Source organism: Nostoc sp. CCY 9925 (genome assembly GCF_963920935.1).
In the GTDB taxonomy this organism is placed as follows: Bacteria; Cyanobacteriota; Cyanobacteriia; order Cyanobacteriales; family Nostocaceae; genus Nostoc.
Window position 1 is genome coordinate 1 of the sequence record NZ_CAWUDO010000061.1, and the last position, 52,164, is coordinate 52,164.

General features: G+C 41.1%; 43 protein-coding genes and 2 pseudogenes. 26 read left to right on the plus strand and 19 right to left on the minus strand.

The window, feature by feature from the left end; all coding sequences use genetic code 11:
• Positions 1 to 338 precede the first annotated feature (338 nt).
• The 4 genes from ACM0OY_RS25655 (at position 339) to ACM0OY_RS25670 (ending at position 5,969) form a co-directional block, all read left to right on the plus strand.
• The gene (locus ACM0OY_RS25655) at positions 339 to 1,709 is read left to right on the plus strand and encodes a sensor histidine kinase (RefSeq protein WP_414571641.1); all 1,371 of its coding nucleotides are present in this window, start codon (positions 339 to 341) and stop codon (positions 1,707 to 1,709) included.
• 404 nt (positions 1,710 to 2,113) lie between these two features.
• Positions 2,114 to 2,761 carry a response regulator gene (locus ACM0OY_RS25660; RefSeq protein ID WP_414571642.1) on the plus strand — a complete coding sequence of 216 codons (648 nt, stop codon included), beginning with the start codon at positions 2,114 to 2,116 and terminating at the stop codon, positions 2,759 to 2,761.
• 489 nt (positions 2,762 to 3,250) lie between these two features.
• Positions 3,251 to 4,720, plus strand: a complete 1,470-nt coding sequence (locus tag ACM0OY_RS25665; RefSeq protein WP_414571643.1) for an efflux RND transporter periplasmic adaptor subunit — start codon at positions 3,251 to 3,253, stop codon at positions 4,718 to 4,720.
• 31 nt (positions 4,721 to 4,751) lie between these two features.
• Positions 4,752 to 5,969 carry an ABC transporter permease gene (locus tag ACM0OY_RS25670; RefSeq protein WP_414571644.1) on the plus strand — a complete coding sequence of 406 codons (1,218 nt, stop codon included), beginning with the start codon at positions 4,752 to 4,754 and terminating at the stop codon, positions 5,967 to 5,969.
• 235 nt (positions 5,970 to 6,204) lie between these two features.
• Here ACM0OY_RS25670 and ACM0OY_RS25675 read toward each other — a convergent pair whose 3' ends face one another.
• Positions 6,205 to 7,071 carry an Rpn family recombination-promoting nuclease/putative transposase gene (locus tag ACM0OY_RS25675; protein WP_414571645.1) on the minus strand — a complete coding sequence of 289 codons (867 nt, stop codon included), beginning with the start codon at positions 7,069 to 7,071 and terminating at the stop codon, positions 6,205 to 6,207.
• A gap of 153 nt (positions 7,072 to 7,224) precedes the next feature.
• On the opposite strand from ACM0OY_RS25675, the gene ACM0OY_RS25680 reads away from it, so the two are divergent.
• Both ACM0OY_RS25680 and ACM0OY_RS25685 read left to right on the plus strand, forming a co-directional pair.
• A complete protein-coding gene (locus ACM0OY_RS25680) occupies positions 7,225 to 7,425 on the plus strand; it encodes a hypothetical protein (protein ID WP_414571646.1) in 201 nt (66 codons plus the stop codon).
• 408 nt (positions 7,426 to 7,833) lie between these two features.
• The gene (locus ACM0OY_RS25685; RefSeq protein ID WP_414571647.1) at positions 7,834 to 8,598 is read left to right on the plus strand and encodes an ABC transporter ATP-binding protein; all 765 of its coding nucleotides are present in this window, start codon (positions 7,834 to 7,836) and stop codon (positions 8,596 to 8,598) included.
• A 270-nt stretch (positions 8,599 to 8,868) separates the two neighbouring features.
• On the opposite strand, the gene ACM0OY_RS25690 is transcribed toward ACM0OY_RS25685, so the two are convergent.
• Positions 8,869 to 9,399, minus strand: a complete 531-nt coding sequence (locus tag ACM0OY_RS25690; protein WP_414571648.1) for an orange carotenoid protein N-terminal domain-containing protein — start codon at positions 9,397 to 9,399, stop codon at positions 8,869 to 8,871.
• 215 nt (positions 9,400 to 9,614) lie between these two features.
• On the opposite strand from ACM0OY_RS25690, the gene ACM0OY_RS25695 reads away from it, so the two are divergent.
• Entirely contained in the window at positions 9,615 to 9,989 is a 375-nt protein-coding gene (locus ACM0OY_RS25695) for a hypothetical protein (protein ID WP_414571649.1), read from the plus strand.
• Positions 9,990 to 10,099: 110 nt separating this feature from the next.
• Here ACM0OY_RS25695 and ACM0OY_RS25700 read toward each other — a convergent pair whose 3' ends face one another.
• The gene (locus tag ACM0OY_RS25700) at positions 10,100 to 10,729 is read right to left on the minus strand and encodes an HAD-IA family hydrolase (protein ID WP_414571650.1); all 630 of its coding nucleotides are present in this window, start codon (positions 10,727 to 10,729) and stop codon (positions 10,100 to 10,102) included.
• Positions 10,704 to 11,677, minus strand: a pseudogene (gene queG / locus ACM0OY_RS25705) (tRNA epoxyqueuosine(34) reductase QueG). The gene ACM0OY_RS25700 and the pseudogene queG overlap by 26 nt, the downstream one beginning before the upstream one ends.
• A gap of 293 nt (positions 11,678 to 11,970) precedes the next feature.
• Here queG and ACM0OY_RS25710 point away from each other — a divergent pair.
• On the plus strand, positions 11,971 to 12,399 hold the full coding sequence (locus ACM0OY_RS25710) for a ketosteroid isomerase family protein (RefSeq protein WP_414571651.1): 429 nt from the start codon (positions 11,971 to 11,973) through the stop codon (positions 12,397 to 12,399).
• A 29-nt stretch (positions 12,400 to 12,428) separates the two neighbouring features.
• Here the strand turns inward: ACM0OY_RS25710 and ACM0OY_RS25715 are convergent, their stop codons facing one another.
• The 4 genes from ACM0OY_RS25715 to ACM0OY_RS25730 all read right to left on the minus strand — a co-directional run bounded on the left by ACM0OY_RS25715 (position 12,429) and on the right by ACM0OY_RS25730 (position 16,045).
• Positions 12,429 to 12,854, minus strand: a complete 426-nt coding sequence (locus ACM0OY_RS25715) for an ATP-binding protein (protein ID WP_099070959.1) — start codon at positions 12,852 to 12,854, stop codon at positions 12,429 to 12,431.
• A gap of 3 nt (positions 12,855 to 12,857) precedes the next feature.
• Complete coding sequence (locus ACM0OY_RS25720; protein ID WP_414571652.1) at positions 12,858 to 14,531, minus strand: SpoIIE family protein phosphatase; 1,674 nt, start codon at positions 14,529 to 14,531, stop codon at positions 12,858 to 12,860.
• A gap of 158 nt (positions 14,532 to 14,689) precedes the next feature.
• On the minus strand, positions 14,690 to 15,409 hold the full coding sequence (locus tag ACM0OY_RS25725) for a response regulator (protein WP_414571653.1): 720 nt from the start codon (positions 15,407 to 15,409) through the stop codon (positions 14,690 to 14,692).
• A gap of 219 nt (positions 15,410 to 15,628) precedes the next feature.
• Positions 15,629 to 16,045 carry an RNA-guided endonuclease InsQ/TnpB family protein gene (locus tag ACM0OY_RS25730; RefSeq protein ID WP_414571654.1) on the minus strand — a complete coding sequence of 139 codons (417 nt, stop codon included), beginning with the start codon at positions 16,043 to 16,045 and terminating at the stop codon, positions 15,629 to 15,631.
• A gap of 369 nt (positions 16,046 to 16,414) precedes the next feature.
• On the opposite strand from ACM0OY_RS25730, the gene ACM0OY_RS25735 reads away from it, so the two are divergent.
• Positions 16,415 to 17,173 carry a WecB/TagA/CpsF family glycosyltransferase gene (locus ACM0OY_RS25735; protein ID WP_414571655.1) on the plus strand — a complete coding sequence of 253 codons (759 nt, stop codon included), beginning with the start codon at positions 16,415 to 16,417 and terminating at the stop codon, positions 17,171 to 17,173.
• A 231-nt stretch (positions 17,174 to 17,404) separates the two neighbouring features.
• Positions 17,405 to 18,151 carry a cell division ATP-binding protein FtsE gene (gene ftsE / locus ACM0OY_RS25740; protein ID WP_414571656.1) on the plus strand — a complete coding sequence of 249 codons (747 nt, stop codon included), beginning with the start codon at positions 17,405 to 17,407 and terminating at the stop codon, positions 18,149 to 18,151.
• Positions 18,152 to 18,309: 158 nt separating this feature from the next.
• Here the strand turns inward: ftsE and ACM0OY_RS25745 are convergent, their stop codons facing one another.
• Positions 18,310 to 19,077: an armadillo-type fold-containing protein gene (locus ACM0OY_RS25745; RefSeq protein ID WP_414571657.1), complete on the minus strand. Its 768-nt coding sequence runs from the start codon at positions 19,075 to 19,077 to the stop codon at positions 18,310 to 18,312.
• 217 nt (positions 19,078 to 19,294) lie between these two features.
• Complete coding sequence (locus ACM0OY_RS25750; protein WP_414571658.1) at positions 19,295 to 19,879, minus strand: hypothetical protein; 585 nt, start codon at positions 19,877 to 19,879, stop codon at positions 19,295 to 19,297.
• Positions 19,880 to 20,352: 473 nt separating this feature from the next.
• On the opposite strand from ACM0OY_RS25750, the gene ACM0OY_RS25755 reads away from it, so the two are divergent.
• Positions 20,353 to 21,249: an alpha/beta fold hydrolase gene (locus tag ACM0OY_RS25755; protein WP_414571659.1), complete on the plus strand. Its 897-nt coding sequence runs from the start codon at positions 20,353 to 20,355 to the stop codon at positions 21,247 to 21,249.
• A gap of 177 nt (positions 21,250 to 21,426) precedes the next feature.
• Here the strand turns inward: ACM0OY_RS25755 and ACM0OY_RS25760 are convergent, their stop codons facing one another.
• A complete protein-coding gene (locus ACM0OY_RS25760) occupies positions 21,427 to 21,960 on the minus strand; it encodes a DUF4330 domain-containing protein (protein ID WP_414571660.1) in 534 nt (177 codons plus the stop codon).
• Positions 21,961 to 22,353: 393 nt separating this feature from the next.
• On the opposite strand from ACM0OY_RS25760, the gene ACM0OY_RS25765 reads away from it, so the two are divergent.
• Positions 22,354 to 23,217 (plus strand): M48 family metallopeptidase, encoded by an 864-nt coding sequence (locus tag ACM0OY_RS25765; RefSeq protein WP_414571661.1) that lies wholly within the window; start codon positions 22,354 to 22,356, stop codon positions 23,215 to 23,217.
• A gap of 78 nt (positions 23,218 to 23,295) precedes the next feature.
• On the opposite strand, the gene ACM0OY_RS25770 is transcribed toward ACM0OY_RS25765, so the two are convergent.
• Positions 23,296 to 24,045 (minus strand): metallophosphoesterase family protein, encoded by a 750-nt coding sequence (locus ACM0OY_RS25770; protein WP_414571662.1) that lies wholly within the window; start codon positions 24,043 to 24,045, stop codon positions 23,296 to 23,298.
• A gap of 284 nt (positions 24,046 to 24,329) precedes the next feature.
• On the opposite strand from ACM0OY_RS25770, the gene ACM0OY_RS25775 reads away from it, so the two are divergent.
• Positions 24,330 to 24,614: a DUF2470 domain-containing protein gene (locus ACM0OY_RS25775; protein ID WP_414571663.1), complete on the plus strand. Its 285-nt coding sequence runs from the start codon at positions 24,330 to 24,332 to the stop codon at positions 24,612 to 24,614.
• Positions 24,615 to 24,823: 209 nt separating this feature from the next.
• Positions 24,824 to 26,137 (plus strand): DNA (cytosine-5-)-methyltransferase, encoded by a 1,314-nt coding sequence (dcm, locus tag ACM0OY_RS25780; protein WP_414571664.1) that lies wholly within the window; start codon positions 24,824 to 24,826, stop codon positions 26,135 to 26,137.
• Between the two features lie 7 nt (positions 26,138 to 26,144).
• On the opposite strand, the gene ACM0OY_RS25785 is transcribed toward dcm, so the two are convergent.
• From ACM0OY_RS25785 to pheT, 4 genes are all read right to left on the minus strand, one after another.
• The gene (locus ACM0OY_RS25785; protein WP_414571665.1) at positions 26,145 to 30,596 is read right to left on the minus strand and encodes a PAS domain-containing protein; all 4,452 of its coding nucleotides are present in this window, start codon (positions 30,594 to 30,596) and stop codon (positions 26,145 to 26,147) included.
• A 181-nt stretch (positions 30,597 to 30,777) separates the two neighbouring features.
• Positions 30,778 to 31,572, minus strand: coding sequence for a Tab2/Atab2 family RNA-binding protein (locus ACM0OY_RS25790; RefSeq protein ID WP_414571666.1), 795 nt, complete (start codon positions 31,570 to 31,572; stop codon positions 30,778 to 30,780).
• Positions 31,573 to 31,602: 30 nt separating this feature from the next.
• Positions 31,603 to 31,872, minus strand: a complete 270-nt coding sequence (locus tag ACM0OY_RS25795) for a YciI family protein (protein ID WP_414571667.1) — start codon at positions 31,870 to 31,872, stop codon at positions 31,603 to 31,605.
• 227 nt (positions 31,873 to 32,099) lie between these two features.
• On the minus strand, positions 32,100 to 34,562 hold the full coding sequence (gene pheT, locus ACM0OY_RS25800; RefSeq protein WP_414571668.1) for a phenylalanine--tRNA ligase subunit beta: 2,463 nt from the start codon (positions 34,560 to 34,562) through the stop codon (positions 32,100 to 32,102).
• Between the two features lie 356 nt (positions 34,563 to 34,918).
• On the opposite strand from pheT, the gene ACM0OY_RS25805 reads away from it, so the two are divergent.
• On the plus strand, positions 34,919 to 35,584 hold the full coding sequence (locus ACM0OY_RS25805; RefSeq protein ID WP_414571669.1) for a hypothetical protein: 666 nt from the start codon (positions 34,919 to 34,921) through the stop codon (positions 35,582 to 35,584).
• 44 nt (positions 35,585 to 35,628) lie between these two features.
• Here ACM0OY_RS25805 and ACM0OY_RS25810 read toward each other — a convergent pair.
• Together ACM0OY_RS25810 and ACM0OY_RS25815 are read right to left on the minus strand one after the other, a co-directional pair.
• A pseudogene (locus ACM0OY_RS25810) lies at positions 35,629 to 35,999 on the minus strand (response regulator transcription factor).
• Positions 36,000 to 36,038: 39 nt separating this feature from the next.
• Entirely contained in the window at positions 36,039 to 37,412 is a 1,374-nt protein-coding gene (locus ACM0OY_RS25815; protein WP_414571670.1) for a response regulator, read from the minus strand.
• A gap of 821 nt (positions 37,413 to 38,233) precedes the next feature.
• Between ACM0OY_RS25815 and ACM0OY_RS25820 the strand changes: the two genes are divergently transcribed.
• Genes ACM0OY_RS25820 through ACM0OY_RS25830 form a run of 3 tightly spaced genes read left to right on the plus strand, consistent with a single transcriptional unit; the run spans position 38,234 to position 41,949 of the window.
• Positions 38,234 to 38,908: a vWA domain-containing protein gene (locus tag ACM0OY_RS25820; protein ID WP_414571671.1), complete on the plus strand. Its 675-nt coding sequence runs from the start codon at positions 38,234 to 38,236 to the stop codon at positions 38,906 to 38,908.
• Positions 38,909 to 38,945: 37 nt separating this feature from the next.
• Positions 38,946 to 39,728, plus strand: a complete 783-nt coding sequence (locus ACM0OY_RS25825; RefSeq protein WP_414571672.1) for a PP2C family serine/threonine-protein phosphatase — start codon at positions 38,946 to 38,948, stop codon at positions 39,726 to 39,728.
• Between the two features lie 55 nt (positions 39,729 to 39,783).
• Positions 39,784 to 41,949, plus strand: coding sequence for a tetratricopeptide repeat protein (locus ACM0OY_RS25830; protein ID WP_414571673.1), 2,166 nt, complete (start codon positions 39,784 to 39,786; stop codon positions 41,947 to 41,949).
• Positions 41,950 to 42,410: 461 nt separating this feature from the next.
• On the opposite strand, the gene ACM0OY_RS25835 is transcribed toward ACM0OY_RS25830, so the two are convergent.
• On the minus strand, positions 42,411 to 43,547 hold the full coding sequence (locus ACM0OY_RS25835) for an IS4 family transposase (protein ID WP_414571682.1): 1,137 nt from the start codon (positions 43,545 to 43,547) through the stop codon (positions 42,411 to 42,413).
• A gap of 466 nt (positions 43,548 to 44,013) precedes the next feature.
• Between ACM0OY_RS25835 and rfbF the strand changes: the two genes are divergently transcribed.
• From rfbF to ACM0OY_RS25875, 8 genes are all read left to right on the plus strand, one after another.
• Positions 44,014 to 44,787, plus strand: a complete 774-nt coding sequence (gene rfbF / locus ACM0OY_RS25840) for a glucose-1-phosphate cytidylyltransferase (protein ID WP_414571674.1) — start codon at positions 44,014 to 44,016, stop codon at positions 44,785 to 44,787.
• 104 nt (positions 44,788 to 44,891) lie between these two features.
• Positions 44,892 to 46,106, plus strand: a complete 1,215-nt coding sequence (lhgO, locus tag ACM0OY_RS25845) for an L-2-hydroxyglutarate oxidase (protein ID WP_414571675.1) — start codon at positions 44,892 to 44,894, stop codon at positions 46,104 to 46,106.
• Between the two features lie 420 nt (positions 46,107 to 46,526).
• On the plus strand, positions 46,527 to 47,552 hold the full coding sequence (locus ACM0OY_RS25850) for an NAD-dependent epimerase/dehydratase family protein (RefSeq protein WP_414571676.1): 1,026 nt from the start codon (positions 46,527 to 46,529) through the stop codon (positions 47,550 to 47,552).
• A gap of 99 nt (positions 47,553 to 47,651) precedes the next feature.
• Positions 47,652 to 48,920: a methyltransferase domain-containing protein gene (locus tag ACM0OY_RS25855; RefSeq protein WP_414571677.1), complete on the plus strand. Its 1,269-nt coding sequence runs from the start codon at positions 47,652 to 47,654 to the stop codon at positions 48,918 to 48,920.
• A gap of 235 nt (positions 48,921 to 49,155) precedes the next feature.
• Positions 49,156 to 50,163, plus strand: coding sequence for a glycosyltransferase family 2 protein (locus tag ACM0OY_RS25860; protein ID WP_414571678.1), 1,008 nt, complete (start codon positions 49,156 to 49,158; stop codon positions 50,161 to 50,163).
• 51 nt (positions 50,164 to 50,214) lie between these two features.
• On the plus strand, positions 50,215 to 51,066 hold the full coding sequence (locus tag ACM0OY_RS25865) for a phytanoyl-CoA dioxygenase (protein ID WP_414571679.1): 852 nt from the start codon (positions 50,215 to 50,217) through the stop codon (positions 51,064 to 51,066).
• Positions 51,067 to 51,289: 223 nt separating this feature from the next.
• On the plus strand, positions 51,290 to 51,847 hold the full coding sequence (gene rfbC / locus ACM0OY_RS25870; protein ID WP_414571680.1) for a dTDP-4-dehydrorhamnose 3,5-epimerase: 558 nt from the start codon (positions 51,290 to 51,292) through the stop codon (positions 51,845 to 51,847).
• A 99-nt stretch (positions 51,848 to 51,946) separates the two neighbouring features.
• Positions 51,947 to 52,126: a hypothetical protein gene (locus ACM0OY_RS25875; RefSeq protein WP_414571681.1), complete on the plus strand. Its 180-nt coding sequence runs from the start codon at positions 51,947 to 51,949 to the stop codon at positions 52,124 to 52,126.
• Positions 52,127 to 52,164 lie beyond the last annotated feature (38 nt).

Below are 52,164 nucleotides of genomic sequence, written 5' to 3' on the forward strand. Positions count from 1 at the left end.
TGCAACAAAGGTGCAAATCAAAGCATCAAAGTTGCAAGTCGATGCAACAAAGGTGCAAATCAAAGCATCAAAGTTGCAAGTCGATGCAACAAAGGTGTAAATCAAAGCATCAAAGTTGCAAGTCAATGCAACAAAGGTGTAAATCAAAGCATTTTGTATACGTAGTGGTGTGTTATGGCGTAGCCTAACGCACCAAAACCTTCGGGTGGTGCGTTACGGAAGCCGTAACACACCCTACACATACTTAGATTTTTTCAGAAATCAAATACTAGTCCTATAGACTATTAAAGTGATATTACTTATTTGTCGCTAGATATAAATTTTTAAGAGAATAAGTAATGACTTTGATTCTAACCGTTCTAGGTATAGTTGCTGGCATTAGCCTATATGTTGGCTTTTTACACTTGCTAATTGCCTCTGTGCGATTAAAATCTGCACTAAACTTCTGCTTTGGGTTAAGCTGCTTAGCCATTGCTGGTTCTATTTTGGCTCTTATAGCTGAATATAAAGCCATGAATGTAGACGATTACATAAATGCCAGAAAACTACTAACTTCTGCCGGATATACTTACGGCATAAGTACTGCTTGGTTTGTGTCTCTCTACACAAATTTCAGACCAGTGCGTTTAATTTTAGTAATCAATACCCTGTACTTTATCTGCCTGTTAATCAACCAAATTTCTCCTACAGGGATTCTCTACTCTCATATCAGCAACCTATCAAGTATTTCTTTGCCTTGGGGCGAATCAATTCCTCACCCACAAGGTACACTCAATCCCCTATTCAGTTTGCAATTATTAGCTTTCCTCGGTAATACTGTTTTCGTTTTTTTTGCCTGTTACTTTCAATATCGGCGCGGCGAGAAGCAAGCAGCACTCACTCTCGGACTAAGTTTGGCAATTTTAATAGCAACTGTTCAACACGATCGCCTAGTAGATTTGGGAAAAATCCAATTTATATACCTGGCTGAGTTTGGATTTATGTCCTTCGTGATAATTATGAGTCTACGCTTATCCAAAGATTTAATACAAGCGGTGAAACTACACAAACAATTGCTAGAAAGCGAACGGCTACGAAAAATTGCCGTGGAAGTCGAGCGAAATCGCCTCGCTCGTGACTTACACGATTCAGTTTCGCAGACATTGTTTACTGTAGCGACGATTGCTGAAGCTTTACCTAGAGTTTGGAAACGCAACCCAGACATAGCCCAACAAAGATTAGAGGAACTCGCCCAACTCACACAAGGGGCATTAGCAGAGATGCGAAATTTACTAATCGAGTTACGTCCCGATGGTTTAGCAGAGAAACCATTAGGTGAATTAATACAGCAGTTAACCAAGGCAATTTCTGGACGAGCAAGTTTACAGGTAACAACAACGGTAAAAGGTGATTTTTCTTTATCTAGTGAGGTAAAGCTCGTTTTCTACCGGATTACTCAAGAAGCACTGAATAATATTATTAAACATGCCCAAGCTACGCAAGTATCAGTCAGCCTTGAGTACGGGTCACAAAAGGTGGTCTTGCGTATGAGCGATAATGGCTGTGGTTTTGACCCTAAAGAGATACCATCTGGTCATTTAGGGATAGCAATTATGAAAGAACGAGCTGAGTCCATTGGCGCTAATTTTCATTTATCAAGCTATTTAGGAAGGGGGACTGACATTTCCCTAAGTTGGTCAACCTCTATCTTGAGAATAGAAAATTCATAATTACAAATGGGTCATTAGACTAGGCACAAATAAACTTAACTAAATACAATCGACATTTTTGCTTTTTATTACCCAATAGTAAGGTTTTTAGACATATTTACTTTTTGTAATATAGTTCACTTTCGTTTAGATAAGCTTGTTTTTCTGCCTTTGTTTACTGTTTCCTATTCCCTTAGTTTTACAGAAGAATTTTCCTAATAGAACCTGATTGCAATATAGTTATATTTATTTACTTGACTGATTTGGAAAATACAGATTATTATTTATGATTGTGAATTTTAAGATTATTCTCTCGTAATAAATAAAAATTAAAGATTAAGAATTTTATCTAAAAAATTAACGATGGAATAATAGAAAATACTATCAATGTATAAAAAAATAGTATTAACAACCCGGATTTAAATATGGAAACAGATAAATTAGTCAAACCAATTCGGGTCATAACTGTTGACGATCATCAAATCTTGCGGGGAGGTATTAAATTTCTCTTGCTGGCCTTTGATGACATTGAATTAGTGGGGGAAGCGGGTAATGGAGATGAAGCAGTACGTCTTTGCGAAAACTTGCAACCAGATGTAGTGCTAATGGATTTGATGATGATCGGGATGAATGGGGCGGAAGTAACAAAAGTTATCCGCAAAAAATACCCACAAATTCAGGTTTTAATTTTGACTAGTTTTCTAGACAAGGGCTTGGTACAGAAAGCAATGCAAGCGGGAGCCATTGGCTACTTACTCAAGGGTGTCTCGATTGATGAGTTAGCGGATGCCATACGTTGTGCAGCGATTGGTCGATCTATTTTGGCAGCAGAGGTAATTCAGGCGTTGCTGCAACCGACTCAACCATCATCCCCTCCTGCATATGAACTCAGCAGGCGACAGTCAGAGGTGTTAACACTCCTGGCTTTAGGATTGAGTAATGAAGCGATCGCTCAACGAATGAAATTGAGTCCTTCTACAATTAGACATCATGTCAGTCAGGTACTAAATAAGTTAGGAGCAACCAACCGCACGGAGGCTGCTACTAGGGCGATGCGAGTTGGATGTGTTTAACCGTGTTTTGTGGCTTTAGATAAAGAAAAAGTGAAAATTAATTGTAGAGACGTAGCACTGCTACGTCTCTACTTTGTACATCAAGCAAATGAGAAATACCGTAGCATTTTTGATGCTACCCAGTGATACAGGAGTCCGATTTGATTTATGAAAAAATTTAAGTATTTGTAGGGTGTGTTATGGCGTAGCCTAACGCACCTAAATCGTTAACTGGTGCGTTAGCCTTTGGCGTAACGCACCGTACGTGTATTTCACCAAATCAAATATGAGTCCTATATCAGTGGCGAAAGTCATCCATTCAGGTGAAGGCATACAGACATACCAATGCCTAGTATGAAGTAACATTAAGCAACTATGAAGCTTATTATGCGTCTAGTTGTTAGTAAATTTCTCAAGATTCCATCGCAAACCTTTAACAACTCCTGATTCTGCACTTGTCCTCTAACTAAAGGCTACTCCCACACAGCAATCATCACAGGCTTTTATTGTATGGCTACGAACATAGAAATTCCAGTTATTGGCAAAATTAAGTATCCATTACGCTGGTTCATTGGGCTGATGGCGGGGGGCGCTTTGGTTGTGGGTACAGTTGCAAACTTTACTCTGATAAATCAAGGTACAAACCAAGAAGACATCGATCGCCTAACTGTCCCAGTAGCAGCACAAAACGTCACGTTACGGATAACGGCTAGTGGTAAAGTCGTTCCAGTCGAGAGCGTGAATATTAGCCCCAAGAATCCTGGTGTGCTGTCGCAATTGTACGTCGAACAAGGCGATCGCATTCAAAAAGGCCAAATTCTCGCCCGCATGGATAGCGCTAGCATTGACGCACAAAAGAGCCAGTATCTTGCTAACTTAGCGCAAAGTCAGGCACAGTTAGCCGAAGCCCTTGCTGGTAGTCGTCCTCAAGAAATTGCTCAAGCTAGAGCGCGATTAGCCCAAGCCCAAGCCCAGCTAACCCAAGCTCGTGCAGGTAATCGTCCCCAAGAAATTGCCCAAGCTCAAGCCCAAGTAGATGCAGCTCAGGCAAGAGTGAATTACACAGCCGAACAAGTAAAGCGTTATCAATATCTATATAAAGAAGGCGCAGAGAAAAAACAACTACTCGATCAAGCCATCAGCGAAGACAAAAGCGCCAGAGCCAATCTAGAAGAAGCGAAAAAACGATTGTCGTTAGTCCAAAGCGGTTCTCGCAGTGAAGAAATCGCCCAACGTCAAGCAGCTGTGAATGAAGCACGCGCAGCATTAGTACTGTTAGAAGATGGCACCCGTTCTGAGGAAATTGCAGGACGCCAAGCAGCTGTCGCATCCGCTGAAGCTCAGTTAAAAGGCGTGCAAGTACAGTTAGAAGATACAATTATTCGCGCTCCCTTTTCGGGAATTGTCACGCAAAAGTATGCCAACGTTGGTGCTTTCGTTACACCTACAACTTCTGCTTCTACCAGTGCCTCAGCAACTTCTAGTTCAATTGTTGCCGTAGCACGCGGTTTAGAAATATTAGCTCAAGTTCCCGAAGCCGAGATTGGCAGAATCAAACCGGGACAGCAAGTGGAAATTGTCGCCGATGCTTATCCGGATCAAGTTTTTAAAGGACGTGTGCGCTTGATTGCTCCGGAAGCAGTGGTAGAACAAGGTGTAACATCCTTCCAAGTGCGAGTTACTCTGGATACTGGCCTAGATAAACTGCGTTCTGGCTTAAATGTGGATCTAACTTTTTTGGGCGATCGCGTTAATAATGCCTTAGTATTACCAACAGTTTCCATCGTCACCGAACAAGGTAGAACTGGCGTACTTGTACCTGATGCAGACAATAAACCCCAATTTCGCGAAGTCACAGTCGGGGCACAAATCAAAGACCAAACTCAGATTTTAGGGGGAGTTAAAGAAGGCGATCGCATTTTTGTTAACCCACCCAAAGACTACAAAATCGAAAAAGCCAAAGAACAGGATAATTCGTAATTCGTAATTCGTAATTCGTAATTATTAAGATATGAATTTTTTAGAAAGTGTCCAAATGGCGGGGAAAACCCTGTTATCAAATAAGCTGCGTAGCGCCCTGACGATGCTGGGGATAGTTATTGGCAACGCTTCAGTGATTGCCATGATTGGTATTGGCGAAGGTGGGCAAAAATACGTGAATAAACAGCTGGAGTCATTAGGGCCAAATGTGCTGTTTGTGATTCCAGGAAATCGAGAAACCCAACGCATTTCCTTTGAAGTGCCGAAAAATCTGGTGTTGCAAGATGCTGACGCCATCGCCTCTCAAGTGCCAACAGTCATAGGAGTTGCACCAGAGTTAAATAGAAGACAAGTGGTAACTTATCGTAATAGAAATACTGACGTTAATATCATTGGTACAACTTCAAGTTTTTTATCAGTGCGGGACTTTGAAACCGATAAAGGCAGGTTTTTTAGTGAAGTAGACATTAAGCGAAGTAATCAAGTTGTTGTATTAGGTGCAGACTTAGCAGAAAAACTATTCGGTAATAGTAATGCCATTGGTCAGCAATTGCGAATTGGCAATACCAGCTTTCAAGTGATTGGCACATTAACAGCCAAAGGTTCCAGTGTGGGAGCAGATTATGATGAAGCTGCTTTAATACCAATTACAACCTCTGCAAACCGCCTTGTGGGAAAGAATTCTCCCTATGGAATCGCCTTAGATTATCTCGTCGCCGCTGCTCGTGATGGTGATAGCGTCGATGCAGCAGAGTTTCAAATTACGAATTTGCTGCGTCTACGACACAAAATTAATGGTGAAGATGACTTTACGATTCGCACCCAAAAAGATGCTTTGCAAACTGTAGGTCAAATTACAAGTGCATTGACAATTATGTTAGCAGCGATCGCAGCCATATCGTTATTTGTCGGTGGCATTGGTATTATGAATATTATGCTGGTTTCGGTTACCGAACGCACCCAAGAAATCGGATTGAGAAAAGCGATCGGTGCAACAGAGCAAGATATTTTGCTACAGTTCATCATTGAAGCGGTAATAGTTTCTGCTGCTGGCGGTTTAGTTGGGACTGCCGTCGGTGTCAGTGGTATTCTGTTAGTGGCAGCTTTCACACCTTTAGAGGCAGGAATTTCCGCCGTAGCCATTACTATGGCAGTTGGCGTTTCTGGTGGTATTGGTTTATTCTTTGGCGTTGTTCCCGCACGTCGCGCTGCAAAACTCGACCCGATTGTGGCTTTGAGAAGTGCTTAGAGAGTATTTATAAACTAAATCTTAAGTAGGGTGCGTTACAATACGGTTCGGTTAAGATAAATCGCCGCAAAGACGCGATAAATCGCCGTCTCTACGAAAGACTGATTATTGTAGAGACGGCGATTCATCGCGTCTCTTACCTTAACCGAACAGTATTCGGGTGCGTTAGGCTAAAATCATAACGCACCGCCACATACAGCAGAATTCAAAATTCAAGTGATAGGGATAGCGATAATTAATCTTCCTGATTAGATTGAGGTACAGAGATATTTGCTAAGTAATTCACTAAATCACTTTGGCTATTAAAACCCAACAGTGCTTCGGTTAACTCCTCCAGTTGAATGATAGATAAAGTGCGAATCTGCTGTTCTATCTCCGGCTCAATTGCACCAAACCGAAGTTTCAAAAGACGTAGTATTACCGCCACCTCTCCTTTTTGCAAACCTCTTTGCTCTCCCTGTTGCAATCCCTTTTGCAGAATGTCTTGGTAAATCACAGATTCTTGCATAATTTCCTCTCTAAAAAGCTGTGTAATCAAACTTTTGTCAAACCGCAAACCAGCCAAAACCTGTACGCAAGCTGATATATTCTGTCGTTCGTCTGTTTCCTCAATCATATCGACAGCAGCAGCGACTTGGGTTAACAAGTCTGCGGGTGAGTCGGTTCTGGCTAATGTCGCCAGTGGTAACAGTGGGGGGTTAGCTAGCAGTGGTGTGGGATCTTCTTCCCATAAACGAATCACTCGATACTCGTGTCTGGTTTTTCTGTCTACATATTGAGTCTGAAATACAATTTCTGAGGAGGTGGGTTGTAGAAAAATCAACACCTGCTCAATATCACACCAGTATTCTCGCTTTAACCTGGTGTAATAATCCAGCATCCGAAAGTCAAGGGGAGTTTTGGATTTGGGTGTAGTTTGAAACTCTAAATGTAAAATTTGGTTAGAGATTTGCAGGAATGTCACCGAATCAGCGCGGATGGGTTCGAGGTTGAGTTCAGTTTTCAGTACTTGGATATCTGAGGTGTCAATTGAGAGTAACCATCTGGCAAAATCGCCAGGATAGTTTTCGGCAAGGTATTTACAGGTGTTATCGTAAGCCAAGGCGATCGCTTATTTAGTAATTTTATACATATCTTCCAATAAAGGAACGCCACAACCATTCCGCAAGACAAGCGCTTACTACGCTTACCCCTAGCAGAAGCAGAACCAGATGCAGCAGCAGACATCGCCGTAGTAATTGGTAATTTTAGTAATGTGATTCAGCAGTTCCCCTTGGGTAGCAAAGCCAGCAACATGGAAATTGCGATCGCTGGCTATAAAATTGCCCTGACTGTTTACACCCCCAGCACCTTTCCTGAAAATTGGGCAAGGACGCAAAATAATCTGGGGAATGCTTACTCTGACAGAATCTTAGCAGAACGAGCCGAGAATATAGAACAGGCGATCGCACCTTAAACAATACCATCCAAATATTAGGTATCGGCTTTGGCGGTGGTGCAATTATCTCCGGTGTCATCGTCCAACACATCGACAAAATCAACCAACCACTAACCGCCATATCTCCCGATAACCCACCCCATCCCTTTTACGCATCTTTATTATTGAGTCTTTTAGCTACATTGTTTTTTATACGCATAGGTTTGCTGATAACTAAGCGCCAATATTATCCTAGAGATAAGAAGTAAATACAGCTAAAGACGTAATTATACCAGTTTGCAGTTGAGTCCAATACAGACCTAACCCCCAACCCCTTCCCTACAAAGGAAGGGGGGTAAGATTCAAAGCCTCTCTTCTCTTAGGAGAGAGGTTATTAAACGAGCGATCGCTATAATCGTGACTCTACCAACTAATAACTAAATCCTTATGGCAAAGACTATTTCAGTTACCGATTCTCTAGTTCCCAATCCCGTTCCTAAATCAACAATTATTCGTTTAGAGAATATCTTTAAAATATATGGCAGTGGTGAAACCGAAGTCAAAGCACTCAACGATGTGAATTTGACTATCGATGAAGGCGAATATTGTTCAATTATGGGGCCTTCTGGTTCAGGTAAATCCACAGCTATGAATATTATCGGCTGTCTAGACCGACCCACAGGCGGACATTATTACTTAGATAATATTGATGTAGCCCAAATGGATGATAAATCCTTGGCACATATCCGTAACAAAAAGCTGGGTTTTGTCTTCCAACAATTCCACTTGTTACCCCAACTCACAGCATTAGAAAATGTGATCCTGCCAATGTTGTATGCTGGTGTGAATCCAAAAGAAAGAAGCGATCGCGCTACAGTTGCACTGACACGAGTGGGTTTAGCAAATCGCCTCAACAATAAACCGACTCAGCTATCTGGTGGACAACAGCAAAGAGTAGCGATCGCTCGTGCCATTGTCAACCGTCCCGTAGTACTCTTAGCTGATGAACCTACCGGCGCACTTGATTCACGCACAACCCAAGAAGTCTTAGACATCTTTAGCGAACTCAACGCCAGTGGAATCACCGTTGTCATGGTAACCCACGAACCAGAAGTGGCGCGTCAAACCCAGCGCATCGTTTGGTTCCGTGACGGTCAGGTGGTACACTCTAACCTCACACCATCTGACTTAAATCAGCTTGCTGTCTCATAAATTCAGGACTTACGTACACTCTACAAATCCTTGGCATTATTCTCTTCGGGACGCTACGGGAACGGCAAGCCCTACGGATTTGGGGGGTCGTATACCCTACGGAAAGGCGTTCCGCCTACGCCGGAAACCGCTAAGACTGCGACCCCTTCACCATAAAGCGTCTACGATAAATTAAGCTTTTTGAGCATTTTTGCGTAAGTCCTGAAATTATTGAAGTCCGCCTACGCAGACTTTGTTTATGTAGCCGTGACTTCCAGTCGCCACAGATGATTACAAACTCGGCGTTTTACCAGTTTGTGCTTGTGTCTCAATTGGTTTGACATCGGTGTAACCCATTTCACCAGCTATTGTTCGGAACACCGAAATTTGCTCGTCAAAATCTAGTCCTTCAATTTGACCAAGCAAATCATTAATCGCCTGACTTGGTTGGTAGGTAGCTGGTAACCCAACCACTTTATCCCCCATAGCTACTGCCCAAGCATACCAAACTAACAACTGATTGTTTTCTTTAATCGCCCCATAAGCACGGGAATATTCTGTATCTTTGCGGTTAACGATATCCCGCATAATTCCCAACTGCTCATCATCTGATAAATCAAAATAATCTCCTAGCAACTTTGGTGCTAATTCCGGATCGGTAGCAGCGGGCGCAGCTGGCGTAATGGAATCACCCATTTTTTTATAAACAAGATAGAACCAAGCTAATTTGGCATCGGTATCTAAGGCGTTAAACTTGTCTACCACTTTTTGAGTTTCATTGCTTCGAGCTTGAGAAATATTTTTATCGTAACTTGTAGTCATAAGTTGTTTCCAAGGTAATTTAAAGGGCCAAACTAAGAGTTACCAGAGTTTGAGAATTAGATTCTACTATCAATAGAAAGAGTTAAATTAATTGGAAAATACAGCATTAATCTACCTTTTAATAGAGGTAAAAATCTCTCGGAAGAAAGCAAGAGTATAGCGAATTATTTTGCTATGATTGCCGCAGCAATAAAAATTTACCTAAGGTTTTAATTATGCCAGATGAAATAAAACCCAATGTTAATGAAGCTCCCACCCATGATGCTCAATTAGCTGCCGAAAATATAGCTAGCGGTGAAGAAAAAGCGCCAAAGGTGGATTTTGATGCTGATTACGCAGCTGCACAACAATTCAGCGTCAGTGAAGTTGACCGCACAGGCAAAGGTGCAGCAGCAGCCGAAGCCGCAACCGCTCCTAACCAAAAAGTCCCTCAAGCAAAAGAAACAAAAACACAAACCCAGTCAACTGGTAATCCTGATGATTATGCAGAGTTGGCTAAGGAAGTTGGAAATGCTAAAACTGAGAGTGTAGCTAGCGTCGATGACAATTTAGTAGAAAAAGCTCTAGAAAAAGGTCAACCGAAAAAATAAGTTTCCTCCACACCAGATGCACACTTCAGATCCCCTATTTCTTGTAGAAGTAGGGGATCTAAATCTAGTAAAGACGTTGCAATACAACATCTCTACTAAATTCTGAATTTTTATTTCATCACTTCTAATAATTCGCTAGGTCTATGAATTAAATAATCTGGATTTTGCTTAGCTAGTACTTCCGGTGAGTTAAAGCCCCAAGTCACTGCAATTACTTGGATATTTGCTTTTTTGGAAGCCTCTATATCTCTGGTTTCATCTCCAACATAAATTACATCTTGAGGCTGGAGTTGTTTTTGCTTTAATACATTATTAATAATGGTTGTTTTACCAAAAATTGTAATTCCTGAATATATAAAATCAAATAAGTGATTTAAATTATTGATTTGGAGAAATTGCGTAACATTTTCTTTAGAATTAGAAGTAATAATTCCCAGCTTATATCCTTGAGTTTGGAGTTCTACTAATGCTTCCTTGATTCCAGGAATGGGCTTTAATTCTGGGATTTTGTTTTTTAGTTCTCCTTTAACTTTTTTAACTAGAAAAGGTATCTTAAACAGCGAAACTCCAGAGTACTTAATTATTTCCCTAGACGTTAAGTTTTTGAGTAGAGTTAATTGGTCTGGAGTTATTTGGATATAACCAAAGTCTACAGCTAGACGATTAGCAATACTTACAAGGGCATCTACTGTATCAGCAATTGTGCCATCAAAATCAAAAATGATTACTTTTTGGGTCATCTTTCGCCTAGATGCGTCAAGATTAGCTTGAGCGTTGCGTCGTAACATCTCTGGCTTAATCCGTCGTAAGGCGGATGCTGGAAATCGTTTATCCCAATCGCCATCTGAGATTTGGGCTAATTCTAGCAGTTGCGGGGCAAGATTCCCAGGATAAGGCGCAAACTCTGCGATATCAGTAGTCTTAGCAAAACGTTGATTCCAAGGACAAACATCTTGGCAGATATCACAACCAGCAACCCAGCCTTCTAAATGAGGTGTAAGTGTTTGTGGCAATTCTTCTGCCCGATTTTCAATTGTATGATAAGCAATGCAGCGATTTGCATCCACGACAAAAGGCTGAGTAATTGCACCCGTTGGACAAGCCTCAAGACAACGAGTACAGCTACCGCAGTGTTCTGTATGGGGGCGATCGCTTTCTAGTTCCAAATTGGTCAACACTTCTCCCAAAAATACCCAAGAACCATACTCACGTGTAATCAGATTACCATTTTTAGCAATCCAACCAATTCCCGCTTGTTGTGCCCACACTTTATCTTGCACTGGCCCGGTGTCTGCATAATAAATCGCTCGCACGCTTTCATCAAGTGATTCTAGCCAGGTAGCTAGCTGCTTGAGTTTTTTATGCATCACCTTGTGATAATCCCTTCCCCAGCCATAACGAGAAATTTTGGCATATTCTTCGCCTTGAGGACGTTGATGTGGTGTGTAGTAATTCAGTGCTACACACACTAGCGATCGCACTTCTGGCATCACTAATCGAATATCCTGACGCTTTGGGTTCCCCATCCATTCCATATCGGCGTGATAACCCAGTGCTAGCCATGCTTTCAACCTCTGTGCTTCTGTAACATCCACCCTGTCTACAGCAGCAATCCCAATTTTATGAAAGCCCAACTCGCTGGCTTTTTCTTTCACTACCCTGCTGCTGGTTACGGAACACTGATTCATTGTTTTATATTTGAATTTGCCTAACTACGAGGCATGTTTATTGTACATTAATCTAGTGATTTTTTGATGAACATTTGTTACTGATTTGACATTCAGACAGCAGAATTCAGAATTGAGAATGAATAGGAGTCCAATTAGATGATAGTGCAACCATCTTCGTTAACTGTTAACCATCAACAGATCCATCGTGAGAAAGATTTATACATGTGTAGCAATCTATCTCAATAGCAGCTTTCTTTTTAACGATTTTTGTAATGAAATTAATATTTAGCTAACATCATACAGGTAATTTTATGACCTCTGCTGAAATATCCCCAATACAGCCTTCATCAGAATTCCAGATTCAGGGAATTACACAAACAAGTGTACTGCGTTATTTTGAAACATTAAATGCAGGAGAATTTGACCAAACTGCCGCCTTATTTGCCAACGACGGTGTGATGCATCCGCCATTAGAATCTGATATTGTTGGATGTGATGCGATCGCAACTTACTTGAAGCAAGAAGCCCAAAACATAAAAGCTTACCCCAATACAGGAATAAGCGACACTTTGGAAAACGGCAACATCCAAGTCCAAGTCACAGGTAAGGCCCAAACTTCTTGGTGTGGCGTAAATGTCTTGTGGTTATTTATCCTCAACCAACAACAACAAATTTTATATACTAGAATCAAACTTTTAGCTTCGCCTCAAGAGTTACTATCTTTACGCCCTCAAAAATAGCAAGTAACTAAATCGTGGCTTAAAACTACTCATTTTACTAATTCGGGTAAAGTAGCTTCTAACTTGAGACAGTTAGCACCATTAATCTGCAACTTGTAATCTACTTTATCCATAAGACGATTCATAATCAGCCAACCATAACCACCTTCTTGTTTTTCAACGGGGTCGGGAGCATAGTATGTAGACATATCAAAGCCTTCGCCGTAGTCCCAAACTTCTAGAGCCAGGTCTCGGTCTTTGAGTTCCAAACGCAGTAATATCGGCAAATTTGGTTTGTCCCTATGGGCGTGACGTACTGCGTTTGAGTAGGCTTCCACTAAAGCTAATCTCAAACGACTCGATTGACGTGACCAATCTACTGAGTCTCCTAGCTGGATTTTCAAACATCCCAGCAACCAGTTCTCGACAATATTGAGAAAATTCAAATCACTTGGTACATGAAGCTCACTTTTCATTACTTACAAAATCTCCAGCGAGAGTATAGTTTGATCATCTTCTTGGACGTGGTTATCTGCCTGGATGCGAGCTACTAAATGGTTAAGAGAAAGCGGTTTTTCCTCTTGTTGTAAGAGTTGCCAAAGCCCATCTTGATTCAGCATAGAACGTTCATCTGGCTGAACGCCAGACGCGGTTTTTACTGAAGTTAGTGAATTATTTGATATCATCGCCTCCGTAATACCATCACTAGTTAGTAACAGTGTGTCTCCAGGAGCGAGAACCAAGCTACAAGATTGCCCCTGCCATTTGGGCAATATCCCCAAAGGAACGCTGCGGACTTTGAGGTAATTGGGACTTTCGGCTGATGCCGCTTTGTGTGACCATAATAGTGGATAGATGTGACCAGCATTCGTGTAAACGAGTTCCCCAGTGCTAGGGGTGTAACATGCTAACACAAGAGTGATGAAATAATTATTGCTAATCAAGTCTTCACTCAAAGCGTGGTTAAGGTTTTGCATGACGACATTTGGCGGCGCTGGAGCTTCTTGAGATAATTCCCGACGCAAGACGGAAATAACACTAGCCATAAATAAAGCAGCTGGAACGCCCTTGCCAGAAACGTCACCCACAGCCAACCACAAATCGCCTTTGGGATGGACAAACACTTCAAAAAAATCACCTCCTACTTCCCGTGCGGGGTAGCAACAGGCTTGCACTTTCACACCTTTGAGATCGGGTAAACTTTGGCGTAGCAGATTGTATTGAATTTGGCGAGCCACCCCTAATTCATTGTGAATCTGCTGTTGTTTTTCCTGGAGGCGTTGATAGAGTTTTGCTTGAGAGAGGGCTAAGGCTGCTTGTTCAGCGACACCTGCAATCAGTTGGATGTCTTCCTCTTCCCAGGGGCGATCGCGTCCCCATTGGTGGAGAGCCAACACAGCCACTAAGTGTTGCTGGTAGCTAAGTGGCACAACCAGATGATGACACGGGTTACCGTCATATATTTCTTGAGCAAGTTCATAATGACGGGTTTGCAGAACTTTTTCAATTAAAGGAGCGGGGTCGAAGGCACAATCCAATACATCTGCTTGAGGATCGTAGTATGAGAACAACTCTGGTGTGAGGCGATCGCCTTCTGTTGGTCTGAGCAAGCAACTAGTAGCTTCAAATGTTTGTCCAATAGTTGCTACAGTCTTTTCCAGCATACTGTCGTAGTCTAAAGACTCGCGAATTGCCGTTGTCACCGCATTAAACAAAGATTCTCGCCGTAAAGCCCGACGTAGCTCTTGGGTGCGCTTCTTTACTAGACGGTATGTATCCGTGGCTTGTTCAACTAACGCCCTGAGCCGCTCTGGATTCCAGGGTTTGGTGATGTACTTGAACACCTGACCAGAGTTAATCGCATCTACCAAATCTTCGACATCAGTAAAACCAGTTAACAAAATCCGAATGGTGTCCGGAAACCGTTCCACTGTGCGACTAAAAAATTCGCTGCCACTCATTTCTGGCATTCTTTGGTCAGAAATAATCACAGCCATCTCGCCAACCTTCTCCAAAATTTCCAAGGCACCAAAAGCATGATTAGCTTTGTACACTTGAAAATCTCGTCTAAAAGTGCGGTAGAGTAAATCTAAGTTATCTGGCTCATCGTCTACCACCATGAGCTTAAGTTTGTCCACCCCTGTCTCAGCCATATTTGACTTTAATTTTTCAACTATGTTTAGTGGCGAGATAGTATGATGTTTATCCCACCTGATAACCAACGAAAATTTAGAACTAATCATTCTCAACAGTTATCAGTTATCAGTGTTTGAAACCTTGATAACTGTTCACTGCTAGTTGAATTTAACTTTTATCCCACTAACCCAGAACGCAAGGCGCGGACTGCGGCCTGGGTACGGTCATCGGCACATAGCTTATTCAAAATATTGCGGACGTGAGTTTTAACAGTTCCGACAGTGATATAAAGCCTTTCCGCAATTACTGCATTGCTACAACCTTCGACAATCAACTGTAACACTTCCAACTCCCTTTCTGTCAGGGTGTATGGTTCAATTCCTTCCAGATTTTCCGCAAAATCAGGGTTAGGGGCAACGGCTTTGCTATCAACAAAAGCCGATTCCGACTTTTGGGGATTTTGTTGCGCTTGTTGTAATACAATTCGAGCGATCGCGGGATCGATCCAGGCGTTGCCATTGTAAGTTACTCGCACTGCTTCCAGCAAATTATCAAATTTGATATCCTTCATACAGTAGGAGTCTGCCCCAGCAGCAAAAGCCGCCAATACCGCTTCTCGATTATCCCGCAGTGTCAAAATTAACACCTTTGTGCTTAGCTCTTCGCTATTAGTAGTAGATTTTACCTCCCGTGTCAACTCAATGCCATCCTTATCGGGTAAACCAATATCTACTATGGCAATATCTGGTTGTAGCATTTTTAACATTTTTAGTCCCTCAGCGGCATTAGCAGCTTCCCCTACAACTTCAATTTCACCCTTTTGCAGTAGTGCTGTCCGAATACCTACGCGAGTCAGGTCATGATCCTCAATTAGAGCAATACGAATTTTACTCATAGCCAACTTCAGCCCGTTACACTACCTTAACTGTAAAGTCGAGTTTAACTAAAAAGTCTTAACAGACGCAGATTAAAGACATCTGTGTGTGAAGTACCCCGCACGTAGTTTAACGAAGTGCGGCGCTTCCTGACCTCACCCATTATTACGAGTGATACCATTTCACTTTAAAATCGATACAAATAGGCAGCAGGGGGGCAGGGAGCAGGGGGAAAGAATTTATAACTTCCGGCTTTTGAGCATACCATTAATATTCCGACTTTCTGCTGATATTGCTTTTCTCATATATTGAAAAGTTTTGTGGTACCTAAATGACTGTCTATCACTTCTGGTTTGAAAATTTGGGAATCCACCTAATTTTTGGAAAACCCATGTCAACGCAGATTTTAAATCTTTAAATGTTTGTTGCAATGACTGGGAATAAACTTCTGGAAGCCATTCAAATTCAGATTTTAAACTAACCAATAATTTTGCCCACTCTTTGTAACGCAAAGACTTTTTGGACTGGGCGTAAAAATCCGTGGTTATCCTCAGACAATGGTTGTAAACAAATCTGGAACAGCCAAAACACTTTGCCAAAAATGCTGACTGCTCGTTATTAGGATAGATTCTGAATCTGTAAGCTTTGTTTGCCATAAGGTTGATTCTAGAACGCTTATCTAATTCACGTCAATTAGTTAAGCGGTCTAAAGCTTGACAAAAGCTTTCATCCCGAAGCTCTACTTTGTTCTGCATGGGGTCTTCCCACCAAGACGATAAAATTGCGACTGGTTTCGTCGAACTCCAAGCGCCCAAAACTAATTGGTTAAAAATGCTTTCTATTGTTACACCTGTTGCTCTCTTAGATAGCAGGCGGATACCTATGGGTTAAAAAGTGGGTTCTATGCCACTGCTACCCTCATGACAGAAACAAGAGTGGCTTCTGTTAAATTATTCTTTGATAAAATTATTTGCTAAACTTAACATTCAAGGAAGTGTGGTGTAAAATCAATCAAAAATAGGCATATGTCTAAATCGCCTGAAGCATTTTCAGTATTGGGAATACCAGTTCATGTGATGACTAACTATCCAGGCTGGTTGTTAGAATGCTTGCAACAAGGCAGAGGAACTCATGTGGTAACGCTGAATGCAGAAATGACTATGCAGGCAGAGCGAAACAAATCCCTAGCTGAGGCTATTCAAAATGCTGAACTAGTGATTCCAGATGGAGCTGGGGTTGTTCTGTATTTACGCTGGTTGTTATGGCAAAAAGTCCAGCGTTGCCCGGGAATTGAATTAGCAGAAAAGCTTTTGCAAGAACTTGGACAGCAAAAGACAAGACCAAAAGTATTTTTCTATGGTGCCGCCCCTGGAGTAGCTGCAAAAGCAGCAGAATTTTGGCAGCAGCAAATTCCAGATTTGAATATAGTAGGTACTTACTCAGGCTACCACTCTCCAGAAGAAGAAGCGCAATTGCAACAAACCCTTGCCCAATTGCAGCCACAAGTGATTTTTGTAGGTTTAGGGGTACCACGTCAAGAATTATGGATTGCTGAAAATCGCCATTTGTGCGCCCAAGCAATTTGGATTGGCGTCGGTGGCAGTTTTGATATTTGGTCAGGAACTAAAACTCGCGCTCCTGCTTGGTTAGGAAATAATAATTTGGAATGGCTATATCGGCTGTATCAAGAACCTTGGCGCTGGCGGCGGATGTTGGCTTTGCCAGAATTTGCGATGAAAGCCTTTGTCTATCGCTGGACTGCAAGGAGCGCAATTAAGTGCTGAGCGGGGTATGAGGCATGGGGCAGATAATGAGCAGAGGAGAAGTTGTAGCAATCTTTCCCCTTTGCCCAATGCCCAATCTTATTACTTAGCTAATACTGAAGTCTTCAACAAATTTTAAATTTCTCTGTTGATTTGAAATTCCCGGGCAAAACCTGGGAATTCTGATTTTGGGGGGAATGTCAAATCTACGTTGGCAAAATGTTTGGTTGTGGGTATGAGGAAAATTTAAGAATGCCGGTATTAACAACTGAAGTTAAGACAGAGAAATCTGTTGATAAACAGAACAGTGAAACTCAACAGCACGTTAGTAATACTGCTGCCAAGGTGCAATTGCAATCTGTAACCAAGACCTATGCTAATGGCTCTCATGCTTTGTTGAATGCGAATCTTGAGGTTAAAAAGGGAGAATTTTTATTTATCACCGGGCCAAGTGGTTCTGGTAAATCAACGCTTTTGAAACTGCTGTATGGTCAGGAGTTACCCACACAGGGAGAAGTAATTGTTGATGAATGTAATGTAGCTGGTTTAAAGGGCGATCGCTTGTCATTATTACGCCGACGTATTGGCATTGTGTTTCAAGACTACAAACTAATTAGCCAACGGACAGTAGCAGAAAATGTAACTTTTGTACTCCAAGCTCAAGGGTATACCCGTAAAGAAATTCTACGCCGCTTAGAACCAACTTTGAAGTTGGTAGGTTTGCTGAGTAAAGCTGACTGCTTTCCAGATCAACTGTCTGGAGGAGAGCAACAACGGGTGAGTATTGCTAGGGCGATCGTTAGTACACCACCATTACTGCTGGCCGATGAACCAACGGGGAATCTCGATCCAGATAATTCCTGGCAAGTTATACAAATTCTCCAGAAGTTAAATTCCTTTGGGGCTACGGTGATTGTTACCACCCACGATGAACAATTGGTGCGGCGGTGCAATTATCCAGTAGTGCAAGTTCTCAATGGCAAGTTGTCGCGAAAATAATAATTGGGCATGGGGCACTTGTAGTGAGCGTACTTCGACTCCGTTCAGTACAAGGAAAGCGTAGCATCTCGTAGAGAAGGCGTTGGCGCAGCCTCTTGTAGAGAGGTATTGGGCATTGGTGAATAAATGACTAATGACTAATGACTAATGACCAATGACTAATAAACACGCTGTTTGAGTTTTGCTGATATGGGGATGAAGGTTTTGGCTGTTTTGGGTGGTAGTGCTTGTAGGCGATCGCAGGCTTGCAAGCTTTTAAAAGCTGCCTCTCGAATCACAACTTCCTCCTCCCGACTCAGTAGGAGTTGCAAACATTGGACTATATCTTGCTGCACTGAAGAATCAACTCGCTTACGGGCGATCAATTTAGTTAGTTGACGCAGGGCAATTAACCGCTTTAATGGATCTTTTTCTGTTAAATTGACTAACAACTGCTCCAGGTGGTCTTCTTCTCGATTTCCATAAAAGTTGACAAGTTGCCATACCAATAAAATTAAAGTTAATAGCGTTCCCACGCCTTGGGCGATCGCACCAGCCGCAATCCACCGACTGTGAGAGTCAACCCAAATTGCAGCCGCCATGTAAGTACTGACAGTAGCAACACCACCACTGAGAACTGCTAAGACTAACTGACGGTTTGAACTGTTTAAAAACTCACGTATTTTAGACCAGCGCCATTGCCAGTCCCACTCCTGCATTGAGTAAACTAATAGCATTACTCCAACGCCGATTAACAGAGCTAATAGGAGTTTCCAGTTCCACAACAGCATAGCAATGAGGATTGTCAGGAACCCAAGAAAGCCTCCAGGCCCAGAGAAGCGTTTAAAAGTTTGTTGTTTTGAGCTTCCTCCTATCTTGAACTTTGGAAGCGACCAGTTGGGGATCTGCTCGATCAATTGCTGCCAAGAAGACGAAGCCTGTGCCACAGTGTTTACCTACTTGATTACGAAATTACCTATTGTATAAGTTTTATTAGAGACGAAGAAAGCAGGGGGCATCCCAAATTCGTAAAAATACCAGGATATTAGAAATCGCACCCTACTTTCTACCCTTCGGGAGATCCATGAACAATATACTCTAAAAGAATACACGGACTCGGACGAGTAAGCTTAATTTTGTTACTGAGTTTTTAACGTTTCTAGTTTAGAAACAAAAACGAAAGTCATCAAGGACGAATTGACCGTCAAAAGCACAGAAGGTAACCCTGTAGATGTTATTCCCAGTAATAGATAATAACGTATTGGGGGAAATTGCTGAGTCGGAGTTGGCAAGATTGGCGCTTGCGAGTACGGTTTGTCCAAGAAGTTGCCGATCGCGATCGTAAGCGGCAAGCACTAGGCGCTGTGAACTAGTGACAAAGGCACTAACCGAGTTCACAGGCTGCAAGAAAGTAGCTTCCAAAAATCCGCTTTTGGGCGCTCCCATTAAGACTGTCAGCCCTGAATGGCTTGGAAATGCTGGATTTGATGGCTGTATTGCTAGAGAATTCTGAAAAATTACTCCCCACCGTTCATACTGGCGCTCTACGACTTCAAAACACTTCAAGTCTTCCAAGTCTAAACAAATACAAGTAGGTATACTCAGTTTAGCAAGATCGATAGGTGACTCGATGCGATCGCGCCGAGATGAAGCTGTAATTTGATTTTGTATATTAAAATTGTCAAGCGCAAATTTAGGGTCTTCAATCCTTGGTACTTTATTTGATTGAAGAGTGGCCTGCTTTACCATGACATTCCGCCTTACCATTACCTAAAGAATAATCAGATTAGTAATATATCAAAAGCTATTCTTTTTAGATGCACAACTAAAATTAATAGCTGATTAAAATAAGCGTTTTGAGTATTTTTGACGCTCAAAATTATTTATCAGTTTCTTCATAGAGTACCATAAACAACTCATCTGTATTTATGTCTAGAGTGATACTCATTACTACGTAAAAACTTAGAAACACAGTAATTACAAGGTTAGTTTATTTTTTCCGATGGAAAAATAAATACCAAATCTTTACAACTACTTCAGTAGTTTTACATCTGCTTAATCTGACGCTGGTCAGAAGTCCTAAAGTAATTGGTTCACCGATAATAAATCTGTGGGAGAGGCAAAGAGGGAACAAGACACGGGGACGCATAGAAATTACTCCCCACATCCCCGCGTCCCCATATCCCCGTGTTAATTAATCATTAGAGTGAAGAAAAATATTTATGTTTCAGCCAATAGGATTTGAACAACGCTCCGTAATTACCTCATTAGGTAAGATGGTGTACTATACTGCCGCTGGGTCACCTTGGCACAACGATGTAACTGTCAAAGACGACCGGGAAACTTTGGTGTTTCTGCACGGCTTTGGTGGTGGGTCTTCTGCTTATGAGTGGTCGAAAGTTTATCCGGCTTTTGCTGCTGAATATCGTGTTATTGCGCCAGATTTAATCGGTTGGGGCAGATCTGAGCATCCATCACGTAGTTATACAATTGATGATTATTTGACAACAATTCGGGAGTTTTTCCAGCAGACTTGTACCGGCCCAGTAACAACGATCGCTTCTTCTTTGACCGCAGCATTTACAATTAGAGTAGCGATCGCTCATCCCGATTTATTTAAGTCTTTAATTCTGACTACTCCCGCCGGACTTTCCGATTTTGGCGAAGACTATTCCCGCAGCTTTTTTGCTCAGTTAATCAGTGTTCCCATTCTTGACCGTGTGCTATACAGTACTGGAGTTGCTACCAGTGGGGGTATTCGTAGCTTCTTAGAGCAACGACAATTTGCTCAGCCTAACCGAATCTACCAAGAAATTGTAGATGCTTATCTAGAATCTGCCCAACAGCCGAATGCTGAGTATGCAGCACTGTCTTTTGTACGTGGCGATTTGTGCTTTGATTTATCCCTTTATATTCAAGAATTGACTACTCCCACAGCCATTATTTGGGGACAAAAATCGCAATTTACAGGCCCTGGAATTGGTCGCCGCCTCGCTGAAATAAATCCCCAAGCAATCCGGTTTTTTCAACAATTGGAAGATGTGGGTTTAACACCGCAGTTGGAATTGCCAGCAGTCACAATTGGGTTAATTCGTCAATTTTTACCTTTGCTTAGTTAATGTAATAATTTAGGAGCGGAGCCGGAGACGCTCCGCCTCCGATCAGAATTTAGAATCAAGCCTGGGACTTGAAAATGAAATGTCCTCTGGCTTATTAATTTTTTAGCTTATTCAGCTTGGGATCACAGCCTTGTGAATTCTCAATTCTGTTAGCCCATTCTGAATTATTAGCAAAGACTATTTGTCTTTTATTCTGACATCAATGACAGTAGCATTGAAATTGTAGTTAAAACCTTCCAACTCAAATGGCATCCCAATTTTGACTTTACTGTTACCAAGAACTGGCCCGCTTGTAGTGACTTGGGCTTTACCATCTAGAGTTAAGAGAAAATCTGCGCTAAAATTATTACTTTTTGGATCTGGCAATTCTTTAACAGTCCCATCAGGTTGAAAAACGTTAACTGTTCTTGGTAGCTGTTGAATTGATTTAATCTCAATTTGCCCATAAGGTTGGTTGCGGATTATCACATTAGTTTTACCGCCTTTTTTTAATCCGTTATTGAATAATTGTTCAGGGTCACGTACATTCAAGCCACGGACTACTAAATCTACCTCTATGGGTACTGTTTTGGCACCGACTTGGGCAACAGAACCAGACGTGCCAGGAAAGATAAAGATGCCAAATATAACTAGTAGAATTACCAGCGCAGCACCTAAATCTAAGAGGTTAATTTTGCCAAACAAACGACCTTTTGAATCTAAAATAGCCATAAAAAGTTTTCCCAGGTAATAGCGAAGTAATTGATTGTAGCAAGAATGTTTTCAACGGATACGGTAATTTTATCTATTTGGTAATAACTCAAATCGCCTGGTGGTTGCGGTTATGCGACAGTTTATCATGAGTTTGTAAGTTTATAACTGCGGCAGCTAACCCTAAAATTTTTGCGTATTGGAACTGATGTACCCAAAAGATAAAATCTAATCTTTAAGCCTATCTCTAGAGGGAATTATTAGCCATATTAAAATCAGTATATTTGCGTAAGTGTTGGCTGTATAACAATCCCTTTGGTTTTCAGCTAATAATGCAACTTAGAATACTTAAAATCCGTCTCATGATTTGTCTTATCATTTTACGTTCTCTCGAAATTATCTTCAGTGCAGATTATGTTGAATTGGAAAGGTTTTGTTGTAAATTACCGCATGTGGCGGCGTCGCTGGTTTTATCCACTAATTTCGCTGGTAGTTGCTTCGAGTTTGTGCCTGAGTACAGCCTTACCAGGAAGAACTTTAGAATTCTTGCCTCTGATATTGCAGGGAGTCCAGGTACTTCAGCTTTCTAATATATCCGATCGCCAGGAAACTGATATTGGCAAGCAGATTAATCAGGAAATACTGGGGAGTCAAGTCCGACTTTACAAGAATGCTGGAGTTAATAGCTATGTAGAACAAATTGGCCGGCGCTTAGCAGCTAATAGCGATCGCCCCAATCTTCCCTATACTTTCCAAGTAGTTGAAGATGATGCGATTAATGCCTTTGCGACGTTGGGAGGCTATGTATATGTCCACACGGGTTTGCTCAAAGCCGCAGATAATGAAGCTGAACTAGCAAGTGTTATCGCCCATGAAATTGGTCACATTGGTGGAAAACACTTAGTTAAACAGATGCGGCAAAAAGCGCTCGCTAGTGGTGTCGCAAGTGCAACTGGTTTAGACCGCAACACAGCTGTCAATATTGGTGTAGAACTTGCCTTGAATCGTCCCCGCAGTCGTCAAGATGAATATGATGCCGACAAGAGAGGATTAAAAACTTTGACACGGGCTGGTTATGCCCAGTCTGCAATGGTTTCTTTTATGCAGAAGCTTTTGAAACAGGGTGGTTCTGTCCCGACATTTTTGAGTACGCACCCTGGAACCAGCGATCGCATTGCTGGCCTTCAACGTGCGATTAAGTCCCAACCTAGTAATGGAACTTACGGATTGGATAGTGCTAGTTATAGAGCCAATATTCGACCATTAGTCAAGTCTTGAGGGTATTGGGTATTAGGAGTCCTGAGTTAGGAGTGAGGAGTTATATTCTCTCCTTTGCTCCTTTGCCCTTCATCAAATCTAATCGCGGCGATTAACTCTGATTTTAGCTGGATCAACTGCGATCGCTGCATCTTGTAAGGGCAGGGCACGGAGATAATTTCTAAAAATATTAACTTGATAAACTAAATTATTTGTAATATCTAGTGCAGTCAACCAGCCACTCCGAGGATGATAAGCCCCAGTATCTATGCCTAGCCATCCCTGTCCTTGTGCCAGTTGACCAGGAGAAACACCCGGCAGAGTAAAGGTAATGGTGTGACCGATGATAATTTGCTTATCAGGAAAGTAAGGCTTGGGAATGCTGTGAAATTCTTCTCGTATCCAGCACAGTTGCTCGGCTGTTTGTTCTATCACTGGCTTAGAAGGGTCAACACCAGCATGAGTTAACCAAACATCCCCTAAGTCAATATATGTAGGTAAAGCCTTGAACCAATCTAAATGGTCATCTGGAATTGTAGCTTCGTGGTAACTGGCTACGGTAGCTTGCCCCCCACTGTACAACCATGCTTGCATTCTTGGGGAGGAAGTCCTTTCATCAGTGAGAATGCTTAATAACATCTGCTCATGATTTCCCAGCAAACACGAGTAGTTATTTCGCTTGACAAAATTAACTACTTGTGCGCTATGAGGTCCGCGATCAATTAAGTCTCCCAGAAAATAAACTTGATCGTCTGATGTGGGGGCGATCGCCTCCAACAATGTCATCAAACCTTCATAGTGACCATGTACATCCCCAATTACAATTCGTCTGGGGTTAGTTTCGCTCATTGTCTCTTGGCTACAATAATTTGGAATTTTGACTAATACTTCTGCTACAGTTTAAGCTGTCTGGTTTCCGCAATGACAGGTAAAAACACTGGATAACCTTTATTTTAATTTAAAGTTTAATTTTAATTTAATTATTATCCCGGTTAGGAATAAATCAGACTGGCGATCGCGATAAAGTATAGTCTATGAATGATTTTTGTGACAATTTAAAAATCAGTAAATTTAATCTAAGTTGTTAGCCTAGAATTTAAGGTGTTGCTGTATACCTAAATTTTAATCTCACAATGTCTAACAATTTTTCTGCTGAAATTAGTTCGCGTATCTGCAACCACATGAATGAAGATCATGCTGATGCTGTGGTTCTTTATGCTAAGACATTTGGTGGTGTCACAGATGCTAATTCAGCAAAAATGCTGTCAATTGATGCTCAGGGCATGGATTTAACAGCACAAGTAAACGGGGAAGATGTGCCAGTTCGTATTCAGTTTGATCGTGTTTTAGCAGATTCGGAAGATGCTCATCAAACTTTGATTGCAATGGTGAAGCAGGCGCGGGTGCAGACAAAGTAGAAAATAACAAAGTAATTTACAGTGATTTGAAATTGAATATTACACGTGTAGCGATACGATTCAGATAAGCCCAAAACCCTGGTGTAGAGACGCGATAAATCGCGTCTTCAAAGACCGATTATTCACACAAATAACCCTTAACTGAACCGTATTGACACGTATAGGGGAAAAATATATTTTGCCCCTATAATAATTTGTATTTTAGGCAGATGCAGAAGATTCGGTTTGTTGATTTATTTTCAGGAATAGGAGGAATTAGATTAGCCTTTGAACAGGCGGCTGATTCTTTAAATATAGAAAGTGAATGTGTTTTCAGTAGCGAAATTAATTCAGATGCTCGATTAGTTTATGAAAAAAATTTTAGTGAAACACCTTCAGGTGATATTCGTTTAATTGATAAACTACCAGAACATGAATTTTTATTAGCTGGGTTTCCTTGTCAGTCTTTTTCTCATGCTGGCAAAAAAGAAGGTTTTGGCGATACGCGAGGCACACTATTTTTTGAAATAACCAGATTAATTGATACCTATAAACCACAAGCTTTTATTTTTGAAAATGTCCGAGGGCTTTATAGTCATGACGGAGGGCAAACTCTAGCAACGATTAAGCATGAGATTCAAAAACGAGGTTATAGCTTTGATGCCTTTTTACTTAATAGTGCAAACTTTGGCTTACCACAAAATCGTGTCCGTGTTTATTTGGTAGGCATTTTAAATGCTTCTCCCACTTTTGAATTAATTTCTGATGTGGGGCCAAAAGATTCCCATTCATATAACACTCAGCAATTATCTTTGTTTTATCCACCAAAAAAATCTGTGACTGTTGGCGATATTTTGGAAAATAATCCAGATGAAAAGTATGATTGTTCGCCAGAGTTTGTAAATGCGTTAAAACGAATATTTAATAATGATTTAAATCGCTTACATGGAGTCAGGTTGATTGATTATCGGGGTGGAAACTCTATTCACTCTTGGGATTTAGGATTGCGTGGCGAGTGTAGTCCAGAAGAAATTGAACTGATGAACCGTTTTATCTTAAAGAGGCGCAATAAGCAATTTGGAAAAGAGCAAGATGGTAAATTATTAACTCAGGAACAAATAGCTAGTTTTTTTGAACATCCCAATCTTGGAGAAACATTGAATTCACTGGTTAACAAAAAATATTTAAAATTGATAAATAATAAATATAAACCTCTATCAGGTAATTTTTCATTTGAAGTTTATAAATTTGTAGATCCAAATAAAATTTCAGTAACGTTGGTTGCTAGTGATGCCAATAGGTTAGGAGTTTATTACAATCAGAGAGTGCGGAGATTAACTCCGCAAGAAGCAGCAAGACTGCAAGGGTTTCCTGATAGTTTTATGCTTCATGCTAATGATGATAAGGCTTATTATCAAATGGGAAATTCTGTAAGCATTAATGTAGTTAAAGCTGTGGCTCAGGAAGTAATTATAAAAACCTTATACTCTACTCAAGAAAGAATAGATAAATCTCAGTTCGCACTTGCTCAATTTTTTAAATAGGCTATATCTACCCCAATGGACAAGGAACTGCAATGCCATATCCCTGTGCATAATCAATTCCTAGTGCCTTAATCCGCTCTAAAATTGCCTCATTTTCCACAAACTCAGCAATGGTCTGAATACCCATCACACTGCCAATATGCGTGATTGCTGTCACGATCGCATTATCCACAGGATTCTCGATAATGTTACGAATAAAGCTCCCGTCAATTTTGAGGTAATCCACAGGCAAAGACTTGAGATAGGCAAATGACGACATCCCCGCCCCAAAATCGTCCAACGCGAAGCGACAGCCCATCTGTTGAAGCGACTGAATGAACTGTCTGGCTTTGATGAGGTTGGCGATCGCCACAGTCTCGGTAATCTCAAAGCAAATGCGCTGGGGTGAGATGGAGTGTAGGGTAAACTGCTCGTACAGGAAGTTAATGAAGCGATCATCGTTGATGCTAGAGCCAGAAAGGTTAATCGCATAGATGCTTTGTTCGTCGCCAACAACCGTTGACCAATTCTCGAACAGAGTGCGAATCACCCAGCGATCGATCAGGTGCATCAAGTTGTAGCGTTCTGCTGCTGGAATAAACGCCATCGGCAACACTAAATTTCCCTGCTCATCCCGGAGCCGCAGGAGTACTTCATAATGGTCGCCGTTTTGAGATGCCTGAGTGATAGCGGCAATCTTTTGAGCATAGAGACAAAACCAATCGCTTTCCAAGGCTTGAGAAATGCGGCTGACCCACTGCATCTCCCCGCGCTGTTGCAGTCGCTCTTGGTCGTCAGTCTGAGCAACGTACACGCGATTGCGCCCCCGGTTCTTCGCAGTATAGCAAGCTGCGTCAGCCGTGCTGATAATCTCTGCAAGGCTCTCGGTGTTCGTGTCGATACTGACCAAGCCGATACTTGCTCCAATTGAGAATACCTGCTCTTGCCAAACAAACCGAAACTCTTGAACACACTCAAGCAGATCGTTGGCAACTCGTAAAGCTTGCTCCAGCGTACACTCATTGAGCAATACGCCAAATTCATCGCCCCCTAACCGTGCCAGTGTGTCAGTTTTCCGAATCTTCTCCTGTAATAGGACAGTAATTTGACGCAGTAATTCGTCTCCAGCCACATGACCACAGGTATCATTTACGATTTTGAAATGATCGAGATCCAAATAGCACAACGCATGAACTTGATAGTTTAAAGAAGCAAGGCGCAATGCTTGTTTAACCCGCCGCTCAAACTCTTGGCGATTCACCAATCCGGTTAAAGCATCATGGCTTGCCTGCCAGGATAGCTGACGCGAAAGCTTGCGGTTCTGAGTCACGTCATGAAACACCATAACCGCGCCAATAACTTGCCCCTCACGATTGCGAATGGGCGCGGCTGAATCTTGAATTGCAATCTCTCGATCGCTCTCAGTAATTAAGACGGTATGGTTTGCTAAACTTACAATTCGATTTTCCTGTAACGCTTGTTCAATTGGGTTGGGAACTTTCTCCCGTGTCGTTTCATGCACAATTCTAAAGACTTCTTCTAACAGCACCCCCTGTGCCGATGCTTCATTACATCCAAGCAGAGATTCTGCAACCGGATTCAAGTATTGAATCCTGCCAAACGCATCCGTAGTAATAACTGCATCTCCGATTGATTGCAACGTCACCTGAGCTAATTCTTTTTCTTGAAAAAGTGTTTCTTCGATTTGCTTGAGGGCTGTGATATCGCGTCCCACCGATTGGTATTCTATAAAGCATCCTTGCTCGTCAAACAGCATCCGGTTATGCCACTGAGTCCAACGCACTCCATCTGCCACAACCACGCGATTCTCAATGATGACTACAGGATTATCAGCACTCATTGAAGCTATTAATTGAGTAACTCGCTGCCGATCTGCCTCAAAGATAATGGGTTGATAGCGGCTACCAATCAGTTCCTCTGGCGATTGCTCAAAATAATGTGCAAAAGCTTGGTTGACAAACGTGATTGTGCCGTCTGTTAAATATCGGGCAATGAGTTCAGTTTGATCTTCTACAATCGCACGGTAGCGAATCTCGCTTTGTTTGAGAGCGATTTCTGCTTGCTTGCGATCGCTAATATCAATCAGGACACCCAACATCCGCACAGGTTTACCTGCTTGGTTGTAAATGCTGCGTCCTTTTCCAGCTATCCAGCGCACCTTGCCATCGGGATGAATTACTCTATATTCAGCTTCATAATTAATATGCTTAGTTATGGCGTTCAATATAGTCTGTTTAACTCGGTCAATATCCTCTGGATGAATAGCATCGTGCCATAACTGATATCTAGCTGATGATGTTTCTGGTTCTAACCCTAACAAGCGAAAATGGTTGTCGTTCCAGATGACTGTCCCTTCAAGTAAATTCCAATCCCAACTGCCAATATGGTTAAATTCCATCGTCAGCCTGAGTTGTTCTTCACTTTTGGCTAAGGCTAATTCTACTTTTTGCCGTTCTTCTTCGATACGCTTCTTGGGGGTGATATCCGTAACTCGCACCAAATTCATCACTCGATTAGCAACCGTGATTTGTTTGATTGCTATGTTTCCCCAAAAGCAATTGCCCTGCTTGGTAACGTATTCAATTTCGCGACTCCACAACACTTGCTGGTTAATTTCTTCGATGATGGTGTTTAGTTCATTAGAAGTAAACTGCTCTTTTTGTAGGGTATAACCTTCAATACCGATGAGTTCAGCTTTGCTTGAGGCTGCAAATAGTTCTACTGCGCGATTATTACAGTCAATGGTCAGTAACGTTTCTGTATCTACCAAAAAGATCGCATCAGCAGATTCGTTAAAGATAGCTTCTAGCAAATCACGGCTCTTGGTGATTTCTAACTCGCTTTCTTTACGTTCTGTAATATCTAGAATAGCTCCATACAGTCTAATAGTCTTACCTTGAGTATCATAAGCTACCTCTGCTCTCGATTCTAGGTAGCGCAATGAGCCATCAGGTCGGATAATGCGATATTCAAGATTGAAAGCGGTTCCATTGGCGATCGCCTTTAGTAGATACCTCTGCAACACTGGTCGGTCTTCTGGATGAACCATCTGGAGAAATATAGCCTGTGTCGGTACTGATTCAGTAGGATTTAGCCCGAAGATATGAAAGGTTTCAGCTGACCAAATTTGTTTCTCAGACTCTAAGTACCATTCCCAACTGCCCAGATGGGCAATCTTTTGAGCAGTAGCTAGCAAGGTTTCACTGCGTCGGAGTTCTTCTTCGGCTTGTTTGCGTTCGTTGAGTGCGACTTCCCGTTCTGTAACATCTTGGGCAGTCCCATAGAGGCGAATTACTTTTCCATCCGCGTTAAATTCTGCATGTCCAATCGCCTCAATATAAATAGTCAACCCGTAAATTCGAGAGGTACGCAGAATAAGTTTGTAGGATTCACCAGTTGACATTGCCCGTTCAGTAGCTTGGGCTAATTTTCCTGCGTCTTCTGGCCAGTACAGTTGCAGATTTTCCTGGTAGTTCGGTTCAAGAAGTCCGGGATCTCGATTAAATAGGTCGAACAGCTGGTTTGACCAGGTAATTTTGCCAGTGGCAAGTTCAAACTCCCAATTACCGAGACGAGCAACTCGCTGAGATTCTTCTAATAAGGCTTCACTCTTGCGTAGTATTTCTTCAGTGCGTTTGAGGTCGGTGACATCCACTACCAGCCCATCCCGAACCACCCTTCCATCCTCCAATTGGCGTGGCGTGGAACGAAAATGCAGCCATTTAAGCTGACCGCTGGGCGTTTGGATTGGCAGTTGCATATCAAACATTGAGAGATTCCGTCGGGATTCATCGACTGCTGCCAAAAGGAGTGATGGATCCTCTGGGATAAGCTGGCGAGAGACCAAACTTGAATCTTTGAGTACATCTTCTGCTTTGACTTCCATCAGTCTTTCAATGCCCGCGCTGATATAAGAAAAGCGATCGCTGCCATCGAATTCGCGGATTACTTTATAAATTGCGCCATTGGGCAGATTATCACCAATTCGCCGCAACATAGCTTCACGCTCTTGTAATGCTAGTTCTGCCTGTTTGCGTTCGCTGATTTGCCTCTCTAGTTCTCGGTTGGCTGCCTCCAGTTGTGCAGAACTCGGTAGAGCAAGTGCTTTTGGTATTAGAGGTATTAGTTCACAAGCTGTGTACAGTGAAACTAGGGCTGTAATAGCTTTGATTAAACCACTCAACCAATAAGTTGGATACCAGAGTGTCCAAATGTCCATCAGGTGGGTAGTGCCACAAGTAACAATAAATGTTGCAAATAGCACAAATATCCAGTTGAAGGGCAAATCTTCGCGCTTCCTGACAAAATAAAGTAGCGTCAGAGGAATTGAATAATAAGCAAGCGTAATTAAACTGTCAGCTAAAATATGCAATCCTACTAACTCTGGTTTCCAAAGATAGCAATGACCGTGAGGAATAAACTGCTTATAAGCAATAAGGCTTTTCCAAAGTTCCAGCATTAAGTTGTCTCAAACGCAAGTTGCTTGACCTTTATTAGTAATTAATCATACTTAAAAGTCAAGCACTGTAACGAAAAATTATGTAATTATACGTGTAGGATAAACAAAAATATTAATTGAGATACATCTAGAACTCACTGGTTGAAATCTCAGACTGAAACTGCGATCGCTGTTTACTAGTTTAATCTTCTGTTTGCAATAACCAAAAGCCACTGTAAGTCATTCCAGAATCATCAGGCTGGACTAACAAAAAATGTAATCCTTGGCTTTGTTGTTTCCGTTGTTCATATATTTGGGCTGCTGTGGTAACTTCTGAATCTTCAAAAGTGGCAACAATCCATCTATCCACTAAGCCTGCTTCTAATAGTAAGCCATCTGGTGGGCCAGAAATGTAGTTCAATCCTACAGGACGGGCTTGCTGTAACCAACGCGCTAAGTGCATCGATCGCCGTCCCCCATAAATTATCACACCAGGAACAGCGATCGTTGACGCTAAACCTAAATTAATCGGTTTGAGATATTCTGGTATATGCAAAATCGGAATGGGGCGTTGTGCAAAGGCATCCACGAGTTCGCCCGCTTGGAGTGTCGCAAAACGCCATTGTTCTCCCAAGAGGTTTTCTGGTAATGGTGCAGGGGGTGGTTTATCCAGGACTGAAGGATATTGCTTTTCTTGTAACCACTGTTTGAGTGCCAAAGTGCGGCGAGTTGGTTCGACATTAATACCTAAAGTGCGTCCCGCTGTCTCAATTAAATTCAGAGATTGAGGACGAAACACTTGAATTACATCCGGCAGTTTTTCACCAGCTGCTTGCTGAAGTTGAATCGCAACCCAATTAGAATTTACTGCTGACTGAAGACAAGTAGCTTCATATTCAAAACTGCGAGTTGCATCACAAATCAACAACTCCCATAAGACTTTACCAGATGCATCTGGTAATGGACGACGATAAAAATCAGCCTGCCAAGTTTTCATATTTTAGGGGTGGGCATGGGGTATGCCAATTCAAAAAGCCTGAATCCATTCTTTGACAGAATATTCTGTCCAGATACCATTTTTCCAATAAGGATCGTTTTCAATTAAGTCGCGGACGATCGCTTCGTCTGCGGCTTCGTAAATTCCAAAAACTTTTGTGACATCTTTGGTAGGGCCAATGGTAATTAGCACACCGGATTCTTTTTGTTTTGCTAATCCGTCTAAATGAGCTTGGCGGTGAGGGGTACGTTTTTCAAGAACGTCTTCGCAGTAAGTTCCCCAGAGTACATATTTGGGCATATTGGATTTTAGATTTGGGATTTAGATTTTTGGTTTACTGATTACAAGTATGAATTTAATCTCACGCAAAGGCGCAAAGACGCAAAGATTAAGAAGAATTTGAGAATTTCATACTTTAATTCAGCAACGCCAGATTTTGGATTGAGATTTTGAAGCCGATACGTTGAGGAGTAAGGAATTATTAATTCATAACTCTTGTACAGACGCGATGAATCGCGTCTCTACTCCTAACTTCTCAAATTGACGCCGAATTTTTCCACTAAGGCTTCGCGGACTTTATTATGTACTGGTTCGACTTCTGCTTCGGTGAGGGTACGATCGCTTGCCCGATAAACTAGCCGGAATGCCAGACTCCGCTGGTCTTCGGGGACGTTTTCGCCGCGATATTCATCAAACAATTCCACTGATTCGAGTAAATCTTTGCCAGCTTTGGTAATTACTTTTTGCAGTTCGGCAACTGAGACTTTCACAGGTGCGAAAAAGGCGATATCGCGATCGCTTGCTGGGTAAGTGGAATATGAATGGAATGTGGGGTTTAGAGTTTCGTCTTCCTCTAGAGAATTTAAAAGTACGTCTAAATCTAATTGGAAAACGTAGGCTGAATCTGGTAAACCTTTTTCGCGTCGTAGTTGGGGATGAATTTGCCCAAAAATACCCAGTCTATTACCTCTAATCCATAAGGAAGCGGTGCGTCCGGGATGTAAGCGTTCATCTCGGCGATCGGGTTGATATTCTACCTGCAAGCCAAGTTGACGAAATACACTTTCTAAAATGCCTTTGGCTTCAAACCAAGTCAAGGGTTGTTCTCGACCGCCTTTTGACCATTTCCCAATAAAGCGATCGCCTCCCATAATCCCAGCCAGGACTTCTGTTTCTCGCAAACCGTCTTCTTCTTGCCAGAAAATTTGCCCGATTTCAAAGCCGTTGAGGGCGCCGTTACCCTGTTCTATATTATATTGATAGGCGTCAATTAACCCGGATATTAAATCGGTTCGCAGGGCTGAATATTCTACAAATAATGGGTTTGTTAATACTATTTGTCTGTCTTCTCCTGGTTTAACTAAAGAATAATGAATTAATTCTGTTAACCCTTCTGCCCGCAGAAAAGCTCGTAATTTGCGAATCAATTCTTGGTCTAAAGGCAAATAACCAGCTTCGGCTTTTTCTGGTAAGGTATCACAAAATTTGTTGTACCCATAAAGACGGGCGATTTCTTCAATTAAGTCAATTTCCCGTTCTAAATCGCGGTAACGATAGGGTGGTACGGAAACAGACCATGTGGGTTGGAGTGTATTGTCTTCTCTTAAGATATTGCCTGAAGGAGTCAGATGACATCCTAATGCAGTCAGAATCCTTTCAACGTCTTGTTCTTGGAGTTCTCCTGTGTCTTCTCCCAAATCGATTGGCCCCAGTACCTGATTCACTCGATCTAAACGTAGTGCAATAGAACGACTCCAGGTAGATGGGTCGGGGCGGGTGTCGGCAATTTCTTGGTGGACAATAATTCCACTAGCTAATTCGCTAATTAACGACAAGGCGCGGCGATTTGCAACTTCCAATTCGGCGCGGTTAACTCCTCTTTCGTATCTTCCAGAAGCTTCACTTCTTAAGCCAACACTGCGAGAAGAACGGCGAATTGCGACGGAATCAAATAAAGCAGCTTCTAAAACTAGGCTTTCGGTACCTTCATGGACTTCAGTTTCTTCTCCACCCATGACTCCCGCCAGTGCAATGGGTCTTTCGTTGGCGGTAATTAATAAATTTTGGGATGCTAAAGTGCGAGTTTGTCCATCCAGGGTTTTCAGTGATTCTCCAGCAGCGGCGAAGCGGACGCCGATGTTTAAATTTTCGCTGCTGGCAACTGATTTTAGGCGATCGCGGTCAAAGGCGTGCAGTGGTTGTCCCCATTCCAACAATACGTAGTTAGTAATGTCCACCACATTATTTATCGGACGTACTCCAGCAGCCCGTAAACGCTGTTGCAACCATTCGGGAGATGGCGCAATTTTAACTTCTTCAATAACCGTACCAATGTATGCAGGACAAGCTTGAGTATCGGCAATTTTTAAAGCTAAATTTCCTGTATTTTTGGTAATTGGTATTTCACTCGGTTGAGGAATGCTCAGTTTTCCACCGGTTAAGGCTGCTACTTCTCTGGCTACGCCTACCATACTTAGAGCATCAGCGCGATTAGCAGTTGCGGTGAGGTCTAAAATGACATCATCTAAACCCAACAACGGACGCACATCACTACCTAATGGTAAATTTTCCTGGGAAAAAATATGAATTCCGTCTAAATCAGTGGGTAAACCCAGTTCTTTTAAAGAACAAATCATGCCCTGAGAGGGGACACCACGCAGTTTTGCAGGTTTAATTTTTAAATCGATGTTGGGTAAGTAAGTTCCCGTAGTTGCTACTGGCACATAGATATCTGCTTTGACATTAGCAGCGCCACAGACAATATTTAAAGTCTCATCTGCGCCAATATCCACTTGGCAAACACTTAATTTATCAGCATTGGGGTGTGGTTGACGCTCAAGCACTCTCCCGACAACTACGCCATTTGCCCAAGTGCGGCGGTCTTCAATATCTTCTACTTCAAACCCCGCCATAGTCAGGGTTTCGGCTAATTCTTCTGGGCTAAGTTTTATCTCTACTAGTTCGCGCAGCCAATTTAGAGAAATACGCATGGAGTGTGCTGGTTTTAGGAATCGTCTTTTGCTCTCATTTTAGAGTGTCTGTTAGCGTAGCGATCGCTATTCACTCTGCAAGTCATAGCCTTTCACTTGAACAATCCTACTACGTTAGACTAGCAGAACAATCTCCCATGCTCATCTTTTCTTGGCGTTTTGCATATACATCAGAAACGGAACCTACGATTGAAAGGTGAAGTCTGCGAGTAAGTAACCTACTACAAACAATTGAGCTAACCAGGTACGATAGGCGATCGCAATTCAGCAACAAGAAGATAAATTGCGGAAATTGTCTTTGAGAAGTTGGATCTATCAAAACTATAGAGCTTAAAAGATTCAGTTCCCAGGAAGCAATGATGAAAGTTAACTATAACCAATTCAAAAAATGGATTTTACATCCAATGATCATGGGTTTGCTAGCAGTAGGAACAATCGTCTACAAAACAGAGACAAGTTTTTCTTTGACAAACCCAGCAATTGCCGCAGAAGTTGTTTCATTAGAAAAGTCTACTCCTAAACCTGCACGTAAAGAGCAAGCTATTTATCGGAGCGATCGCTTTGGTTTTCAGTTTAGCTACTCGCTCCGAGATTTTGCGATCAATAACAAAATAGCCAGTCCCTACAATAACCCTAATTCTCGATTAGCTGCTATTGATATCTGGACTCACAAACACGCCCAGAAAATCCGCGCTGGAGAATATGCAGGTGGTACAGAATACCCAGCCAATGTACGTGTATCTGTATATAGAAATTATAGTAAATTACCTTTGCAAAAGTGGGTTCAACAAGATAACGACTTTTCCGCAACCCGGGAATTTAAAACAGCCAAAATTGCAGGACAAAGGGGCTTGAAATTTAAATCGAGTGGCTTATACGAAAACGAACATCTCGCTTTTATCAGCCCTAAAGGCCCTCGAATTATTGTTATCACAATATCTAAAACTGGGTATGGAAATAATGATGCTATCTATGAGAGAGCATATCAGCAGGTAGTGAACTCCTTTACTTTTTTTAAATAGATAACAAACAAGTAATTCGCTGAGATTTTTGAACTTATTTCTATCTACTCCCCTCCTTCTACAAGAGATTTGACTGCATGTAGTAATTGTTGCTTGGTAAAAGGCTTAGTTAAATAAACATCTGCACCTTGTCGCATTCCCCAAATTCTATCAATCGGCTGATTTTTAGAACTACAAATAATAATTGGTACTTTTTTAGTTACTGGATTTTTTTCAGTTGGCGACAAAATTCAAAACCGCTAACTTCTGGCATGACTACATCAGTAATTATGGCATCCGGCTGATGATTAATAGCTTTATTCATACCATCTTTAGCATCATAAGCTTTAATGACTGTGTGCCCGCTTTCTCTTAAAAAACTATTGATTAACTCCAACTGAGAAGGAGTATCTTCCACAACTAAAACTTTGGCCATATTTATCCCTACTAGTTAAAACTCCGTATATTCATGAATTTAAGTTAAATGCATGAAAACTATTTTCAGTAAATCCGCACGAGTAAAGGGTTTGGTTAGATATCCAGATGCCCCTACTAATCTCGCTTTGACTTTATCTACAATTCCTTTATTACCAGTGACAAAGATAATAGGAGTCTGTTTAAATATGGAATTATTACGTATAATTCTACACAATTCATAACCGTCAATTCCTGCCATGTTTAGATCTAGCAAAATTAAGTCCGGTTTGTGCCTAATAATTGACAAAACGGCTTTTAATGGATCGTTGATAGTGACTACAGAAAAATTTTCATTTTCTAAGAAATGGCTAATTTCTTTGAGAATTGTGGGGCTATCGTCTACAGAAACGATTTTGTGGATTTTTTGTGCAGTTACAGTAGCGGCGGTTACTCTTTCGGAAGCAGAATTTATGTTATTTGATATTGTTGGTTCTTGAAAGTTTGCTTTTGGAGGAGTGGAAATTTGTGATAATTGCTCAACAGCACCTATATTCTCTTGTGCTATATCTGGGGAAGTATTGACTTCTTCTTTAGTATCAAATAACTCTGTAGTCAATTTTGGTAAAAGTGACTTTTCTTCAAATATTTTTGGTAATTTATCAAATGGCGGATCTGGTTCATGCAAGATAATTCCCCCTTGAAGGATGTAAGGATATAATTGCCGAGCCAGCTTAATTTCATCCTGATTTAAAATTGCAGCCAAATGACAAAGACTAAAACCCTTCATCCAGTTAGTTAAATTCGCCTGGAGGTTTGGTAAATCTTTTTGCTCAAATTGGTTGTTAGCCAAGAGATATGGACGTTGATATGGAGAAGAAATTTGCGGCATAAATGACTGCCAACTCTCTAATCTTGCTTGGCAGCGTTCTAAAATTTTTTCTATATCGAACCTGCAAATCTTTGGCATTCTAGTAAGCGGTTCTGTTAATTCATAAGTGCCTTCTTTGATGAGCAAAAATGATTCAATTACTTCTTTGACTAATTCTTGAATCAGTGCTGCTGCTTGCGTAGAATGTAGATGTTGTTGACTAACAAGCCAGTATATAGCTTGATATTCAGGAGGCTGGCTTATCGATTGACTATCATTTTCCATCAACTGACTGTGTGAGTCAGGTTCAAACATCAAACGAACTTGAACGCGAACCTCGTTGGTAAGTAATGGAATTTGATGGCCTAGGCGGCGCAAATGACGTTCTAGTCGATCAAACGGTTCCACTGAATGGGTTGCGTAAGTTATTTTGCCCTGTTCTAAGTAAATAGACCATGAAACCGAGTTACTTAATGCTTGTAAACAAGTACTGTCGGAGCAATTAGATAATTGTCTTAACAAACTTAAAGGACGCAGTTTGGAGAACACACCTGAATTATTCATATTTTTCTACTTTTTTGCGGAATCAGCTACCTAACATTTGTAAATTACAAATATCAGCTATGAAGTATTTTCTTCTTTGTAATATTTCTTTATGCACAAATTATTTATTTCAAATATGTAAATATATTAAAATTTATAAATTTGTAAGCCTTTAGTTCTATTTTATACGTTGTTAATGGAGGTCTGAAAAATAAATAGTTGTCCTTAATTATGTACAGTATGCACGAAACAAGTTCTCTTTGGTTATGTTGCCAGCCTTTTTAACTGAGGTAGGCACAAATAAACAAATGTAAAGACCAATTGTGAATAAAATACCAGTACATGTTGACCATTTTTAACTTGATTTACGATTGATAAATCTTGACTCAACACCTAATCATCTACATCTTACTTATGGCAGTTCCCTTACGAGGTAAATTTGATTCCAAGTTTTCAGAATTACACAGATACACTTGTAAAGTAACCGAACTTAATTATGCTTAATTACTTTTCTATTAAAGAACGATTATCCTACATAAAATCTTTAAAAACTTATGTAGGAAATTCTACGTATTTATTGTACTGTAGGTTTGATAGATATAAATTTTTGGTAGATACACTACAACAGATAATGCTGAGTTTTGAGAAACTCTTTTTTGCAAAACTAGACGCCGTTCAATCTCTCCTGAAACATGTAGAGAAGTTGGTGAAAACAATTTGTTTGATGACAATTAGGCCATCTACCACTAGATACTATATCTGTAGTCGCGTTAGTGACTAGCAAAGATATACATTGAAAACAGGGAAATAAAACTTTGGATTTTAACATAACACAAAAAGTTATGCATGACACATTAAGACTTGATGAAGTTGTAGAATTTGCAGAGAACCCAGAACCGCGTTGTCCGTGCGTCCTCTTACTAGATACATCTGGTTCGATGCAAGGAGATCCGATTGAGGCTTTAAATCAGGGTTTGCTCAGTTTAAAGGATGAATTAGTCAAAAATCCTTTGGCAGCTAGACGAGTGGAAGTGGCGATCGTCACTTTTGACAGTAATATTAATGTAGTACAAGACTTTGTAACCGCCGATCAATTCAATCCGCCGATTTTAACAGCTCAGGGATTGACGACGATGGGTGCAGGAATTCATAAAGCCTTGGATATTATTCAAGAGAGAAAGTCGCAGTATCGTACCAATGGGATTGCTTACTATCGTCCTTGGGTATTTATGATTACCGACGGAGAACCCCAAGGTGAGTTAGATCATATAGTAGAGCAAGCAGCCCAACGCTTACAAGGAGATGAAGCCAGTAAGCGAGTAGCATTTTTTACTGTTGGAGTAGAAAATGCGAATATGACACGCTTAAATCAAATCGCTGTGCGTACTCCGCTGAAGCTCAAAGGGCTAAACTTTATCGAGATGTTTGTTTGGCTCTCAGCTAGTATGTCAGCTGTTTCGCATTCTCAGGTGGACGAACAGGTAGCACTACCGCCAATTGGTTGGGGGACTGTTTAATTACAAAGATGGCAGCTAGCTGTTGGAATAGAATCTTATGAACATATCAAAACAGATTGCTCAATGGCGGATAGTGGCTGCGTCAGTATGTGGTACAAGTCACTTAAGAAACAAGCAATTATGTCAGGATGCTCATCACTGGCAGATATTGTCAGATAACATTTTAGTGGCAGCGGCAGCAGATGGCGCGGGTTCTGCAAGTCTGGGGAAAGTAGGAGCGATGCTTGCTGTGGAAACAGCGATCGAAAACCTTTCTAGTAAAGGACTGACCCGAAGCAGTTTGACTAATGATGCTGATGTGCGATCGCTCTTAAATGATGCCATTCTAGCTGCCAAAAAAGCTGTAGAAGATGAGGCTGTTGCTTGTGATAAAGAACTTGGTGACTTAGCAACTACCTTAATTATCATGGTTGCCACACCAGACGTTGTAGCTGTAGCCCAAATAGGTGATGGTTTGGCTGTGGCCAAAGACCAACTGGGCAACCTCTTAGCACTGACTATGCCTGATAGCGGCGAATACATCAACGAAACCACCTTTTTGACTTCGCCCACTGCCTTAGATACAGCACAGATGAAATTATGGCGTACAGACATAGTAAATGTTGGTATAATTACTGACGGGTTACAAATGCTGGCTTTAAATATGGTTGTTGGGGAACCTCATAAACCGTTCTTTTTTCCGCTGTTTGAATTTGTAGCCAATGCCGAGGATAAGACAGCAGCAAAAGAGCAGTTAGTAAAATTTTTACGCTCAGAGCGGATCGCCCAACGCACTGATGATGATTTGACACTGATAATAGCTGCATTCAACAACTCATAAGCATTAAGTTTAAAGGTTTGAGATTTTAAATACTCCCGTTAGCGGTAATTTGACTATGCAGGTACTACGTTGTTCTCCTAAAAAAGAAATCCTCAATTTGAGTATCAGTTTGGGACGTGGCGGTGAAGCTTGTGTTTATGCAGTGCCATCCGATGGTAACTTGGTGGCCAAGATATACCATAAGCCAACCATTGCCCATGCCGAGAAACTCCAAGCGATGCTGGCTAACCCCCCGGAAAACCCCACAGCTAGTTTGGGGCATATTTCCATCGCTTGGCCAGAGGATTTATTGCACGGGGCGGATGGTAGCAACGGCATCCTGGGGTTTTTAATGCCACGCATTCAGGGAATGCGTCCAATCATTGACTTTTATAACCCCAGAACCCGTCGCCAACACTGCCCCTTATTCAACTATCAGTACCTGCTCCGCACGGCTCGTAACCTGGCGGCGGCTTTTGCGGCTTTGCACGCCAGTGGATATTGCATTGGCGATGTGAATGAGTCAAACATCCTCGTCAGTGACACAGCACTAGTGACCTTGATTGACACTGACTCTTTCCAAGTACGTAACCCAGACACCAACCTTGTTTACCGTTGCCCAGTGGGTAAACCAGAGTTTACGCCACCAGAACTCCAAAATAAAACTTTTGCGGAACACGATCGCGAAATTTCTCACGACTTATTCGGGTTAGCAGTACTGGTATTTCAACTCTTAATGGAAGGTACGCACCCATTTTCGGGGATTTTTCAAGGCGCCATCGAGCCACCGCCCTACGAAGCCCGCATCGCATCCGGTCATTTCACTTACAGCCAAAAGCGACGCGTACCTTACCTACCTACACCCATTGCACCTCCTTGGGAAATTCTTCATCCCAGCTTACAAGAACTGTTTGTGCGTTGTTTTGAAGACGGTCACAGCAACCCACAACTGCGCCCCAGCGCCCAAACTTGGCTCAGTGCAATAGCCGAAGCTGAAGATTCCCTGATTACTTGCACTACTAATCCTCAACATCGTTATAACAACCACCTAGATCTTTGTCCTTGGTGCGAACGTAGCGTGCGATTAGGTGGACGCGATCCTTTTCCATCACATCGGGCTATAGAAGCCAGAGAACATCTCCAACCGCGAATCAAACCGAAAAAGCGCTACACCCAAACACCGCGTTTGCCACAGCGAGCCATGTCATCGCACCTAGCGAATTATTGGCAACCCATGACACCAAGCGGTTCGCATTATAAACGTTCCAAAAAATCCAACTTGTACCCAATTGGTTTTTGCTTGTTGGGTTTAGTTTTATTGGGATCTGCGGACTTAATGATTAAATTTACTGAGCCGTTAGTTTCCCACAATGCTTACACTCAACAAACATTGAAATCTGGTCAGGGAATTAATAAACTCAGCTTCGCAGATTATTATCAACAAGGTCATACTGCTTACAAACAGCGAGACTATGAAAAAGCAGTTGCAAATTATAGTCAAGCCATTGAACAAGAACCAAAACATGCCAGAGCGATCGTAAATCGTGGCAATGCCCGTTATAATCTCAAAGATTATGAAGGAGCAGTTGTAGATTACACCCAAGCCCTGAAAATCAAACCCAATGAAATTAAAGCTCTGGTGAATCGGGGAAATGCTCGGTTTATGCTTGCTGAATATAGTAACGATCCGGATACAGAATATAATCTAGCCCTGACTGATTATAATCGCGCTATCGGCCTCGATCCCAAGGAAGTTGAAGCTTATATTAGACGCGGTATTGTCCGCGCCCAAATGGCTAAATATAGCGGTGAATCTCAACAAGTTTATAGAAGAGCGATCGCAGATTTTACTCAAGCAATAAAACTGAATTTATCTAAAGCAGAAGCTTATTTTCAGCGCGGTGTTGTTTACTATCAAATTGCCCAATATAGCAGCAGTTATGAGCAAGAATATAGTCAAGCGATCGCTGATTTTAACCATGCATTAACCATCAGCCCAAAACTAGCAAAAGCCTTCCTCAAACGAGGTATGGTTCGTTATGAACTAGCGCAATATGGTGGTAGTGAATCCAACCAAAACCAAAGTAAAGCGATCGCAGATTTACAGACAGCGGCTAAAATGTTTCTTGAGCAAGATGACATGGATAACTATCAGCAAGCACTCAGTAACATGTGTGTAGTTGTCGAAAACAAATGTGATCCTTTATTCCAAGGCTCTAATAGCGCGGAAAAAGTCAACTAAAAACAAGTAAGTTTTATTACTTGCATATTTGGTTTTAATTCAATAAATCAAACCTGACTAGGATTAACTAGCGTTAATCCTAGTTGTTTTATATGTGACATTTTTATTGAATTGAGTAATACTATTTACAAAAATCTTTGCAACAAATGAATCATCTCTAGGGGCGTACATCTGTAAGTCCATACCCATATATCTGTCGCATTTTTAGGAACTTACAAATAAAAAATTTCCAATTAACTCTTGTATGGTGGGCGTCTTGCCTGCTCTATAAGTCAATACGGTTCAGTTAAGGCTATGCAGTGCTTGAAACAACAAATACAGGAGGATTAGTTCTTGTTCCAGTACCTCTGTGTTTAACTTTTTTAGAGCGAAATTTTGATACAGGCTTTTTCACAACCCTTGGATTGTTTCTATGAACCCTCTCAGGTAAAACTTGGTCAAGAATCTCCATAGTTAACCAGCTAAAAAAAGGGGAGTTCTTGTAGCTGCAAACGCTGGAATTTTGGGAGGGCACGACGCACAACTCGTAATGTTCCTGTGAAGCTTAGACGCAGGGGTGCAATTTTCGCAGTCGTGGCAGCTTGAAAAATTAACAACCGAATAGCCCAGTGACCTAATAAGAAACCGTAAACTTCTTGCACCACTTCCCGTGGCTTTTGAGAACGAATATGGGTTTTTCGTCCTAAAAGATGTACTTTGAGTTCATCAATCGTATTCTCTACTTCCCAGCGTTGATGGTACTCACAAGCTAGTAACTGGGCTGGAAATTTTTCAATGTCCAATAAGCTGGTAATTAAACGATATTTAATTTGTTCTTCTGGGTTATCAGGATTCTCAATTGTGTACTCGATGACTCGTACTTGTATTGGCTCAAAACCTTTTTTTCTTAATTTGCCCGATGGATAAATATAACTTAAATACGAACCATCGTCTAAAGCTTCTTCGTTTAAAAATTTAACGTTAGCAGGAATTCTTCCTAAATAATCACAGCCTTTATTTACCGTTGCTTGTACCATTGTGTAGGAATGCAAACCTCTATCCCACATCAATAACATTCCCGATGTTACCGAGCGTAATAATTTTAGTGACCTGACTCGTTCTCCAATTCTATATGGGCACATTAATGCATCGAAAATTAGATGTGTTCCTGCCTCCACCAAAATAACTAATCTAACTTTGGGAAACGCAGCTCTTGTACCAGGGCGACTACCAGGACGACCAAAAACCCTTGCGTTTTCATCGCTATCTGGGATATCTAAGCAAGTTCCATCAATCACTACAATTCGTAATCCATTGAGAAAGGCTCCTATTGTTTCGCTTGTTGCCATTGGTTGCACCAACTGATGAAACAACTGTCTCATCACCCCTGCTCCCAATCGCTGTCTGGCTTGGGTTATAGCTGATTTACAAGGGAATCGCCAATATTTACCAACTTTAACCCATGCCTCTGAAAGACCATCAATGAGATTTTTGAGTACATCCCGCATTGAGTCTCTCGACCATAGGCTCATGGCTATTATTAAGCAAACTACAAGTTGTGCTGGTAATGAGCGATGACGTTCCTCTTCAACTTTTGTTTTAGCGATCGCTTGTTCGATTGAAGTTGATGGGATAGCAACCTCTATCGCTTTAAATATCTCCGTACTTTGTATTTTATGACACACTAATGAGAATTCTTTTAGATGCACCTAACTTGATTTCCATTTTTGGAAACAATGCCTATTTTACAGCTATTCGAGCCTTAACTGAACCGTATTGCTCTATAAGTAGTAGTAATTTATTTCTTGGAGTTTTTTTATTTCAAATTGGTTTAATTTTTTAAAAAAGAATTTGAGAGTAATTTTATACTTGGCTAATTAATTCTAAATTCTGCTGTATAGATATTCACAGAGCTTTTATATAGAAAAGATTTTAATTTATATGTTCTTCATAATTTTGTAAAAAAATACAGTTAGATTATTGACTGAGAAAAACAAATCAGAAATCAATTTTTCTCGATATAAGTGCATCCTCTTCATGTCAGAAAAGACAAATAATATCCCTACAAATCTCCGAGGTAATTGCATGAAAGCGGTGATTTTGGCCGGAGGGCTTGGTACACGCCTCAGTGAAGAAACTAGTATCAGACCTAAGCCGATGGTTGAGATTGGTGGTAAGCCAATTCTGTGGCACATAATGAAGACTTACTCTGCCCACGGCATTAATGATTTCATCATTTGTTGTGGTTACAAAGGCTACATAATTAAAGAGTATTTTGCTAACTACTTTTTACACATGTCAGATGTTACTTTTGACATGCGATTTAACCAGATGAATGTGCATTCTGGATATGCTGAACCCTGGCGTGTCACCCTAGTAAATACAGGCGACCATACAATGACAGGTGGACGCTTAAAACGAATCAGCGAACATCTGGGAAACGAAACTTTTTGCTTTACATATGGTGATGGTGTAAGTGATATTAATATCACCGAGCTAGTTAAATTTCATCAACAACAAAACACCTTAGCAACACTCACAGCCGTGCAACCAGCAGGACGTTTTGGTGCCATTTCCTTAGGATATGAGCAAACTAAAATCACCAACTTTCGCGAAAAACCTGAAGGCGATGGCGCTTGGATAAATGGCGGCTATTTCGTATTAGAACCAGAAGTGCTAAACTTGATTGCTGATGACTCTACCGTGTGGGAGCAAGAGCCATTAGAAAAGCTAGCTGCTATGGAACAGCTATCTGCTTTCAAGCACTATGGTTTTTGGCAACCAATGGATACTTTACGCGATAAAAATCATCTAGAGGGGCTATGGAACAGCAGTCAGGCTCCTTGGAAGGTATGGTAGAGCGGAGTGGGGAGTGGGGAGACGCGGGGACGCGGGGAATAACAAATGCCCAATGCCCAATGCCCAAGTAAATTTATAGTGTAACTGGAAGTACGATAATACTAATGTATGATTTTGCGATTATAGGTGGGGGAATAGTTGGACTCTCTACGGCGCTGGCTTTAGGAAAACGCTATCCCAATGCACGTATTTTAGTACTAGAAAAAGAGAGTCAATGGGCATTTCACCAAACCGGCAATAATAGCGGGGTGATTCATTCTGGTATTTACTACAAGCCAGGAAGTTTCAAAGCTAAATTTTGTCGTGACGGTTCTCGTTCAATGGTGGATTTCTGTCAAGAACATGGAATTGACCATGAAGTTTGTGGTAAAGTAATTGTTGCGACTGAAGAACAAGAGCTACCACGCCTAGAAAATCTCTACCAACGCGGCTTGGAGAATGGTATAGAAGTCCAAAGAATTAGCCCCGAAGAAGTTAAAGAAATTGAACCTCATGTTAGTTGTGTAGGTGGAATTCGGGTATTTTCAACTGGCATTGTTAACTACAAGCAAGTTTGTTTGAAATATGCCCAGCTGATTGAACAGCAGGGGGGACATTTACACCTAAATACAAAAGTACTGAAAATCTCACCAAGAGGAAAAAGTCAGGTACTAGAAACAAATAAAGGTAGCTTTGAAACTCGGTTCGTGATTAATTGTAGTGGATTGCATAGCGATCGCACTGCAAAATTAGGTCAAGTTGAACCCCAAGCCAAAATTGTCCCATTCCGGGGAGAATACTACGAACTCACCCCAGAAAAACGCTATCTAGTCAAGACTCTAATTTATCCAGTACCCAACCCAGATTTTCCTTTCTTGGGTGTCCACTTTACCCGAATGATTGATGGTAGCGTTCATGCAGGGCCAAACGCGGTTTTGTCTCTCAAACGCGAAGGTTACAAAAAAACCGACTTTGATTTGGGCGATTTTCTGGAAGTGATGACTTATCCCGGTTTCTGGAAATTGGCAGCCAAACATGCGCCTGAAGGCATCCAAGAAATTATTCGTTCGTTTAGTAAAGCAGCCTTCGTTAAAAGTTTGCAAAAACTAATTCCCGAAGTCCAAGCAGAAGATTTAGTCCCCACCCATGCAGGAGTCCGCGCTCAAGCCTTAATGAACGATGGCAAGCTTGTAGACGACTTTTTGATTGTTTCTGGTCAAAACTCCATCCATGTTTGCAATGCTCCTTCTCCTGCTGCTACTTCTTCTCTAGAAATTGGCAAAGCCATTGTCGCGCAAATTCCCCAACTCTCGCATCTAGATAGTGTAGTAACTGCATAGATAATACCAATTCGCAATGACGCTCGTTCCTCGCTACCGCTTCGCTAACGCAATTCGCAACACCAAAAATCTAGATGCAGCGAGACTTTGTGATTTATATCTGTTGCCTCATTTTGGAGAATTGGTATAAATTGCTTGCACTTTGAGGGCATATAGGCGTTCCTCAATTCAGGGATGAATCTTGTGGGGTAGGCATCTTGCCCGCCCAAAGACGCCGAAGGACGGGCGAGACGCCCATCCCACAAGACTGCTGTTGCCCAATAGATAAGGCAGCAAAGGATTTTACTAAGTATGTAATGACTCTGAAGTGAGTCATATAGCGGTTGTCTTGTAAATACAACACGCTGTGGAGGCGCATAGCTATGCACCCCTACAAAACTAAATCGAATTTAACTCTTCAATACAAAGGCATTAACCACAATGAAAATATTAGTAACCGGCACAGAAGGCTATCTGGGTTCATTATTGCCATCTCTGTTAATCGAACGGGGACATGAAGTTATCGGTGTAGATACTGGTTACTATAAAGTTGGTTGGCTGTACAACGGTACAGATGTCACAGCCAAAACCCTGAATAAAGATATCCGCAACATCACCCCTGAAGATTTGTCAGGTGTGGAAGCAGTTGTTCACATGGCGGAACTCTCCAACGACCCAGCCGGACAATTGGCACCCAATATTACCTACCAAATTAATCATGTAGGTTCAGTTCGTCTGGCTAGCTTAGCTAAGGCTATGGGTGTGCGTCGTTTTGTGTATATGTCTTCGTGTAGTGTCTACGGTGTTGCTACCAAAGATGATGTTACAGAAGAATCTCCAGTTAATCCCCAAACAGCCTACGCAGAGTGTAAAACTCTTGTAGAAAGAGATGTTGCACCATTAGCTGACGATGACTTTTCACCTACCTTTATGCGGAATGCAACTGCTTTTGGTGCTTCTCCCAGGATGCGTTTTGATATTGTTTTAAACAACTTGGCAGGTTTGGCTTGGACTAGCAAACAAATCAAAATGACTAGTGACGGGACACCTTGGCGTCCATTAGTCCACGCATTGGATATTTGCAAAGCAATAGTCTGCGCCTTGGAAGCACCACGGGATATTATACATAACCAAATCTTCAATGTCGGAGATACAGCTAACAACTATCGGGTGAAAGAAATCGCTGAAATTATTGCTGATGTTTTCCCTGATTGTAAATTGTTCTTTGGGAATAACGGCGCAGATAACCGCAGCTATCGGGTATCCTTCGAGAAAATCAACAGCATTCTACCCGGATTTAAGTGTGATTGGAATGCTCGACTTGGTGCCGAGCAGTTACTTAATTTATTCAGTCAAATCGATATGGCTGAAGATACTTTCTTGTTTAGAGGATTTACCCGTTTAAAACAGCTAGAGTATCTGATTCGTACTGAGCAAATTGACAAAGATTTCTTCTGGAGAAAGTAGAAATTAGTTGTAGTTTGTGCTTTAGCACTAAAGTGCAAACTACGAACATATATTCTTCTTTACACAGTAATTTACTCACTATTAATAGGGCTTGAAATTATGGCGAGCGCAAAATGTCGTTTCAGTGGTCAACCTTTACACAAAACTTTTATTGACTTGGGAATGTCACCTTTAGCTAATGCTTATTTGCGACCAGAGCAGCTAAATAAAGCAGAAAAATTCTATCCTCTTCACGCTTATATTTCTGAAGACAGTCTTTTAGTTCAATTAGAACAGTTTGAAACTCCAGATCAAATTTTTAGTGACTATGCTTACTTTTCTTCTTACTCAACAAGTTGGCTAAAACACGCCAAAAAATACACCGATATGATGGTAGAAAGATTTAACTTTAATCATCATACCCAAGTTATTGAAATTGCTAGTAACGACGGCTACTTGCTGCAATATTTTTTAGAGAAAGGCATCCCGGTTTTAGGAATAGAACCAGCAGTAAATATAGCCAAAATTGCTCAAGATAGAGGTATTCCTAGTATTAACAAGTTTTTTGGAATTGAGACTGCCAAAGAACTGGTTATGCAAGGAAAACTAGCTGACCTTTTAATAGGTAACAATGTTTTAGCTCATGTACCGGATCTAAACGATTTCATCGCCGGAATGAAAGCCATCCTCAAACCAAATGGCATCTTAACGATGGAATTTCCTCACATTTTGCAACTCATTGAGCAAAATCAATTTGATACTATTTATCACGAGCATTTTTCTTACTTCTCGTTCCTGACAATCGAAAAAATATTTGCAGCACATAACTTGCAACTTTTTGATGTGGAGGAATTAGCAACTCATGGTGGTTCCCTGAGAATTTATGCTAGACATGACTACGCTATTAATCCTAGCATTAGCGAACGAGTTAGCCATCTCAAAGAAAAAGAAATCGCAGCTGGACTACATCGAATAGAAACTTACGTCACATTTGCAGAAAAAGTTAAAGCAACAAAGCACAAGCTATTAAGTTTTCTCTTAACAGCTAAGGCAGAAGGTAAATCAATTGCTGGTTATGGCGCACCTGCTAAAGGTAATACTTTGCTCAATTACTGTGGTATTGGTAAAGATTTTATCGATTACACAGTAGATTGCAATCCCTACAAACAAGGTTTATTTTTACCTGGAACTCATATCCCTATCTTTCATCCGGATAAAATTCGTGAAACTCAGCCAGATTATGTACTAATTTTACCTTGGAATCTCAAGGAAGAAATTATGGAACAAATGGCATTTATTGGCGAATGGGGTGGACAATTTGTAGTGCCAATTCCTGAAGTAAAAATTTACCCATGTCCTGTTCCTGATAGGGTTTTAATAGCGTTGTAATTACTGAATATAAGTAATTCAGGATTCAAAAATTAGAATTCATAATTAATTAGTGTGGCTAAGCACCGCCAACAATTGAAATCATTAAATTTCCTCTAGGAAAAGTTACACGAATGATTTAGTGTTGTGTTTCATGATTGACTCCTGAATTACTTCTTGTTAAAAGGCGTATTTACCATAAAAATATTTACCATCTCACGACCAATAGGCTATTTACAAATTTCATTACTCTACTATGCCTAAATTACTGACCATTGCCATTCCTACTTATAATCGTGCTGAGTTACTGGATAAACAATTAGCATGGCTGGCTCAAGCTATCAAAGGTTTTGAAGATGAATGTGAAATTTTAGTTTCTGATAATTGTTCAACAGACAATACTCAGGAAGTAATAAAAAAATGGCAAACGATACTCAGCAGTATCACATTTAAATCAAATAAAAACTCCAAGAATTTAGGCGTAGTTAAAAATATTATGTATTGCCTGAATTCTACAACAACAAAATATGTTTGGACAATTGGTGATGATGACCCAATTCAGGATAGAGCTATTGCTTATGTAATCAGCAAACTCAGACAACACGAAAATTTATCATTATTATTCCTCAACTTTTCTGGACGCAATCAAATTACTGGTGAACCAGTTCACCCACCTACAATTGTTGGTAACCGTTGGTTTGATATAGATAGCGAAAATGGTGATGGTGACGGTAAAGCTATATTTGAACATTGTTTTTCAAAAAGTGTCGGTGCAGTTATCTTTTTGACGGCTACAGTCTACCGCACTGATTTAGTAAAACGCGCTTTACAAATTTGGCCAGATGCTGAGAATAACTGGATATCTTTAGCATATTTAGCTGGTTATTGTGCTGCGAATGGTAGTGTAATTGTCACTCAGGAAACTTATTTAGAATGTGTTGTTGGTGTGAGTTATTGGCAGAAAGAACCAAAATCTGCACTATTAATGCAATACAAACACATACCGGAAGTTATTTTAAAATTGCAAGAAAATGGATATTCTAAGCAATTTTGTAGACGGATGCTATTGCAAAATGGCAAAGAAGTCAACTGGAAAGTTTTCTTGGGTGCTTTAAGAAGATGGCCGATGTCCGCCATCAAGACAGTAGTTCCATTTTTGGCTTTAGTTAGCTTGTGTGCTTTTGACGTGATGATTTCTAAAGAGTTGAAATTGGCAGAATCAAGTGAAATATCTAGTCAAGAAATGCGCAGTTATGAGCCATAAACTACTCAAAATCTGAGGATTATACATCAAAAATTATGAGGTATTTATACCATGTTGAGTGCAATTAAACGGAAAATATCTACACTGTTTTCTGATTTGGAATACTACCTAGCTCGTTGGAAGCATAGCAGAAAATTGCCAGCATTAGAAGCAGGCGATCGCCAAATTCTAAATGCTCTCAAAAAAGACGGTGTTTGTGTCACAACACTTGCAGATTTAGGGTTAGATTCTAGCTCCGAACTCCTCAAAGCTGCTTACCAACAATTGTCTCAGATGGAAAATCCAAATAACAGCCATCTAGATGAAAGGTTGCCACAAATTTCCACAGTGACAGGTTTATCAGAATTTTCTAACTGGGGAAAAGAAACAAGGCTGCTCAACATCATCGAAAATTATATTGGTCTTCCTGTTGCTTTTCATGGCGTACATTTACGTAAAGATTTTCCTAGTAAACATCAATTTGGGACGCTGCTATGGCATAGCGATGCTGAAGACCGTCGCATTATCAAAATCTTCATTTACTTGAATGATGTTGAAGAAAAAACTGGCCCATTTGAATATATTCCCCGTTCTTTAGCTCCTGTATTTAGCTGGAAATATATTCAGCTTTACTACAAACTTTACAAGTCAGGTTATATGGGTATTGATGATGAAGAAGTTAAACCAATCATCCCTAAATCAGCTTGGAAATCCTGCCCAGGGCCAGCAGGTACAGTGATTATTGTAGATACGAAAAATGCTTTGCATCACGGCACAGTCCGCACAGAAGAACGGTCAGCATTGTTCTTTTGTTATACTGCTAACCCCCCGGAAAGACCAGACCTTTGTACGCAATATTGGGATGATACTTATCCGAGAGCAGAGTTACGTTCTGTGTTAGATGGAGTTAAAGTTTCAACTTAGAAAGGTAAATTACCTGTTTGTGTTGGAAAAATATCTAATTTAATTAACCGCAGAGACACAGAGAACACAGAGTAAGAGAAATAAAACTAACACAAAATATCTCTCATCTCTCCGTGTCGCGCCAGTTGCTACAAGTCGTGGAACCGCAAGGGCGCACTGGCTTCTCTCTGCCTCTGTGGTTCATCTCTTTTCTGTAATCAACATTCATTTTAAAGGAATCAATATGATCTTCACTGAAACTGAACTTAAAGACGCATTCATTATTGACTTAGAAGAAAAACCAGATCATCGTGGTTTTTTTGCTCGAAGTTTCTGCGCTCAAGAATTTGAAGCACGCGGTTTAAAGCCAACAGTTGCCCAATGTAACTTGTCTTTTAATTACAAAAAAGGCACTATTCGGGGAATGCACTATCAAATTTTACCCGCAGCAGAAACAAAATTAATTCGCTGCACTAAAGGCGCTATCTATGATGTAATTATTGATATGCGTCCCGAATCTCCTACGTTTTTATCGCATATCGGTGTAGAACTCACTCCAGAAAATCGCCGCGCTTTATACGTTCCAGAAATGTTTGCTCACGGTTATCAAGCGCTCACAGATGAAACCGAAGTTGTTTATCAAGTAGGTGAATTTTACACACCTGGATATGAAAGAGGTCTACGCTATGACGACCCATTTTTTAACATTGATTGGCCTTTAGATGTAACTGAAATCTCTGAAAAAGATTTAAATTGGCCGCTATTAAGAATGATGACTGTCGGTGGTACAGCTTCCAGATAATCTCACCTCTTTCTCTCTGCGCGACGCCAGTTGCTGCAAGTCGGTACTGCCCAACGCACTGGCTCTTCTGCGTGAAAAAAATAATTTAGGTAGAAATAAATGCCAAATAATATTCTATCTCCGATCGCCAACTCCTTCTCTCTAATCTCCAAAAAAATCCAAGCTCGCATCAATTACGCCAAAACCTTACAAGTTGTTTCCCTCAAACCAAAGCAACCTTCTAAAGGAAACGTACTCCTTTCTTATCGAATTGAGCCATTCTTATTAACTGGAGTTTAGACTAAAAGCGATATGAGAGAACGCAAATCAAAAGGAAC

What these genes read in the sequence shown, in the direction of transcription:
- ACM0OY_RS25655 (WP_414571641.1), top strand. Translation starts at nt 339, where the DNA reads ATGACTTTGATTCTAACCGTTCTAGGTATAGTTGCTGGCATTAGCCTA.
- ACM0OY_RS25660 (WP_414571642.1), top strand. Translation starts at nt 2,114, where the DNA reads ATGGAAACAGATAAATTAGTCAAACCAATTCGGGTCATAACTGTTGAC.
- ACM0OY_RS25665 (WP_414571643.1), top strand. Translation starts at nt 3,251, where the DNA reads ATGGCTACGAACATAGAAATTCCAGTTATTGGCAAAATTAAGTATCCA.
- ACM0OY_RS25670 (WP_414571644.1), top strand. Translation starts at nt 4,752, where the DNA reads ATGAATTTTTTAGAAAGTGTCCAAATGGCGGGGAAAACCCTGTTATCA.
- ACM0OY_RS25685 (WP_414571647.1), top strand. Translation starts at nt 7,834, where the DNA reads ATGGCAAAGACTATTTCAGTTACCGATTCTCTAGTTCCCAATCCCGTT.
- ACM0OY_RS25690 (WP_414571648.1), bottom strand. Translation starts at nt 9,399, where the DNA reads ATGACTACAAGTTACGATAAAAATATTTCTCAAGCTCGAAGCAATGAA.
- ACM0OY_RS25695 (WP_414571649.1), top strand. Translation starts at nt 9,615, where the DNA reads ATGCCAGATGAAATAAAACCCAATGTTAATGAAGCTCCCACCCATGAT.
- ACM0OY_RS25700 (WP_414571650.1), bottom strand. Translation starts at nt 10,729, where the DNA reads ATGACCCAAAAAGTAATCATTTTTGATTTTGATGGCACAATTGCTGAT.
- ACM0OY_RS25710 (WP_414571651.1), top strand. Translation starts at nt 11,971, where the DNA reads ATGACCTCTGCTGAAATATCCCCAATACAGCCTTCATCAGAATTCCAG.
- ACM0OY_RS25715 (WP_099070959.1), bottom strand. Translation starts at nt 12,854, where the DNA reads ATGAAAAGTGAGCTTCATGTACCAAGTGATTTGAATTTTCTCAATATT.
- ACM0OY_RS25720 (WP_414571652.1), bottom strand. Translation starts at nt 14,531, where the DNA reads ATGGCTGAGACAGGGGTGGACAAACTTAAGCTCATGGTGGTAGACGAT.
- ACM0OY_RS25725 (WP_414571653.1), bottom strand. Translation starts at nt 15,409, where the DNA reads ATGAGTAAAATTCGTATTGCTCTAATTGAGGATCATGACCTGACTCGC.
- ACM0OY_RS25730 (WP_414571654.1), bottom strand. Translation starts at nt 16,045, where the DNA reads ATGGCAAACAAAGCTTACAGATTCAGAATCTATCCTAATAACGAGCAG.
- ACM0OY_RS25735 (WP_414571655.1), top strand. Translation starts at nt 16,415, where the DNA reads ATGTCTAAATCGCCTGAAGCATTTTCAGTATTGGGAATACCAGTTCAT.
- ftsE (WP_414571656.1), top strand. Translation starts at nt 17,405, where the DNA reads ATGCCGGTATTAACAACTGAAGTTAAGACAGAGAAATCTGTTGATAAA.
- ACM0OY_RS25750 (WP_414571658.1), bottom strand. Translation starts at nt 19,879, where the DNA reads ATGGTAAAGCAGGCCACTCTTCAATCAAATAAAGTACCAAGGATTGAA.
- ACM0OY_RS25755 (WP_414571659.1), top strand. Translation starts at nt 20,353, where the DNA reads ATGTTTCAGCCAATAGGATTTGAACAACGCTCCGTAATTACCTCATTA.
- ACM0OY_RS25760 (WP_414571660.1), bottom strand. Translation starts at nt 21,960, where the DNA reads ATGGCTATTTTAGATTCAAAAGGTCGTTTGTTTGGCAAAATTAACCTC.
- ACM0OY_RS25765 (WP_414571661.1), top strand. Translation starts at nt 22,354, where the DNA reads ATGTTGAATTGGAAAGGTTTTGTTGTAAATTACCGCATGTGGCGGCGT.
- ACM0OY_RS25770 (WP_414571662.1), bottom strand. Translation starts at nt 24,045, where the DNA reads ATGAGCGAAACTAACCCCAGACGAATTGTAATTGGGGATGTACATGGT.
- ACM0OY_RS25775 (WP_414571663.1), top strand. Translation starts at nt 24,330, where the DNA reads ATGTCTAACAATTTTTCTGCTGAAATTAGTTCGCGTATCTGCAACCAC.
- dcm (WP_414571664.1), top strand. Translation starts at nt 24,824, where the DNA reads ATGCAGAAGATTCGGTTTGTTGATTTATTTTCAGGAATAGGAGGAATT.
- ACM0OY_RS25785 (WP_414571665.1), bottom strand. Translation starts at nt 30,596, where the DNA reads ATGCTGGAACTTTGGAAAAGCCTTATTGCTTATAAGCAGTTTATTCCT.
- ACM0OY_RS25790 (WP_414571666.1), bottom strand. Translation starts at nt 31,572, where the DNA reads ATGAAAACTTGGCAGGCTGATTTTTATCGTCGTCCATTACCAGATGCA.
- ACM0OY_RS25795 (WP_414571667.1), bottom strand. Translation starts at nt 31,872, where the DNA reads ATGCCCAAATATGTACTCTGGGGAACTTACTGCGAAGACGTTCTTGAA.
- pheT (WP_414571668.1), bottom strand. Translation starts at nt 34,562, where the DNA reads ATGCGTATTTCTCTAAATTGGCTGCGCGAACTAGTAGAGATAAAACTT.
- ACM0OY_RS25805 (WP_414571669.1), top strand. Translation starts at nt 34,919, where the DNA reads ATGATGAAAGTTAACTATAACCAATTCAAAAAATGGATTTTACATCCA.
- ACM0OY_RS25815 (WP_414571670.1), bottom strand. Translation starts at nt 37,412, where the DNA reads ATGAATAATTCAGGTGTGTTCTCCAAACTGCGTCCTTTAAGTTTGTTA.
- ACM0OY_RS25820 (WP_414571671.1), top strand. Translation starts at nt 38,234, where the DNA reads ATGCATGACACATTAAGACTTGATGAAGTTGTAGAATTTGCAGAGAAC.
- ACM0OY_RS25825 (WP_414571672.1), top strand. Translation starts at nt 38,946, where the DNA reads ATGAACATATCAAAACAGATTGCTCAATGGCGGATAGTGGCTGCGTCA.
- ACM0OY_RS25830 (WP_414571673.1), top strand. Translation starts at nt 39,784, where the DNA reads ATGCAGGTACTACGTTGTTCTCCTAAAAAAGAAATCCTCAATTTGAGT.
- rfbF (WP_414571674.1), top strand. Translation starts at nt 44,014, where the DNA reads ATGAAAGCGGTGATTTTGGCCGGAGGGCTTGGTACACGCCTCAGTGAA.
- lhgO (WP_414571675.1), top strand. Translation starts at nt 44,892, where the DNA reads ATGTATGATTTTGCGATTATAGGTGGGGGAATAGTTGGACTCTCTACG.
- ACM0OY_RS25850 (WP_414571676.1), top strand. Translation starts at nt 46,527, where the DNA reads ATGAAAATATTAGTAACCGGCACAGAAGGCTATCTGGGTTCATTATTG.
- ACM0OY_RS25855 (WP_414571677.1), top strand. Translation starts at nt 47,652, where the DNA reads ATGGCGAGCGCAAAATGTCGTTTCAGTGGTCAACCTTTACACAAAACT.
- ACM0OY_RS25860 (WP_414571678.1), top strand. Translation starts at nt 49,156, where the DNA reads ATGCCTAAATTACTGACCATTGCCATTCCTACTTATAATCGTGCTGAG.
- ACM0OY_RS25865 (WP_414571679.1), top strand. Translation starts at nt 50,215, where the DNA reads ATGTTGAGTGCAATTAAACGGAAAATATCTACACTGTTTTCTGATTTG.
- rfbC (WP_414571680.1), top strand. Translation starts at nt 51,290, where the DNA reads ATGATCTTCACTGAAACTGAACTTAAAGACGCATTCATTATTGACTTA.
- ACM0OY_RS25875 (WP_414571681.1), top strand. Translation starts at nt 51,947, where the DNA reads ATGCCAAATAATATTCTATCTCCGATCGCCAACTCCTTCTCTCTAATC.